The organism is Sorangium sp. So ce145, assembly GCF_051525985.1.
Lineage (GTDB): Bacteria > Myxococcota_A > Polyangia > Polyangiales > Polyangiaceae > Sorangium > Sorangium cellulosum_B.
Map to the genome: position 1 here is coordinate 9,857,413 of NZ_CP150315.1, position 57,671 is coordinate 9,915,083.

Annotated in this window: 43 protein-coding genes (2 of these 43 only partly in view); 23 read left to right on the plus strand and 20 right to left on the minus strand. The window is 72.7% G+C overall.

The window, feature by feature from the left end:
* From WMF34_RS36460 to WMF34_RS36470, 3 genes are all read left to right on the plus strand, one after another.
* A protein-coding gene (locus WMF34_RS36460) for an MvdD family ATP-grasp ribosomal peptide maturase (protein WP_437990719.1) crosses the window boundary here: on the plus strand, window positions 1-375 show its 3' portion. 651 nt of this gene lie to the left of the window's left edge; 375 of the gene's 1,026 nt are visible here — the last part of the coding sequence; its start codon lies off the left edge, out of view; its stop codon occupies window positions 373-375.
* Between the two features lie 216 nt (window positions 376-591).
* Complete coding sequence (locus WMF34_RS36465) at window positions 592-4,503, plus strand: AAA family ATPase (protein ID WP_437990720.1); 3,912 nt, start codon at window positions 592-594, stop codon at window positions 4,501-4,503.
* A 36-nt stretch (window positions 4,504-4,539) separates the two neighbouring features.
* A complete protein-coding gene (locus WMF34_RS36470; RefSeq protein ID WP_437990721.1) occupies window positions 4,540-5,628 on the plus strand; it encodes an AAA family ATPase in 1,089 nt (362 codons plus the stop codon).
* Window positions 5,629-5,661: 33 nt separating this feature from the next.
* On the opposite strand, the gene WMF34_RS36475 is transcribed toward WMF34_RS36470, so the two are convergent.
* The 8 genes from WMF34_RS36475 to WMF34_RS36510 all read right to left on the minus strand — a co-directional run bounded on the left by WMF34_RS36475 (window position 5,662) and on the right by WMF34_RS36510 (window position 14,943).
* Window positions 5,662-6,204: a hypothetical protein gene (locus tag WMF34_RS36475; protein WP_437990722.1), complete on the minus strand. Its 543-nt coding sequence runs from the start codon at window positions 6,202-6,204 to the stop codon at window positions 5,662-5,664.
* Between the two features lie 171 nt (window positions 6,205-6,375).
* Window positions 6,376-7,431, minus strand: a complete 1,056-nt coding sequence (locus WMF34_RS36480; protein WP_437990723.1) for a hypothetical protein — start codon at window positions 7,429-7,431, stop codon at window positions 6,376-6,378.
* A gap of 413 nt (window positions 7,432-7,844) precedes the next feature.
* Window positions 7,845-8,234 carry a YidH family protein gene (locus tag WMF34_RS36485; protein WP_012239789.1) on the minus strand — a complete coding sequence of 130 codons (390 nt, stop codon included), beginning with the start codon at window positions 8,232-8,234 and terminating at the stop codon, window positions 7,845-7,847.
* Between the two features lie 35 nt (window positions 8,235-8,269).
* On the minus strand, window positions 8,270-8,989 hold the full coding sequence (locus WMF34_RS36490) for a molybdopterin-dependent oxidoreductase (RefSeq protein WP_012239790.1): 720 nt from the start codon (window positions 8,987-8,989) through the stop codon (window positions 8,270-8,272).
* A gap of 43 nt (window positions 8,990-9,032) precedes the next feature.
* The gene (locus WMF34_RS36495; protein ID WP_012239791.1) at window positions 9,033-9,413 is read right to left on the minus strand and encodes a dihydroneopterin aldolase; all 381 of its coding nucleotides are present in this window, start codon (window positions 9,411-9,413) and stop codon (window positions 9,033-9,035) included.
* Window positions 9,414-9,619: 206 nt separating this feature from the next.
* Complete coding sequence (locus tag WMF34_RS36500) at window positions 9,620-9,931, minus strand: hypothetical protein (RefSeq protein ID WP_012239792.1); 312 nt, start codon at window positions 9,929-9,931, stop codon at window positions 9,620-9,622.
* Between the two features lie 103 nt (window positions 9,932-10,034).
* Entirely contained in the window at window positions 10,035-10,775 is a 741-nt protein-coding gene (locus WMF34_RS36505; protein WP_157907166.1) for a Crp/Fnr family transcriptional regulator, read from the minus strand.
* Window positions 10,776-10,869: 94 nt separating this feature from the next.
* Window positions 10,870-14,943, minus strand: a complete 4,074-nt coding sequence (locus tag WMF34_RS36510) for a hypothetical protein (protein WP_437990724.1) — start codon at window positions 14,941-14,943, stop codon at window positions 10,870-10,872.
* Between the two features lie 417 nt (window positions 14,944-15,360).
* On the opposite strand from WMF34_RS36510, the gene WMF34_RS36515 reads away from it, so the two are divergent.
* Complete coding sequence (locus WMF34_RS36515; RefSeq protein WP_012239795.1) at window positions 15,361-16,197, plus strand: ferredoxin--NADP reductase; 837 nt, start codon at window positions 15,361-15,363, stop codon at window positions 16,195-16,197.
* Between the two features lie 135 nt (window positions 16,198-16,332).
* On the opposite strand, the gene WMF34_RS36520 is transcribed toward WMF34_RS36515, so the two are convergent.
* A complete protein-coding gene (locus tag WMF34_RS36520; protein WP_437990725.1) occupies window positions 16,333-18,642 on the minus strand; it encodes a hypothetical protein in 2,310 nt (769 codons plus the stop codon).
* A gap of 301 nt (window positions 18,643-18,943) precedes the next feature.
* Window positions 18,944-19,936 carry a vWA domain-containing protein gene (locus WMF34_RS36525; protein WP_231864438.1) on the minus strand — a complete coding sequence of 331 codons (993 nt, stop codon included), beginning with the start codon at window positions 19,934-19,936 and terminating at the stop codon, window positions 18,944-18,946.
* Window positions 19,937-20,339: 403 nt separating this feature from the next.
* Here WMF34_RS36525 and WMF34_RS36530 point away from each other — a divergent pair, with 403 nt between their 5' ends.
* Window positions 20,340-22,175 carry a PE-PGRS family protein gene (locus WMF34_RS36530; protein WP_437990726.1) on the plus strand — a complete coding sequence of 612 codons (1,836 nt, stop codon included), beginning with the start codon at window positions 20,340-20,342 and terminating at the stop codon, window positions 22,173-22,175.
* A gap of 193 nt (window positions 22,176-22,368) precedes the next feature.
* Window positions 22,369-22,842: a hypothetical protein gene (locus WMF34_RS36535; RefSeq protein ID WP_012239800.1), complete on the plus strand. Its 474-nt coding sequence runs from the start codon at window positions 22,369-22,371 to the stop codon at window positions 22,840-22,842.
* Between the two features lie 107 nt (window positions 22,843-22,949).
* Here WMF34_RS36535 and WMF34_RS36540 read toward each other — a convergent pair whose 3' ends face one another.
* Window positions 22,950-23,654: a helix-turn-helix domain-containing protein gene (locus WMF34_RS36540; protein WP_437990727.1), complete on the minus strand. Its 705-nt coding sequence runs from the start codon at window positions 23,652-23,654 to the stop codon at window positions 22,950-22,952.
* Between the two features lie 440 nt (window positions 23,655-24,094).
* Between WMF34_RS36540 and WMF34_RS36545 the strand changes: the two genes are divergently transcribed.
* Both WMF34_RS36545 and WMF34_RS36550 read left to right on the plus strand, forming a co-directional pair.
* On the plus strand, window positions 24,095-25,063 hold the full coding sequence (locus tag WMF34_RS36545) for a serine/threonine-protein kinase (RefSeq protein ID WP_437990728.1): 969 nt from the start codon (window positions 24,095-24,097) through the stop codon (window positions 25,061-25,063).
* 85 nt (window positions 25,064-25,148) lie between these two features.
* Complete coding sequence (locus WMF34_RS36550) at window positions 25,149-26,840, plus strand: serine/threonine protein kinase (RefSeq protein WP_012239803.1); 1,692 nt, start codon at window positions 25,149-25,151, stop codon at window positions 26,838-26,840.
* Window positions 26,841-26,913: 73 nt separating this feature from the next.
* Here WMF34_RS36550 and WMF34_RS36555 read toward each other — a convergent pair whose 3' ends face one another.
* Complete coding sequence (locus WMF34_RS36555) at window positions 26,914-29,157, minus strand: cyclic nucleotide-binding domain-containing protein (protein ID WP_012239804.1); 2,244 nt, start codon at window positions 29,155-29,157, stop codon at window positions 26,914-26,916.
* Between the two features lie 246 nt (window positions 29,158-29,403).
* Here WMF34_RS36555 and WMF34_RS36560 point away from each other — a divergent pair, with 246 nt between their 5' ends.
* The 6 genes from WMF34_RS36560 (at window position 29,404) to WMF34_RS36585 (ending at window position 35,748) form a co-directional block, all read left to right on the plus strand.
* Window positions 29,404-30,540, plus strand: a complete 1,137-nt coding sequence (locus tag WMF34_RS36560; RefSeq protein ID WP_012239805.1) for a hypothetical protein — start codon at window positions 29,404-29,406, stop codon at window positions 30,538-30,540.
* Window positions 30,541-30,628: 88 nt separating this feature from the next.
* A complete protein-coding gene (locus WMF34_RS36565) occupies window positions 30,629-31,627 on the plus strand; it encodes an NAD-dependent epimerase/dehydratase family protein (RefSeq protein ID WP_012239806.1) in 999 nt (332 codons plus the stop codon).
* Window positions 31,628-31,685: 58 nt separating this feature from the next.
* On the plus strand, window positions 31,686-32,621 hold the full coding sequence (locus WMF34_RS36570; protein WP_231864440.1) for a hypothetical protein: 936 nt from the start codon (window positions 31,686-31,688) through the stop codon (window positions 32,619-32,621).
* Window positions 32,618-33,769, plus strand: coding sequence for a peptidase MA family metallohydrolase (locus WMF34_RS36575; protein ID WP_012239808.1), 1,152 nt, complete (start codon window positions 32,618-32,620; stop codon window positions 33,767-33,769). Before WMF34_RS36570 ends, WMF34_RS36575 begins: the two co-directional genes overlap by 4 nt.
* Entirely contained in the window at window positions 33,766-34,587 is an 822-nt protein-coding gene (locus WMF34_RS36580; RefSeq protein ID WP_231864441.1) for a CPBP family glutamic-type intramembrane protease, read from the plus strand. The genes WMF34_RS36575 and WMF34_RS36580 overlap by 4 nt, the downstream gene beginning before the upstream one ends.
* Before the next feature lie 393 nt (window positions 34,588-34,980).
* On the plus strand, window positions 34,981-35,748 hold the full coding sequence (locus WMF34_RS36585) for a hypothetical protein (RefSeq protein WP_437990729.1): 768 nt from the start codon (window positions 34,981-34,983) through the stop codon (window positions 35,746-35,748).
* Window positions 35,749-35,823: 75 nt separating this feature from the next.
* Here the strand turns inward: WMF34_RS36585 and WMF34_RS36590 are convergent, their stop codons facing one another.
* The gene (locus tag WMF34_RS36590) at window positions 35,824-36,732 is read right to left on the minus strand and encodes a zinc metalloprotease (protein ID WP_437990730.1); all 909 of its coding nucleotides are present in this window, start codon (window positions 36,730-36,732) and stop codon (window positions 35,824-35,826) included.
* 767 nt (window positions 36,733-37,499) lie between these two features.
* Between WMF34_RS36590 and WMF34_RS36595 the strand changes: the two genes are divergently transcribed.
* Together WMF34_RS36595 and WMF34_RS36600 are read left to right on the plus strand one after the other, a co-directional pair.
* Window positions 37,500-37,952 (plus strand): Fur family transcriptional regulator, encoded by a 453-nt coding sequence (locus tag WMF34_RS36595; protein WP_012239814.1) that lies wholly within the window; start codon window positions 37,500-37,502, stop codon window positions 37,950-37,952.
* 184 nt (window positions 37,953-38,136) lie between these two features.
* The gene (locus tag WMF34_RS36600; RefSeq protein ID WP_437990731.1) at window positions 38,137-39,993 is read left to right on the plus strand and encodes a permease; all 1,857 of its coding nucleotides are present in this window, start codon (window positions 38,137-38,139) and stop codon (window positions 39,991-39,993) included.
* 158 nt (window positions 39,994-40,151) lie between these two features.
* On the opposite strand, the gene WMF34_RS36605 is transcribed toward WMF34_RS36600, so the two are convergent.
* From WMF34_RS36605 to WMF34_RS36620, 4 genes are all read right to left on the minus strand, one after another.
* Window positions 40,152-40,499 (minus strand): hypothetical protein, encoded by a 348-nt coding sequence (locus tag WMF34_RS36605; RefSeq protein WP_437990732.1) that lies wholly within the window; start codon window positions 40,497-40,499, stop codon window positions 40,152-40,154.
* Window positions 40,500-40,657: 158 nt separating this feature from the next.
* Window positions 40,658-41,743: a serine/threonine-protein kinase gene (locus tag WMF34_RS36610; RefSeq protein ID WP_437990733.1), complete on the minus strand. Its 1,086-nt coding sequence runs from the start codon at window positions 41,741-41,743 to the stop codon at window positions 40,658-40,660.
* Window positions 41,744-42,167: 424 nt separating this feature from the next.
* Window positions 42,168-43,580: a type I glutamate--ammonia ligase gene (gene glnA / locus WMF34_RS36615; RefSeq protein WP_012239818.1), complete on the minus strand. Its 1,413-nt coding sequence runs from the start codon at window positions 43,578-43,580 to the stop codon at window positions 42,168-42,170.
* A gap of 190 nt (window positions 43,581-43,770) precedes the next feature.
* Entirely contained in the window at window positions 43,771-44,109 is a 339-nt protein-coding gene (locus tag WMF34_RS36620) for a P-II family nitrogen regulator (protein WP_012239819.1), read from the minus strand.
* Window positions 44,110-44,769: 660 nt separating this feature from the next.
* Between WMF34_RS36620 and WMF34_RS36625 the strand changes: the two genes are divergently transcribed.
* The 7 genes from WMF34_RS36625 (at window position 44,770) to WMF34_RS36655 (ending at window position 56,079) form a co-directional block, all read left to right on the plus strand.
* Window positions 44,770-47,499, plus strand: a complete 2,730-nt coding sequence (locus WMF34_RS36625; protein WP_012239820.1) for a serine/threonine-protein kinase — start codon at window positions 44,770-44,772, stop codon at window positions 47,497-47,499.
* Window positions 47,500-47,503: 4 nt separating this feature from the next.
* Complete coding sequence (locus WMF34_RS36630; RefSeq protein WP_012239821.1) at window positions 47,504-48,079, plus strand: GNAT family N-acetyltransferase; 576 nt, start codon at window positions 47,504-47,506, stop codon at window positions 48,077-48,079.
* A gap of 93 nt (window positions 48,080-48,172) precedes the next feature.
* Window positions 48,173-49,735, plus strand: a complete 1,563-nt coding sequence (locus WMF34_RS36635) for a sensor histidine kinase (RefSeq protein ID WP_012239822.1) — start codon at window positions 48,173-48,175, stop codon at window positions 49,733-49,735.
* Window positions 49,732-51,651 (plus strand): two-component sensor histidine kinase, encoded by a 1,920-nt coding sequence (locus WMF34_RS36640; protein ID WP_012239823.1) that lies wholly within the window; start codon window positions 49,732-49,734, stop codon window positions 51,649-51,651. The genes WMF34_RS36635 and WMF34_RS36640 overlap by 4 nt, the downstream gene beginning before the upstream one ends.
* 80 nt (window positions 51,652-51,731) lie before the next feature.
* Complete coding sequence (ruvB, locus tag WMF34_RS36645) at window positions 51,732-52,754, plus strand: Holliday junction branch migration DNA helicase RuvB (RefSeq protein WP_012239824.1); 1,023 nt, start codon at window positions 51,732-51,734, stop codon at window positions 52,752-52,754.
* Window positions 52,755-52,861: 107 nt separating this feature from the next.
* Window positions 52,862-54,883, plus strand: coding sequence for a PAS domain S-box protein (locus WMF34_RS36650; RefSeq protein ID WP_231864443.1), 2,022 nt, complete (start codon window positions 52,862-52,864; stop codon window positions 54,881-54,883).
* On the plus strand, window positions 54,880-56,079 hold the full coding sequence (locus WMF34_RS36655) for a sensor histidine kinase (RefSeq protein WP_012239826.1): 1,200 nt from the start codon (window positions 54,880-54,882) through the stop codon (window positions 56,077-56,079). Before WMF34_RS36650 ends, WMF34_RS36655 begins: the two co-directional genes overlap by 4 nt.
* Before the next feature lie 22 nt (window positions 56,080-56,101).
* On the opposite strand, the gene WMF34_RS36660 is transcribed toward WMF34_RS36655, so the two are convergent.
* The 3 genes in view from WMF34_RS36660 to WMF34_RS36670 are tightly spaced (each overlapping or abutting the next) and all read right to left on the minus strand, a layout consistent with a single transcriptional unit that may run on beyond the window.
* Window positions 56,102-56,620 (minus strand): hypothetical protein, encoded by a 519-nt coding sequence (locus WMF34_RS36660; RefSeq protein WP_012239827.1) that lies wholly within the window; start codon window positions 56,618-56,620, stop codon window positions 56,102-56,104.
* Entirely contained in the window at window positions 56,620-57,345 is a 726-nt protein-coding gene (locus WMF34_RS36665; protein WP_012239828.1) for an anti-sigma factor family protein, read from the minus strand. Before WMF34_RS36665 ends, WMF34_RS36660 begins: the two co-directional genes overlap by 1 nt.
* A protein-coding gene (locus WMF34_RS36670; RefSeq protein ID WP_012239829.1) for a sigma-70 family RNA polymerase sigma factor crosses the window boundary here: on the minus strand, window positions 57,342-57,671 show its 3' portion. The gene runs 471 nt beyond the window's last position; the window shows 330 of its 801 coding nt (coding positions 472-801); its start codon lies beyond the right edge, outside the window — the gene reads right to left on this strand; its stop codon occupies window positions 57,342-57,344. Before WMF34_RS36670 ends, WMF34_RS36665 begins: the two co-directional genes overlap by 4 nt.

Consider the following 57,671-nt stretch of genomic DNA (forward strand, 5'->3'; position numbering starts at 1 on the left):
ACGGTCGTGGGCGAGCGCGTCTTCACGGCCTCGGTCGACTCGCAAGCGGCGCCCGGCGCCGAGGTCGACTGGCGCAGGCAGGGGCTCGAGCTCATCGACGCCTGGCGCAAGGACACGCTCCCGCCCGACGTCGAGACGGGCGTGCTCCGGCTGATGGATCAGCTCGGCCTCAACTACGGCGCGATCGACATCCTCCGCACGCCGGACGGCCGGCACGTCTTCCTCGAGGTCAACCCGTCCGGCGAGTTCTTCTGGCTGGAGCGGAACCCCGGGCTCCCGATCAGCGAGGCGCTCGCCGAGGTGCTGCTCGGCAAGGCGCCGCGGCGCGGCTCGTGGAGCGCCTTCCTCCACACGCCGGCGACACATCCCCGCTGATCCGGCGGCGCAGCGCCGCCGAGCGGACGCTCGGTGCCGTCCGCCCGCCCGCCTGTCGCTTCCAGCACGACACGACCTGCCGCTCCCTCACCGGACAGACGGGCGCCGCGCGACGCGCCCCGGCGCCGCGCGGTGCGCCTTGACAACGCGCCGAGGTTCCGCACTTGCTATCCGTTCAGGGGAGGGCACCGCCCCCTGCGCCCGGCAAGCGATCTCGTGAAGATCCTAGAGCTCCATCTCCTCGCGTTCGGCCCCTTCACGGATCTCCGGCTCGACTTCTCCTCGCCGTCGCCGGGCCTCCACGTCGTCTACGGCCCCAACGAGGCCGGGAAGAGCACCGCGCTCCGGGCGATCCGCGGCCTGCTCTACGGCATCCCGCACATCACGCCCGACGCCCACCTGCACCACAACACCGATCTCCGCGTCGGCGGCCGGCTCGCGGGCAGGGGCGACGCCGCGCTCGCGCTCGTCCGCCGCAAGGGGCGCGTGAAGACGCTCCGCGATCCGGACGACAACCCCCTCGACGACGCCGCGCTCGCGCCGGTGCTCGGCGGCGTGACGGAGGAGCTCTTCCGGACCTCCTTCGGGCTCACCCACGAGACGCTGCGCCAGGGCGCCGAGGCCCTGCTCCAGGGCAAGGGCGACGTCGGTCAGAGCCTGTTCGGCGCGGGGCTCGGCGGCCCGGGGCTGCAGCAGCTGCTCGCCACGCTGCGCCAGGAGGCGGACGAGATCTTCACGCCCCAGGCGAGGACCCGCCCCCTCAACGAGGCGATCAAGGCCTTCGAGGCGGCCCGCAACGGGGCCAGGAGCGCCGCTCACCCGCCCGCGGACTGGACGCGCAAGCGGCAGGAGATCGACGAGCAGCGGGCCGAGCAGGAGCGCGTCGACGCGGAGCTGCGCGCGCTCCGGTCGACCGACAAGCGGCTCCGGCGCGCGCTCCGGGTGCTCCCGCTGCTGGAGGCGCGGCGCGCGATCCTCGGCCGGCGCGCCGCCCTCGGCCACGTCGTCCTGCTGCCCGAGAGCGCGCAGCGCGACCGCGAAGACGCCCAGGATCGCGCCGCCGACGCGAGCGCCCAGGCCTCGCGGCTCCGCGCCGACATCGCGGAGCTCGAGGCCCGCCACGCCGCGCTGGAGGTCCCCGCGTCGCTCGCGGACCTCGACGCGGGCGCGATCGACGGCCTCGTGACCCGGCTCGGCAGCCACCGCAAGGCCGCCGTCGACCTGCCGCGCGTCCGGGCGGAGCTCCACGGCGTCGAGGAGGACGCGCGCGCGATCCTCCGCAGGCTCGGGCGGGACGCCTCGCTCGCCGGCGGCGACGACCCCGAGCGGCTGGAGGCGATGCGCGTCGACGTCGCGACCGAGGCGCGCATCAAGAAGCTCGCCCGCGAGCGCGGCGCCGCCGAGGCCAAGCCGCGCGAGGTGGAGCGGCTGCTCTCGGCGCACCGCGCGCGGCGCGACGCCTGCGCGCGCAGGCTGGCCGAGCTGCCGCAGGGCGAGGACCCCGCCCCGCTCCGCGGCGCGCTCTCTCGCGCGCAGAAGCAGGGCGACCTCGAGCACCGCCTCCGCGAGGCCGCCGCCGCGGCGGCGCAGCTCGCCCGCGAGGCCGACGCGCAGCGCGATCGGCTCGGCCTCGGCGCGACCGCGAAGCGGACGCGCCTCGACGTCGACGACGCGCGGCGGGCGCGCCTCGACACGGGCGGCGCGCCCGAAGGCCGGCCGCTCTCCGCGGCCGAGGCGAGCGCCCTGCCCGTCCCGCTCCCCGAGACGGTCGACCAGGCGGCCGCGCAGTGGAGCGCGCTCGCCCGGGAGCGCGAGCGGCTCGGCGAGCGCGCCGCCGAGATCGAGGCGCGCCTCCGCGAGAGCGCCCGCGAGATCGACGCACTCCAGCGCGCCGGCGCCGTCCCCACGGAGGCCGACCTCGCGGAGGCGCGCGAGCGCCGGGACGCCGCCTTCAAGGCGCTGGTGCGCGCCCTCCAGGCGAAGGCGGGCGCCCGCGCGGCGGCCGCGTCGATCCACACCGCGTCGCTCTTCGACATCGGCGCGGACGCGCCCGCCTCGCCCGGGGCGCGGCGCAGGCCATCGCTCGCCGCGCGCGACGAGCCGCCGGCCGCCCGGGGGAAGCCCGACGAGTACGCCGACCTGGTCCGCGCCGCCGACGCCCTCGCCGATCGGCTGCGCCGCGAGGCGGACCGGGTCGCCCGCCTGGCGCGGCTGCTCGCGGACGAGGCGCGGGCCCAGGCGGACCAGGCGCAGCTCGCCGCGGAGCGCGCCGCGCTGGCGCGTCGGGCCGAGGAGGCCGAGGCCGCGTGGCTCGAGCTGTGGCGGCCCGCGGGCGTCGCCCCGCGCTCCCCCGAGGAGATGCGCGGCTGGCTCGGCCGCTACGCGGCCTTGACCGCCACGGTCGACCGGCTGCGCGCCGCGGAGGCCGAGGCCGAGGCGCTGCGGGCCCGGATGCAGGCGCACGCCGCCGAGCTCCACGCGGCGCTCCAGGGCGCCCGCGCCGCGCCGGACGCCTCGCGCGGCGACGCGGCCGGCGCGGGCCCGCGCGGCGACGCGGCCGGAGCGCCGGAGGACGCGCCGGCGCGCCTCCCGGCGCTCGTCGAGGCCGCGGAGCAGGAGCTCGCGGCCATCGAGGGCGCGGCCCGGGAGCGCAAGGAGCTCCTGCGGGAGCGCAAGGAGCTCGAGCGCGAGATCGAGGACCTCGAGCGCGAGCAGGCGCAGCACGCGCGCGCGCTCGAGGCGTGGCGGGCCGAGTGGGCCGACGGCGTGCGGCCGCTCGGCCTGCCCGGCGACGCCTCCGCGGACGAGGCCACGGCGATCCTCGACGAGCTCGGCGCGCTGTTCCGCAAGGCGGACAGCGCCGCCCACGAGCGCCGCCGGGTGCGCGGCATGGAGCGCGACGCCCGGGCGTTCGCGGCCGACGTCGCGGAGCTCGCGTCCCGGCACGCGCCGGATCTCGCCCCGCTGCCGGCGGATCAGGCCGCCGATCAGCTGATCAAGCGCCACCACAAGGCGCGCGCCGACCTCCGCGAGCGCGGCGAGATCGCGCGGAGCCTGGCCGACAAGCGCCGCGAGCTGGATCAGCAGGACGCGCGCCGCGCGGCCGCCGAGGCGCGCCTCGCCAAGCTCTTCGAGGCGGCGGGCGTCCCGCGCGGCGGTGACGACGCCGACGACGTCGCCGCGCTCTCCCTGGCGGAGGAGCGCTCGCGCGAGGCGCGCCGGCTCGATCGCGAGCTCGTCGAGAACGAGGGCAAGCTCCTCGAGGCGGGCGAGGGCGCGGGCATCGCCGCGCTCGAGCAGGAGACCGCCGGGGTGGAGCGGGACGCGCTCGCGCTCGAGCTCGACCGGGCGGAGGAGCGCCTCGCGGCGCTCGAGGACGAGCGGCGCCGGATCGACAGGGCGCTCGGGAGCCTGGAGCAGGAGCGCGAGCACCTCCGGGCGACGGTGGGCGCCGCGGAGGCCGCCGCGGAGGCGCAGATCTGCCTCTCGCACCTGCGCGGCGAGGTGCGCCGCTACGTGCGGGCGCGCCTCGCCGCGGTGCTGCTCGATCGCGAGATCGAGCGCTACCGCGAGCGCAACCAGGGCCCGATCCTGGCGCGCGCGAGCGCGCTCTTCCACCGCCTGACGCTGGGCGCCTTCGCCGGCCTCCGGGTGGGCTACGACGAGAGCGAGCAGGCGATCCTCCGCTGCGTCCGCGCGGCGGCGTCCGGCGCGGCGGAGCCCGCGAAGGCGCCCGCGGACGCAGCGGCGGAGCCCGCGAAGGCGCCCGCGGACACAGCGGCGGAGCCCGCGAAGGCGCCCGCGGACGCAGCGGCGGAGCCCGCGAGGGCGCCGGTGCAGCGCGAGGTGGACGTGACGGGCCTGAGCGACGGCACGCGCGACCAGCTCTACCTCGCGCTGCGCCTCGCGAGCCTCGAGCACCACGCGCGGACGGGCGAGCCGATGCCGCTCATCCTGGACGACATCCTGATCCACTTCGACGACGACCGCGCCCGGGCTGCCCTCGCGGTGCTCGGCGAGCTCGCGGGGACGACGCAGGTGCTGTTCTTCACGCACCACGCGCGGCTCTGCGAGCTCGCGCGCGAGGCGGTGCCGGCCGACGTGCTCCGCGAGCACCGCCTGCGGTAGCAAGGCCGGTCACCGCGATACGCTATCCTGGGCCGGATGACGGTCCAGGAGCTCCACGTCGCGGGATACCGCTCGATCCGCGAGCTGACCCTCCCCCTCGCGCAGGTCAACGTCATCGTCGGACCGAACGGCGTCGGCAAGACCAACCTCTATCGCACCATGGTGCTGCTCGGCTCCGCGGCGAGCGGGACCTTTGCGCGCACGCTGTCCGAGGAGGGGGGGATGCCCTCGGTGCTCTGGGCCGGCCAGCGCAGCAAAGGCCCGGTGCGGATGACGCTGCGCGTGCGGCTGGCTCAGCTCGTCTACGAGCTTCAGTGCGGGCTGACGCCTCCGCCGGGAGGGCCGTTCCAGCTGGACCCGGACATCAAGGAAGAGAACCTCTGGCTGCTCGACAAGCGCCGCCGCCTGCCGATGCTGGAGCGGGCCGCGGGCTCGGCCTTCGCGCGCGACGCGGACGGCCACCGCGTGACCTTTCCCTTCTCGCTCTGGGGCTCGGAGTCGGTGCTGGCGCAAGTGGTGGAGCCGCACCGCTTTCCGTTGCTCTCGGTGGTGCGGCAACAGCTGATGAACTTCCGGTTCTATCACCACTTCCGCACCGACTCCGGCGCGCCGTTGCGGGTCGAGCAGGTCGGGGTGCGGACGCCTGTGCTCAGCACCGATGGCCACGATCTGGCCGCGGCGCTGGCGACGATCCTCGACATCGGCGACAGGGGCGCCTTGAAGGATGCCGTCTCCAGCGCGTTCCCTGGCGCGTCGCTCGAGGTCTCCTCGACGCAGGGGCGGTTCCGCGTCGAGCTCGGGTTGCCAGGGATGTCGCGGCCGCTCGACGCCCGCGAGTTCTCGGACGGCACGGCGCGCTATCTCTGCCTCCTGGCGGCGCTGCTGAGCCCGAGGCCTCCGCTGCTGATGGCGCTGAACGAACCGGAGACGAGCCTGCATCCGGATCTGCTCGGGCCGCTCGGGGATCTCCTTGTGCACGCGGCATCCCGGAGCCAGCTGTGGATCACGACGCACTCCCGCCCGCTGGCGGAGCGGATCCGCAAGGCGACGCCCTGCCGGCTCATCGAGCTTGGCAAGAATGGTGGAGAGACGGTGCTGGCGAGCGGCGCGACGGAGGATGAATGACGTCCGCCATCAACGACAGAGGTCTCCTCGTGTTCATTCGATGGTCCATCGAAGCACGGGACCAGCGACGACGACGAAGGCCGCGTGGCCCGGAAGCACAGGACTATCCCCGCCGAGCCACTGCACATGGGCGCTCGTCGACCAGCCCAGCGGCCCTGCGAAGTACGAGTTGACCTGCGCATGCCCGCCTATCGCCACGCCAGCGACGCGCCCGCACAAGGCGGCGCCGCACGACGGCATGTCGTAGAACGCGACCGATGGCCCCAGACTGAAGTTGCCGTCCTCCCACGTAACTCCGACGTCGAGTGACGTCTGATTGTAGACACCGAGCCCGCCGCCCTGGCTCGCCAAAAGGATGGTGAACAGGTCGTGGACCGTGAACAAGAAGTCTCGCTCGAAGGGCCACGATATCCCCGCTTGTGGACCCACCGCGGGGCGAGAATCGTCGCCGATCTGAATCCACCCGAAGCTCCCACCGGCGCTGATTTCGGCCGCTCCTGCTCGCGCCGGTGCGGCGAGGAGCGGGAGGACGACCGCGACCGCCCATGGGATCTTCTGCCAGCCTCTTGTGCCCATGGTACCTCCCCTTTCCCCCGGCGGACGAGCGACGTGACGACGCGAGCCGTCCTACTGACGGTGAAATTGGACGTCAACCGGGATTCCCGCGGGTAAACGCTCACGGTTCAGGGAGTGATCCGGGGAGCCCCGGCGTCGCCGTCTCCGAGGTGGCCGCCGACGACACGCTCATCACGCCGGACACGGCCCGCCGCACCCCTCGCCGCCGCAGTCGATGCCCTCCTCGTCGCCGTTCTTCACGCCGTCCGTGCAGGTAGGGGCCTCGCAGGCGCCACCCCAGCACACCCCGCTCTTGCAGTCCGCGCCGGTCTTGCAGCCCCCGCCCGGCTCGCAGCGCGGGCAATACTGCTTGCCGCAGTCCACGCCGGACTCGCGGCCATTCTTCACCCCGTCGCTGCAGGTCGGGATCATGCAGCTCTCGTTCGTGCACACGCCGCTCATGCAGTCCGTGGCCGCGCGGCAGCGGTCCCCCGCCTGGCAGGGCCGGCAGGGGCCACCGCAGTTGAAGCCGGTCTCTCCGCGATCGCCGTCCTGCACGTCGTTCACGCAGTGCTCCGGCACGCACCAGACGCCATCACACGCGAGCCCGCCGGGACAGCGCAGCGACGCGTCGGTGGCGACACACTGCACGCAGGCGCCCTCATGGCACCGCCCCTCGCCCGAAGCAGGGCACGTGACTTCGTTCAAGAGGAGGTGCTGCGGCTCATCGACCGCGCAGAAGTCGAGGGTGCACTGGTTGCCGTCATCGTAGACGTCCTGGGCCGCCGCGCTGACCACGCGGCCGTCGGCCGTACACTCCTCGATCTTGCAGTCGCCGCGGAGCTGCGACTCGAGCGGGCCCTTGTGGATCTCCACCGCGCACGCGCCGTCCACGCACCGCCCCGCGCCGCACCGCGGGTCCGGCGGGCCAGGGCACTCCGCGTCGCTCTCGCAGCCGCCGGGCGGCCCCCCGGGGCACTCCGCGCCGCTCTCACAGCCGCCGGGCGGCACGGGCACCCCGGAGCACTTCTCGGTGCCCTCCTCGGTGCCCTCCGCGCACTCGTCGCAGGTGAGGCACTCCTTGAAACACTCCGAGTCCTGCTCGCCGCGCGAGCCCTCCTCGCCGCGCGCGCAGCAGATGACCTTGCTCGGGTCGCCGCACACGCAGCGCTCATCGACGCAGACCGTGCCCGGCACGTACTGGTGGTCCGACTCGCAGTCATCCGTGACCGCGCAGTCTCCGCCCATATAGGGCACGTCACCACATGCAAAGAACGTCGCTGGGCCGATGAGAAGAATGGAACCAACCAACCAAGGCGCGATGGGCCTACCCATGCTCCAGTCCTCCGGCACGAGGCTGAGGCGCCGGCACCCTGGCGGCCCCAATCCGCCGGGGTGTCGTTTGCCTGTCATCCGAGGCGCGCACTATGCCGCGTCGGGCCCGCCGCCGTCACGCAAGTTTTCGCCAGAATGCGCCGCTGGGGAGGCGGCCTTCCAGCAGGGCAGGCGCGCCGTCGAAGAGAGGAAAAACGGTGCTCGTCAACGGAAAGCCGCGGACAGGCACCGTGTTCTCCGCCGGGCCGCGAGGAGGGGACGTCCGCTGCCGTGCGCCCCTGCTCACCGGGTCGCGCCGCGTCGCACCGGGACGCTTCGCCTCCGGCTCACGAGGCGAACAGCCAGGCGATGCTCGCCGCGCCGGCCAGGAAGAGCGCCGCCGTGAAGATCAGGATCGCCGTCCGGTCAGGTCGGTACTCCCCACGATCGATGGCGCGAGCGACGCGCAGGTAACGCACCGCCGCCCACGCGATGAGCCCCATCCCGAGCACGACCATCCCCGCGCCGAGGCCCACGACCTCGCGCAGCAACGACCGCGGCCCTCCCGGCGCGGTTGGCGGCCCCGCCTCCAGGAAGTAGAGGCTGACCCGGTTGAGCGTGATGCCGAAGCCGAGCAGCGCGATCGCCGTGCGCACGTAGGCGAGGTGCGTCCGCTCGTTGGCCAGGTGCTCCCTCGCGTAGGCCTCCGTGCGCTTCACGCTCTCCTCGCCGGGCATGGTGGCTCGCCCTCCTCGTCGCGCGGCGCCCCGCCCTAGCGGCGGCCGTACCGATCGTCGAACCACGGGTACGCCGTGTTCGAGTAGCCGCGGACCTCCCAGAACCCCGGCTGATCCGCCGCGCTGAACGTGATCCGCCGGATCCACTTCGCGCCCTTCCAGGAGTAGAGCTGCGGCGTGATCATCCGCACCGGGCCCCCGTGCTCGCGCGGCAGCGGCTTGCCCTCCCAGGTGTGGACGAGCAGCACGTCGGGCAGCATGGCCTCCTCGAGCGGCAGGTTCGTCGTGTAGGGGGTCTGCGTGCCGGGCGCGATGTCGCTCGCCTCGATCAGCACGAAGCGCGCGTCCGCGAGCGGGCGCGCGCGCTCCGCAAGGGCGGCGAACCGGACGCCGATCCAGTGGTTGTCCAGGCGGCTCCAGGTGGTCACGCAGTGGAAGTCGGACACGTCCAGCGTCTGCGGCAGCGCCATGAACTCTTCCCAGGAGTAGGTCCGCGGCGCCTCGCAGAGCCCGTCGATCTCGAGCTGCCAGCGCTCGGTCGGGATGTCCGGCGTATCGCCGAGATCGAGCACCGGCCAGCTCTTCACCTCGCGCTGCCCGACCGGCAGCCTCGGCATCCCGTGCCGGTTCGGCGGCCCGCTGCCCATCGGCGCGAGCCCGTCGAAGGCGCCCTTGCCGCGCGCCGCCTGCCGCGCGGCGAACGCTTGCTTGCGCTCGATCAACGACCTCGCCCGCCGCCCCGCGTCGTCCCCCATGACGTGACCATGGCGAGAGCTCTGGACGCCTGCAAGAGCGAGCTCATCCGACCTTGCGGCCCGAGAGCTCCACGGATGCGGCATCCACCGACACCGACGTCGGCGGGCCGAACTTCTTGACCTGAACGGTCACGAGGAGGGCCGGCGTGTCGTCGAGCACGCGCTCGATGATGCGCTCGGCGAGCGTCTCGAGCAGCTTGTATGACGCGCTCGTGCCCGATTCGACGACGAGGCTCGCGAGCCTGTCGTAATCGAAGACGCGCGCGCGCGTATCCGCTCGAGGCAACAGCGAGACCGGGAGCTCCACCTCCAGGCACACGACGAAATCCTGGGGCAGGTCGCGCTCGGCGCGAGACACGCCGTGCTTGGCGCGAAAGCGGATGCCGTCAAGGCGGATCCGGTACGTCTGGATCGCGGACTCCATCGGCGCCCCCTAGCACGCCTTCCGGCCGGCTTCCGCCGCAAGAATGCCAGGCGGCAGGCTCGCCCGCTCGCCGCGGCCTTCCCGGCGCGCGGCGGCCGTTCGGCGTGCCCCGGCGCGGGCGGCCTTCCCGGCGCGACCGCCCTCCAGGCGCGCGGCGGCTGCGCGCCACGTGCGCCGCCTGCGCCGCGTGCGCCACGTGCGCCACGTCAGAGGAGAGGCCGCTTGAAGCACACGGCTTCGATCTTCGCGGTCATCTCGCTGCGCAGGAACTGCACCGGCTCCCAGCCTTCCTGCCCGAACCGCTTGAGGACCGGGTTCCATCCGGACGTGGTGGTCACCTCGATCACCTGACTGTCGCTGACGCGCGCGGTCTCCACGTCCACGCATCGAATCTCCCACCGGGGCGGATCGGTCCCCGCCTGCACCGGCGGCACCAGGAAGCGCGGCGCGACGTACGACGCGGAGCAACCGAAAAGAAATGCGACGGCGATGGCTGTCCCGGAGCTGAGCTTCGGCATGAGCGGTCCTTTCCTGCGGGGTCGACCCGCGAAGGCGTATCGACGCTTCGTGCGCCACGTCAACTGGGAACGGCGCGCGCCCCGCCGCGGGCTGACGCCGCACCTAGCGCTTGCGGGCGAGCGCCTCGCGGTCCTTCACGATGAGGCGCCGCCCCGCCGCGTCGAGCACCCCCTCCTTCCGGAACGCACCGAGCGTCAGCGTCACCGTCTCGCGCGTCGACCCGATCACCTGGGCGATCTCCGCGTGCGTGATCGGCGCCGAGATCAGCGTCCCGCGCGGCGTCGGCACGCCCCACCGCTCCGCCGCGTGCAGGAGGAACTCGGCGAGGCGCCCTCCCACGTTCTTGAAGAGCATCGACTCGATCCGGTCCTCGGTCTCCCGCTGCCGCGCGACGAGCAGCGCGAACACCGCGCCCCCGAGCCCCGGGTGCTGGGCGCAGAGCTCGCGGACCAGCGCGAGCGGCACCCGGACCACCTCGGCCTCATCCATCGCGATCGCCCGCTCCGTCCGCGTCTCCAGCCCGCCGAGGCACGACTCGCCGAGCACGTCGCCCGTGCCGCGGTAGCTGAGCGGGAACGCGGCCCCCGCCTCGTTGACGCGCTCGACGCGCGCGCGCCCCCGGCCGAGCACCACCAGCGTGTCCGCGGGGGCCCCCTGCTCGAAGATCGCCGCGTCGGACGCCACCACCTCGAGCACCGCGGCGTCCGTGACCGCCTCCCGCACCTCGCGATCCACCTGCGCGAACAGCGAAGAGAGCCGGAAGGCGCGCGCCACCCGAGCCTTCACGGGATCCGTGGGCTGGCGGCCAGCATCCTGCGCGTACTGGGAATCCAGATCGCTCACGGTAGGGAACAAAAGAGTAATCCATACCGCGTGGGTTGACACACAGGAATCCCTGCGACCGAGGCCCGGGCGCGGGGCGAACGGAGCGCCGCGCTCAGCGTCCGTCGCGGTCGAGCTGCACGACGATGTCCCGGTCGAGCGCGCCGTCCGCCGCGCGGGCGAACTGCTGGAACTTCGTATAGGCATCGGGCTGCACGCGGCCCGCGGGCAGCTCGAGGAATCGATCGAGGACCAGCGCGCCGCCCTCCATGCGATCGTTTACCCGCACGGCGCGCCCCGCGTCGTCCGCCGTCGACGGAGCGAGCTTCGTGACCACGCGCGCGCCCGCGGGGAGCTTGACGCGGAGCCGCACCTCCGAGCGCGTCGCGATCTGCTCCGACAGGTAGAGCGGCGTCTCGCGGACCGGCAGGCTGGCGAGGCTGGCCACGCGCACGCCGAAGGGCGGCGTGATGACCAGCTCCCCTCCCTGCGCGCGCGCGAAGCTCGCGGCGGCGATCTTCATCTTCAGCGTGAGCGGCCGGTCGATCTCGCTCAGCTCCTTGATCTCGATCGCCTGGAGCCGCGCCCCCGGCACCATCTGCGGCAGGAGGCGCGACTCGACGGCGTCCCTGAGCTGGGCGTCCGGGAGCGACTCCAGCGCCGAGCGCAGCGCGATCGCGAGCTTGCCCTCGTAGCGCTGCTCGATCGCCAGCGAGGCCGAGCCGTCCCGCGCCACCTCGGCGACGCCCTCCGTGACCACGCCGTCGTGCGCGCCGGACGAGGGCGTCACCTCGCGCGGCGTCCCCGGCTTCAGCACGATCGCCGGTTGCCCGCGGAGGGAGCTCGGCAGGTAGCCGTACGGCGCGAACTTGTCGCGCACGAACATCCAGCGGACCCCGCCCGCGCCGGGCTTGTCCCCGGTGTCGAGGCGGACGGCGAGCGCGTTGAACGTCTCGGCCTCGCTCATGGGCCCGCGCGGCGGCGCGGTGAGCCGGTCGCTCACGACGCCGTAGCCGGCGTCGATGCCGACGAGGCGGCACAGGTAGAGGAACGCCTCGGTCCGGTTGCCGCTCTTGCCGATGACGACGCGGCGGCCGTCGTCCTCGCGCCCCGGCTCCACGTTGGCGAGCACCCACCGGTAGATCCGGCGCGCCTGCTCGTCCTTCGACGGCGCCGCTCCCCCGGCCTCGCCGCGCGCGCCCTGCGCGGCGCCGGCGGCCTTCCCGTGCTCGCCGCCGCCCGCGGCCGGCGAGCGCGGTGCGAGCGGCGTGCGCGTGATCGCCTGCGCGATGCGCACGAGCCGCGGATCGCGCGGCGTCTCGTCGGCGGCCGCGTCGACCATGCGCGCGATCGTGCTGTCCAGGCGGATGCCCCAGCCGATGCGGATGTTCGGAAGGAACTCCGATATCGGCGCGCTCGCCGGCTCCTCCGGGAGCGCGGGGCTCTTGTCGACCCGGTAGCGGCGCGTGACGAGCGCTCCGGACTCGACGATCTCCGGCGCCGGGACGGCGCCGGAGGCCTCCACGTCGAGCGGCCTGCTCTTCGGCGACACGACGATGAACTCGCTCCGCCAGTAGGGGACCTTCTCCTCGCGGAAGAACCAGCGCGGGCCCTGGAACGTGAGGCCGCCCTGCCCGTCGCCGCGCAGCACGAACAGGTTCTCCACCTCGATGTAGTCGCCCACCTCGAGGTGGGGCATCGTCACGGTCGGCTTGTCCTCGATGAACTCCGGCTCGTGGATCGACCCGTCGCGCTTGACCGTGCGGAGCTTGAGCACGAGCCCCTCGGGCATGCGCTGCTCGGCGTGCTCCTGGATGGCCTCCCGCGACTGGATCCGGATGATCTCGTGCTGGAGCATCCGCGCCGAGCCGTCCTCGTGGACCCACATGGCCGCATAGTCGAGCACGCGCGCCGCCGTGCCCGGCATGACCTCGCCCGAGGCCTCGTGCTCGGCGATCACCTTCTTCGAGTCCAGCCGGTACGGGCTGAGCTCCGTCGTGCCGTCGAGCAGCTCGATCGCGTCGCGCAGGCCCGAGGTGTCGGCGCCGGTGCGGATCGCCTCGATGAGCGCCTTCTGGAGCGCGTCGCGCTCTCCCCGCGCGAAGCGCGCGTCCGCGAGGGCGAGGCGCGCGTCGGCGTCGTCCGGCGACTTCGCGAGCGCGCGCTCGAGCTGCTCGAACGACTCGGCGCGCTTGCCGGCGCGGGTCAGGAGGTCGGCGATGCGCGCGGCGATGTCCTTGCGGTCCTTGCGGGCGGAGCCGAGGCGCTGGAGCTCCTTGATCGCCGCCGCGTAGTCGCGGCGATCGATCGCCCTCTCCAGCTCGATCTCCGCGTCGGGATCGAGCTCCCGGATGCGCGCGGCGAGGGCGTCGGCCTGCGCGATGTGCCCGTCGCCGTCGTAGATCCGGAGGAGCGCGCCCAGCACCTCGATGTCGTCCGGGAAGCGCGCGGCGGCCTCCTTCACGGTGCGGACCTGCTCGACGCGCCAGCCGAGGCGCGAGTACATCCCGGCGAGCGTCTTCAGGAGGTCGGGCACCTCCCGGAAGCGATCGGCGAGGGCCTCGATCGTGCGGGTCATCTCGGACAGGCCGACCTTGTCGGCCTCCTCGAGCGCGAGCCAGAGGCGGGGGTACCAGAGCTCCGGGTCCTTCTCCGCGGCGCGCGCGCGCACGTCCTTCACGAGATCTCGCCCGTCGGACGCCGGGAAGATCGGGTCCTTCTCGAGGAAGACCGCCTGGGCCGCGAGCGCGGGGCCGGTGGCGCGCGCAGGATCGGCCACGAGCGGCTCGATCAGCACGGCGCTCACGTCGTCCTGGCCCTCGAGGTGCGCGATGGTCGCGGCGAGGTACCGGGCGATCGGATCGGCCACGTCGCGCTCGGCGGGGGGCGCGCCGCGCAGGCCGAGCGCGCGCGCCACCTTCGGCGCGGGCTGCGGCGGCACGCCGAGCGCCGTGAGGAACGGCTCGATGGGGTTGGGGTCCGGCAGGACCTCGGGCGGGACGAGCGAATAGGGCGGCGTCGGATCGGCGGACGTGGCCACGCCGAGGGGCGTGCCGTCGGGCGCGAGCAGGCGGATGGATGTGTCGCGGCCCCCGACGCGGGCGAGGATGCGGTGCCGGCCGGGGCCGAGGCGCAGGCGGACGCCGAAGCGGGGCCAGATCCCCCACTGCTTCGTGTCGCGGGTCAGCACCTCGACGTCGTCGACGAGGATGGCGTAGGCCCCCTGGACGGCAATGAGCATCTCGCGCTCGGCGGGCAGGTCGACGAAGGTCTCGACGTAGAAGATGCCTCCCCTGGCCCCGCCCTCACCGGGCCCCTCCGGCGCGACGGCCGAGAGCTGGCAGCCGCGGCGCTCGGCGCCGAGCACGCGCGGCGGGCCTCTGCGGTGGGGATCGCGCGGGAACACGGGCGGCCAGGGGCCGGCGCGCTCCGCCTCGTAGTGGACGCGGTGGTCGCTCGCCGCCAGGCGGCCGAACGGGCCGGCGAAGCGGGCGTTCTCGATGCACCCGTAGCGGCGCGCCGCGCGGTCGATGAGCGGCACGGCGGGCGCCGCGCGGTCGACGAGCGGCACGGCGGGCGCCATGCCGGCGGCGTCGTCGGCGGTCCCGGCGGCGCCGTCCGGGCGCGCCGCGGCGGCCTCGTCCGGCAGCCCGTCGAGGCTCCACCACTCGACGAGCTCCCCCCGCGCGCGCCAGCCCAGCTTGCCCGGGTGGTCGATGGCGCGCAGGACGACCTCGCGGGACTTCTTCCAGAGGCCCGCGACGCTGGAGCGCAGGCCGAGCAGGCGGTTCGCGGCGAACCAGCCCACGAGCGGGGCGTCGGGGTGCGCGCTCACCCGGGCGGCGTCCAGCGCATCGAGGTAGGCCGCCGCCGCGCGCGCGTTGCGGCCGTGCCCCTGGTCGTCGATCGCGCGCCCGAGCGACGCGAGCATCGATTTCGCGCCGATCCCCTCCAGGCGCTTGCGCGCCTCCCTGGCGCCGGCGGGCGTGCCGCCCGGGACCAGGAGCTCTCCGAGGAGCCAGCGGCCGACGACCTCGCCGTCGGCCGAATGCGCGCCGGCGTCGCGGAGCGAGGCGATGGGGTCTTTCGCGCCGGGCGCGGTGACCGCGCCGCAGGCGCCGAGCGCGAGGGCCAGGGCGGCGGCGCCGGCGAGCCGGGCGAGCGTGGAGAGGGGGCGAGGAGCGCGCATCGGCCCGGTCCTTAGCGCGAGCGACCGCGTGCGCACAGAGACGCCGCGCGGCGAGCGCTCCTGGCCCGCCCGGCCCGTGAGCGCCCCGCCCGGCCCGCCGTCGCCGCCCGACCCGCGGCATGCGGTCTCCGCGGCGTGTTGCCAGCGGCTCCAGGCATCGTCAAGGAGCGCCGTCGCCCCTAGAGGACGACGCGCCACGAGGTCGTGCGCGACAGCGTGGACGGCCTTACGGGTCGATGGCGATCTTGATTATCATTTGCATCATTGCTATGTGAAGCGGCGAACTCATGGAAGACGACCTTGCGGTAGAGCTCGGCGCGCTCGCGCACCGCGGCGCCGCCCCGCTGTCCTGATCGGGGAGCGCGCTCTTTCGAACCACCTCGCCGCGATGCTTTCGCACCGACAAGGATGAACGACATGGTACCCGGTTACACAGAAGAGACGGTGCTTGAGGTCCACCACTGGACGGACAAGCTCTTTACGCTCAAGACCACCCGCTCGCCGAGCTTCCGCTTCGCGAACGGGCAGTTCTGCATGATGGGGCTCGTGGTCGCGGGCAAGCCGCTCGTCCGCGCGTACTCCCTCGCGAGCGCGAACCACGAGGAGACGCTCGAGTTCTTCTCGATCAAGGTGCCGAACGGCCCGCTGACCTCGCGCCTGCAGCACATCGCCGTCGGCGAGACGATCCTCGTCGGCAAGCGCGCGACGGGCACGCTCACGATCGGCAACCTGCGGCCGGGCCGGACCCTGTGGCTCCTGGCGACCGGGACCGGCCTCGCGCCGTTCCTCAGCGTCGTCAAGGACCCCGAGACGTACGAGCGCTTCGAGCGCGTGGTCATCACGCACACGTGCCGCCGCGTGCAGGACCTCGCCTATGCGCGCTACCTCGAGCACGAGCTCGCGGCGGACGAGCTGCTCGGCGAGATCGTGCGGCCCAAGCTCCGCTACTACCCGTCCGTCACCCGCGAGGCGTTCAAGACCGAGGGCCGGATCACCGCGCTCCTCGAGTCCGGCCGCATCTTCGCCGATCTGGCGCTGCCCGCGCTCGACCCCGCGCACGACCGGCTGATGCTCTGCGGCAGCTCGGAGATGCTCGCCGACACCGCCGCGCTCCTGGAGGCGCGCGGCTTCGAGGAGGGCAACAGCGGCGAGCCGGGCGACTACCTCGTGGAGAAGGCCTTCGCGGGCGAGAAGCGCTCCCCGCTCGCCAGCGCGTCGCCGGCCGAGAGCACGAACCTGTCCGGCCCGGCGTGACGTCGCGCGCCGCGCGTCGGGCTGCGCCCGGGACCCCGCGTCGGCGTCACGGCTGACGCGCGGGTCGATGCGGCGCGCAGGCCGCGGTTTCGGATCTGGACCGGGGCCGCCGCCCGCCCCGGGCCAGACCGCGGCTCACACGCTCGCTTCGACAGCGCTGGCGACCTGCTGGAGGAGCACCGTCTGTTCGATCACCTCGGGCGGCACGCCGACATCGTCGCGCACGACGGCCACGTCCTCGCGCGCCACCGCCACGTCCTCGCGCACGACGGCCACGTCCTCGCGCGCCACCGCCACGTCCTCGCGCGCCACCGCCACGTCCTCGCGCGCCACCGCCACGTCCTCGCGCGCCGCCGCCACGTCCTCGCGCGCCACCGCCACGTCCTCGCGCGCCACCGCCACGTCGTCCCGCTCCGCCGCCCGGCGCAGCGCCGCGATCTCCGCCTGCGCGGCGACGAGCGCCTGCTCGAGCTCCTCGTGGAGCGCCGGCGGAGAGCCGGCCGTGCCGCGCGCCTCGGTCAGCTCGCGCTCGAGCTGCGCGATCTTCCATCCCGCGGCGCGCAGGTCGGCCTCGCTCGAGGCGGCGCTCCGCGCCAGCGCGTCGAGCTGCTGCCGCAGCGCCTCCACCGCGCCGCCCGGCCCGCCCTGCCCCGCGAGCGCTCCGCCCTGCCCGCCGTCCGCCGCCTGGCCCGGCCCGCCGTCGCCGGCCGGCGCCGACGCGAAGACCGTCCCGAGCTCGTCGACGAGCTCCTTGCCCACCCGCTCGCTCTCGCGCAGCTGCGCCATGAGCGACGCGATGACGTGGCCCCGGTCGCGCAGCGCCTCCTCGAGGCCCGCGATCTCCGCGGCCGCCGCCTCGCCTGCGTCGCGCTTCTCGAGCTCCGACGCCCGCTGCTCCAGCGCGACGACGGTCTGCTCGAGCTCCACGATCCGCGCCTCGAGCAGCAGCCTGCGCGCGTCGAGGGCGCTCCGCTGGTCCTCCAGCGCGCGGCTCTCGCGCTCGTTCCGGTCCGCCCGCTCCTTCTGCCGGTCGCGGTCGCGCGCGAGCTCGGCGCGGGCGGCCTCCAGCTCCTCGACCCTCCCCGCCGCGCGCCGCGCCTCCTCCAGCGCGCGCTCGCTCTCCTGCGCGCGCCTGCGCGCCGTGTCCCGCTCGGACATGAGCTTCGAGAGCTCCCGCCGCGACCCCGCGGCGGCGGCCTCGAGCTCCTCCACGCGCGCCGAAAGCGCCGGGTCGGGCGCCGCCACGGCGGGCCGCGCCTCGAGCTCGGCGATCCGGGCGCGCGCGGCCTCGAGGTCGGACGTCGCGGCGTCGAGGCGGTCACGGGCGCCGGCGATCTCCGGCTTGTTGCGGATCATGCCGAGCTCGAGCTCGACCTTGGTCCGCACCCGCTTCTCGTCGTCGAGCTGCTTGGCGAGCCGGGTCGCGCGATCGCGCTGGCTGCGGAGCTCCTCCTCCATGTCGCGGATCTGGTGCGACAGGCGCTCGGCCCGGACGTGGGCGTCGCCCGCCCTGGCCTCGACGTCGCGGAGGCGCGCCGCCCTGGCCTCGAGCTCCGCCTCCACCTCGGCGAGGCGCGCGGCCGTGGCGACCGCGCTCTCGGCGCGGACCCCGGCGTCCTCGCGGTCGCGCTGGTGCCGGGTGCGCAGCTCCGCGAGCTCGCCCCCGAGCCGCTGTGCGCGGCCCTCGGCCTCGATGAGCGCCTCGGGCGGCGGGCCGGCGCTCGCGCCCGGGAAGTCGGCGAACGGCAGCTCGATCACGGCAAACGCGTCGAGCCTGGGCAGGCGCTCGCCGGCCACGGCGATGAACCACTCGGGCTCCTCGGACGCGTCGAGGATCGACGTGTCCACGCTGACCTCGGGCTCGCCCTTCGGCGCGAACTCCGCGACCGTGTAGCCGACGAACGGCGCCTGGCCGACCATCCGCACCTGCTTGAACTGGAGCGCCACGAGGTCGTAGAGCGCGTAGTAGCCGGGCGCCGCGCCGCGGCGCGCGCCCGCGGGGAGCAGGCCCCGCGCGGCCTCCGGGTTCGGCGACGCGATGACGGCGACGCCGCTCGCGGCGGTGAGGCGTCGGGCGCGCCGGACGACCTCGGCGGGATCGGCGAAGAGGGAGAGATCGGGGATGACGAGGGTGTCGAAGGCGCCGTCGCGCACGCCGAGGTCGCCCTCGAACACGGCGACGTTCGGGTGCGGCTGCCGGGTGGGCGCCGTCCGCGCGAGCTTCTCGGCGACGCGCGCGGCGTCCGGGTCGTAGGCATGGACGAGGCGGGCTCCGCGCTGGAGCAGCCGGTCGGCGAGGCCGATGGTTGCGTCACCCACCACCGCGACCCGCCGGCCGCGCACGAGCGGCTCGAGGTAGGCGCTCAGCACCAGGGCGGGATGGAGCGCGGCGGGGGCGGCGTGCCGCGGCGAGCCTGCGGCGGCGAGGGAGGACTCCTTCGTCATGGTTCCGTCCTCTTACGGCTCTGGGGGCCCGGAGTCCACAAAGCGCAGTGCAGAGTTGCAAGGCGGCGCTCACCGCGCTGGGCGCCGCCGGGCGCCGCCCGCGCGCGCCGGTCCGACGCCTTCGTGCCGGCCCCACGATCCGCGCCCCCACGCCGCCAGCGTGGTGAGCCGCCTCACCCATGACGCTTCGCGTCTGCGTCGCAGGTTCCTGGGCCTCTCTGTCGCTCCCGATGTAATTTCCACGACACCGGCGGTCCGCCCTCTCTCCTTCGAGATCGCGCGGTCCTTCTGCTGCGCTCGGTCAGAGGATCACGGTCTCGCAGCCGAGGAGGATCTGGATCTTCGCGATGGAAGCGCCCCTGGCGGCCTCGCAGGTATCGGGGCACAGCACGAGGGCCGCGGGAGAGGCCGGGTCGTCGTAGCGCCAGCCTGGGCCGTCGCAGCCGGGGCGCTGCGGCAGGACCTCCTGCGATGCGCCGTCGAGCCCGAAGAGGACGTTGACGTCGTCGAACGCGACCTGTCCGCCGGCCACCTGGGAAGGGACCTCGACCTCGCACGGGAGCGCCTGCCCCGTGACCTTCGCGAGCGCGTTCTGGAACTCGACGGCGATGTTGGTCGCCCCGACGAGGACGGCGGCGTCGGTGCCTCCCGCGGCCGCGACCTGGTTGGCGAAGCGCTGGTTCACGCCCGGGAGCCCGATCACGAAGGTGCGCACGGGGGTGCCGTGGCGCGCGCCCGCCGCCGCGAGATCCGCGATGGCGTCCGGGTCTTCCGGGTTCACCCCGGCGCACTGGGCCGCCGGCCCCTGGGGCTGCCCATCGGTGACGAGCAGCACAGCCGAGGCCTCGCCGGGGTGGTTCTTCGCCACGTCGATGCCCTGGAGCAGCGCGCCGCCCAGCGCCGGATAGACGGGCGTGCTCGCTCCGTTCGGCGACTCGGCCTCGATGGCCGCGACGATGGCGCCCGCGTTGTCGGGGAGCGGACCGAACGGGACCAGCGGCTCCCTGTACGCCTCGTGGTCACAGGCCGGCACGGCGTCCGCGACCCGCGGAAAGAAGCGCAGCGCCACGCGCACGCCGGCGAACCTCGCGCTGTTGACGAACGCCGTCAGGCCGGCCTTCGCGCTGGTCCACTTGTCGCCCGCCATCGAGGACGACTTGTCCATCATGATGTAGAGATTGAGCGGGACCGCGATCGCCTCCTCGGTGACAAGGCCACACGCGGCGTCCGGATCGAGGGCTTCGACAGGCGCGTCGGTCGACAGCCCGCCATCCGGATCAAAGGTCCCGCCCAAGCCAGCTCCGTCCGAAGAGGAAGAGGACGAGACAAGGCCAGCTCCTGAGTCCGGCGCACACGCGCCATGGAGCCCCATGGCGACGGCGAGCCCAACCATGGAAGCGAGCGAGGTGAGGTGGAGCGATTCGAGGCGCATGGGATGAATCGAGGACAGCGAGGACAGCGAGGACAGCGAGGACGGCGCGGAAGCGGGAAGATACGCAGACACAGAGTACCGGAGACGGTGACAGGCGCGAGGGGCGAATCACGGAATCGTGAGCTGGCACGCGCCGGCGCAGCACATAACGACGTGGGCGGACGCGCTGTTGATGTCGGCAGCAATGTGGCGCACAGCCCCATGATGATTGGAAACGAGCGAGACAAAGTCTTTTCGAGAAGCGCGCGAAGGTGCAGAATCAAGCATGCGCGCACAATTCTTCCTCGAGACGGCATCTCTGCTCGCATTGCTCTCGGCGATCGGCTGCGCGGAGAGCAACTCGATCGACGGCCCCATCGGGCCGGTCGCGGGCACGGGAGGCGGCCCGGGCGCGGGCGGCGACTCCTCCGCGAGCAGCAGCACCACGACAGCGTCATCGAGCAGCGCCGCCGCGAGCGGCTCGGGCGGGAGTGAGGGCAGCTCGGGCGGGGGTGAGGGCGGCTCGGGCGGAGGTGAAGGCGGCTCAGGTGGAGAGGGGGGCAGTGAAGAGGCGAGCGGCGGCGCTGGGGGCACGGATCGATGCGCGCTGGGATGCTTGCCGGGCACACACGACGTGGACGGCAATCCCCTCACGGGGGACGAGTGCGGCTGTGAATACGCGTGCACGCCGACCGCGGCGGGAGAGGCGGGCGAGGATCCGATCGACGCCGAGTTCATCGACGACAACTGCGACGGCGGCGACGGGCTCGTCGAGCAATGCATCTACGTCTCGGCGAGCACGGGGGACGACGCCAGCAGCGGGACGCGCGACGCGCCGGTGGAGACGATCGCCAAGGCCATCCAGGTGGCGCAGGCGGGCGCGGTGCCGGCGATCTGCCTGTCGGGCGAGCTGTACCAGGAGGCGGTCACGGTCGTGTCCGGCATCAGCATCTACGGTGGGTTCGATCACGCCAACGCTGACTTCAAGTTCCGGAGGACGCCCTCGGTGACGACCACCGTGCGCGCGACAGGCACGGTGTTCCACGCGCCGTCGATCACGCAGCCGACGCACATCGAGGGCCTCTCGATAGAAGCGCTGAGCCCGTCGTCGGCCGGCGCGAGCACCTATGGAGTGCGCCTCGGCGGGGGGACGGCGGATCTCTTCGTGCGGTTCAACCAGATCAACGTGGAGGAGGGCCGGGCCGGCGCCGCGGGGACGAGCGGGGCGGCGTACACGGCGGGGACGGCGGCGGCGGGGAATGCGGGAGAGCAGGGCTGCCACAACTGCAGCGGTCTCGGCAATGCCGGCCCGGCGCCCACCTGCGACGAGCCTGGCGGGAGAGGCGGATATGGCGGACATGGTCCGAACACCGGAGCGGCGGGCCATCTGGGCAGCCAGGGCGCGGCGGGCGGCGCGGGGGGCATCGCGTCGAGAAGCTGCTCGACGCGCACCTCGCCAGAACAAAATGGCGCGCCGGGCATGGCGGGATCGCAAGGGACGCCGGGAACAGGGGGCGCGAATCTCGGGCGCATCGCCTCGGGCGTCTACCAGCCTGCGAACGGCACCAACGGGCAGCAGGGAAAGAACGGCGGCGGCGGCGGCGGCGCGGGCGGCGGCGGCGGCGGCTCGTGCTCGCCATTCCCTGATGATCGCGGCGGTGGCGGCGGCAGCGGCGGATGCGGCGGGCTCGGAGGCCGCGCCGGCCAGGCTGGCCTCGGTGGAGGCGGGAGCTTTGGTATCTTCGCGGCGGCCGGACGGGTGGTCGTCTCCCGCAACGAGATCACGACCGGAAAGGGCGGCAACGGCGGCCGCGGCGGCAACGGCGGAGCGCCGCAGTTCGGAGGGAACGGCGGCCCTGGCGGACCCGGTCCTGATGACGCCGGCAACGGCGGCGTCGGCGGCAGGGGTGGCAATGGCGGCGACGGCGGCCCCGGCGCGGGCGGGGGCGGCGGCCCGAGCGCCTGCCTGGCGCGAGCCGCGAGCGTCGGCTTCACGTTCGGAGACAACAGCTGCTCGACCGGCGCCCCCGGGTACGGCGGCGCTGGCGGCACGACCCCGAGCGGCGGCGCCGCGGGCGCGGGACAGGACGGTGAGGCGGCCGCGAACCTGCAGATCAACTGATCAACGCTGCTGCGCTCGAGGAGCTATCTCCCACACGTTCGTCCGCCCAGGGCGCCGGCGCCTCCAACGCCGTGGAGGCGCCTCCGCTAGACTGGAGCAAAGCGACAGGCGCCCGTGTTAACGCGTTGCGACGGCACGCCGACCGGCTAGAACGGCTCCCCGGAAGCAACGAGCGCTGACGACAGGAGCCGCCATGACCACTGCAATGCAGATGCCCATGATGCCGCAGACGATGTACCCCATGATGCCGACGCCGGAGATGGCCGCTGGCGCAGCCATGATGCCCGGCATGATGGGCATGGGCATGCCCATGATGGGCATGATGCCCGGCATGATGGGTATGCCCATGATGCCCACGATGGGCATGATGCCCGGCATGATGGGCATGAGCATGCCAATGATGCCCGGCATGATGGGCATGGGCATGCCCATGATGGGCATGATGCCCGGCATGATGGGCATGGGCATGCCCATGATGTGCAAGATGTCGTGTGAGATGACCAAGGACGGAATGGTCTGCAAGATGATGCCGCCCGAGGGCATGTCGATGGACGTGCTCAAGGAGCGCTGCGAGGCCATGACGAAGATGATGTCGGCCGGGATGCCCATGATGATGATGTGCGGCGGGATGCCCATGATGATGTGCACCCCCGCAACGACCAAGTAGCGCGGCCGCAACCCCTCCTCGGAGCAGCGGAGCGTCGGCGCTCACCGGCGTGCTCGCGCGGCTCCGCCCCTTCCCTCCCCCGCCTCTCGGCGAAGAACGCGCCCGCCTCAAGGCGCCGGCAACGAATACGTCATCACCAGGTACATCAGCGAGTCGACGTTTGCCGGGTTGCGGTAGACGTGCGGGACATCCGCCTGAAACACGAGCGCGTCGCCCGTCGCGAGCAGAAACCGCTGTCCGTCGACGCTGATTTCAACGGTCCCCTGACAGACCACGATGTTCTCGGTCGTCCCGGGCGGGTGGGGATCGGCATTCTCGACGCCGAGCGGGGCCAGGCAGAGCTCGTAAAACTCGACCGTTCGCGGCGCATCGAACGGGAAGAGCGCGCGCGAGGTGAACTTGCCGTCGTGCGATGTCAGCCGCTTCGCGCGATCCCCGCGCAGCAGCATGGGGCCGCTCGCCGAGCGGGCGCTGACGAGCGCCGAGAACGGCACGCCGAGCGCGCGGGCGATCTTCCAGACGACGTTGATCGTGGGCGCGCTGCGGCCGAGCTCGACCTGGCCGAGCATCGCGCGGCTCACGCCGGAGATCTTCGAGAGCCGCTCCAGCGAGAGGCCGCGCCGCGTCCTCAACCGCCGAAGGTTCTCCCCGACAACATGCGTGAGATCCGGCGGCGAGTCGTGGTGAGCGACCTCATAGGTCCACTCCTCCTCCAGCTCCTGCGCGCCGGGCCTGGCTGGCTGCACGTCGAGCGCGACCGGCAGCGCGCCGTTCACCCCGGGAAGGTCGCTGTTCTGTCGGACGGATCTCATAGGAGGATAGGCGCCACTCTACACGGGATCTCAGGTCGGCAAACCAACCAAATTCGTGGCTGCGTCATAATGAGTGTGATCGATCATCAGGCAATTTCCGTCACTCCTAGGATATGGCCTGAACCCGATCCGTGACGTCCCTGTCGCATTCGCTTTCCCCTCGGCGTGTTCGCCCTTCCGCGCAGGGTCGCGCTTCCTCCCAGCGCGCTTCGCCGCACGCTCGCTCGCCGCAGGCCTCTTCCCCCTGCTGGCGCCTTCCCGCGGGGCCACGTCCCCCGGACGCTCGCGCCCCCGCCCCGCTCCGCCTCCGGTCCGCCCCCCTGGCCGGCGAATGAGGTCGGCGCCCAACCGTCCCTACCGCCAGCGCGCCGAAGCGGCTACAACCTGGGCTCGCTGCGCGGCACGCTGACGCAGCGCGCTCGAGCACCGAGGGCTTGCCGATGGACCACGACATCGACGACGTGATCGACGGCCGGTACAAGCTGATCGAGGTGGTCGGTCAGGGAGGCCACGGCGTGGTCTACCGCGCCCTGGACCAGGAGACCGGCGCGCACGTGGCCGTCAAGTACCTGCGGCCCGAGTTCGCCAGCGATCCCGCCCTGAAGGCCCGCCTGCGGCGCGAGGCCCGCGCCATGGGCGAGCTGGCCGGCACCAGCGCGACGCACGTCTTCGCGTTCAGCGAGGCGCCCGACGGCACCCTCTACATCGTCATGGAGTTCCTGAAGGGCAGCGATCTCGAGACGGCGCTGCGCCAGCTGGAGGCGCGGAACCAGCGGCTCCCGCTCGACGAGATCCGCGAGCTGTTCCGCCCGATCGTCGACACCCTCGACGCCGCGCACGCGCGCGGCATCGTCCACCGCGATCTCAAGCCCGCGAACATCTTCGTCCTCGACCACGACACGGGCGTTCCTTCCTCCACCTCCCCTCACCGCGGGAGCGCGCCGGCCCGCGCCGGCACGGCGGCGCGGGGGCGCGTGCGCTTGCTCGATTTCGGCCTTGTCAAGGTCATGCAGGCCGACCCCCTCACCCGCGAGGGCGCGATCCCCGGCTCGCCCAGCTACATCGCGCCCGAGGTATGGAAGGGCCGGCCCCAGGAGATCGACCACCGGATCGACATCTATTCGCTCGGCGCGGTGCTCTTCCGCGCGCTCGCGGGGCGCGTGCCGTTCGCCGGCGCGAGCCGGGTCGACATCCTGCTCGCCGCCGCCCGCGGCCCGCGGCCGAGCTTGCACGCCTTCCGTCCCGATCTGCTCCCCGAGGTGGACGCGTGGGTCGCGCGGGCGCTCGCCGTGGCCCCCGAGGAGCGCTTCCAGGACGTCCGCTCGCTCTGGAGCGCGCTGGAGCCGCACCTCGACCACGCCGATCGATCCGGAGGTGAGCCTGCCGGCGGAGGCGCGATCCTGCGCTGAGCACGTTCCTCACCCGACCGCCTTGCGACGCGGGAAGCGGCGCTGGTAGCGTGGTGCAAACCATGCCTGAACCGAGGGCCGCAGGATGAGCTCCTCGCCCGGCCTGTTGCAGCCGAATACGCGGTTTCGCAACCGTTACCAGGTGCTGCGCGTCATCAAGGCGGGCGGCATGGGCGCCGTCTACGAGGTGATGGACGACGTCACGGCGACGCGCCGCGCGCTCAAGGTGATGCTGCCCAGCCTGCTCGACAGCGAGGAGCTGCGCGCCCGCTTCGCCCTCGAGGCCCGCATCACCGGCGTCATCGAGAGCGACCACATCGTCAGGACCTCGGACGCCGGGGTCGACGACGAGACCGGCACCCCGTTCCTCGTCATGGAGCTGCTCCGCGGCGAGGAGCTCGGCAGCCTCGTCAAGAAGCGCGGCGCCCTCCCCGCCGAGGACGTCGCGCTCTACCTGTTCCAGGCCGCGCTCGCGCTCGACAAGACGCACGCGGCGAGCATCGTCCACCGCGACCTCAAGCCGGACAACCTGTTCGTCACCGTCCGCGACGACGGCTCGCCGTGCGTGAAGATCCTCGACTTCGGGATCGCCAAGGTCATCGAGCAGCACCACGCCTCCACGCTGACGCGGCAGATGCTCGGCACGCCCGTGTACATGGCGCCGGAGCAGATCCGCGCCGAGCGCAACGTCGGCCCGCGCGCCGACATCTACGCGCTCGGGCACGTCGCGTACGCGCTCCTCGTCGGCGAGTCGTACTGGGCCCAGGAGGCCGAGGCGACCGCGTCCCCGTACATGCTCGCGGGGGAGCTCCTGCGCGGCGCGATGGAGGCGCCCAGCGCGCGCGCGGCGCGGCGGTCCTCGGCGGCGCTGCCGAAGGAGTTCGACGGCTGGTTCCTCAAGGCGACGGCGCTCAAGGCCGAGGACCGCTTCGAGCGCGCGTCCGTCGCGGTCAGCGCGCTCGCCGCCGCGCTCGACGTCGCCCTCCCGCGGGCCTCGCGCGTCATCCTCCTGCCGGAGCCGGCGGCGCCCGCGCCGAGCGAGAACCCGAGCCCGACCGACCCGACGCTGCCCTCGAAGCCGGGCACGGCGAAGGGCTTCGCCGAGGTGCCGACCGTCACCGTGCCGGAGCTGTCGTCGAAGACGCCTCCCTCACGCCCCGGTCCGGCCTCCTACCCCAGCCCGCCCTCGCGCTCCGTCACGCCGTCGGCGCCCAACCCGCCCTCGCGCTCCGTCCCTCCCTCGTTCTCTTCCGCGCCGCCCGCGCCTTCGGCCGCCTCGAAGTTCGCGGAGACCCGGCCCCGGACGCCGCCCCCCCTGGACCCGCCGGGCCGGACGGGCCTCTCCGGGAGCGAGCCGTCGAGGAGGACGGATCTCACCTCGAGGCGCGAGCGCGCCCCGCAGCGGCGCTTCACCGTCAGGCCCGACACGTCGACGGGGGTCCTCCACGTGAAGGTGTGGGGGTTCTGGGACATCGACGAGGGCAAGGCGTACCTCGACGAGTTCCGTCAGAAGGCATCGACGCTGCTCAACCTCGGGAAGCCCTGGTACGTGCTCGCCGACATCGCGGACTTCCCCCCGCAGAAGCCCGAGGTGAGCCCGTACGTCGAGCAGACCATGGCCTACGCCGTCGAGCACGGCATGCGCAAGGCGGCGAACCTCGTGAACAGCGCGCTCTCGAAGATGCAGATCTCCCGCCTGTCGGCCGCCATGGGGCTGCCCGAGTACTCCTTCTTCACCGCGGAGGCCGACGCCGTCGCGTGGCTCCTGAAGGGCTGAGCGCGAGGCGGCCGAGCGACGCCGGCCGGCCGCGAAGGGCCGAGCGCGAGGCCGGCCACGAAGGGCCGCGCGCTCAGCCGAGGACGAACCGCCGGATGCGCCCGGCGAGGCTCCGCACCTTCTCCTCGGCCTCGAGGTAGCGCTCGGCCGCGTCGCGCAGGTGGGCCTGGCGCGACGCCATGAGCAAGCTCAGCTCGATCACGAGCTGCGGGCGCGCCTCGATGATCGGCTGCAGGGCCTCCTTCGTGATCTGGTAGAGCACCACCTCGTCGACGGCGCGCACCGTCGCGGTGCGCTCCTCGCCCGTGAGCAGCGCGAACTCCCCGAAGACGGCGCCCTTCTCGAGCGCGGCGACCGTCGAGTCCTGCCCGTCGGGGTGCCGCACCAGGACCTCGACGGCGCCGGACGCGACGACGAACATCGACGAATCCCGCTGCCCCTGCAGCACGATCCGATCGAGCGGCCCGTACTCGATCCGGCGCGCCTTCGTCGCGAGCTTACGGAGCTCGCGATCGAGCAGCGGCTTGAAGACCGGCGTCCGCCGGAGCAGCATCATGAGGTCCTCGGCGCTCGCCTCCCGCGCCGCCTTGCTCGGCTCCTCGAGCTCGATCGACGGCGCGGCCCCGTGGCCGTCGCGCCGCTGCAGCGCGGCGAGGTGCGACGGGTTCTTCTCCATGTACGCCTCGAGCAGGCTCGCGTTCCGCGGGATGCACTCGTCGCCCGTGTAATCCATGAGGTTCCGCTCGGCGGCCCACCGGGCGACGTCGTTCATCGACTTCCGGTACTGCCGGCACGCCGCGGGGAAGATGCCGTCCTGGTCGCCGAAGAGCCCCGTCAGCGCCTCGGGCATCAGGCTGAGCCCGAACAGCCGCATGTCCCCCCGCTGGTGCCAGAGCGCGAAGTCGCGCCACCGCGGATCGAGGTGCGCGAGCTCCGGGAACGCGAGCACGTTGTTCTTGAGCACGGCCCGCTCCGCGTCGCGGAACACCCGGTGCCACGTCTCCTGCGCGTTCCACAGGTTGGGGCCGGCGAGCTCGATCGCCTTCTGCAGGTCCGCGTGGTGGGCGTGCAGGAAGGCGAGCGTGGCCTTCTGCTTGCGCATCAGGTTCGTCAGGCTCACGGGCCCGGCCGAGAAGAAGCCGGCCGCGCGCGGCGCGATGTGCCGCATGTCCCAGACCTGCGCCCACGCCGCGACGTCGATCGACGCGCGGATCGGCGCGAACGCCGCGCCCTCCTCGAAGGCCTCGCGCTCCCCCGGCGAGAGCATGTCCGGATAGTCGTGCTTCACGGCCTCGAAGATGCCGAGGCACGTGAGCAGCTCGAGGTAGAGGCCCACCCGGAGCAGCCAGCGGGGGTCGGGGAGGTTGCGCCGGTGCTGCTCGAGGTCCTGATGGATGGCCCGGAGGTACAGGAGCGCCTTGTCCATGCCGATGGTCAGCACGGGGAACCACGGGTGATAGCCGACGTGGAGCTCGTCGATCCCGAGCGCCCGCTGCTGGATCTCCGTGTCCGCCTTGACGAGCCGGTCGAGCAGGCGCGCGTAGAGCGAGCCGAAGCGGCCGGTGTCGAAGATCTCGATGTCCGTCGACTCGGAGGCCACCGTCCTGCCCGCCTCGCTGAGCTTGAGCTCGACGCGGAGCTGCTGCCGGAACAGGCTCGCGAACGTGAACGGCTCGAAGCCGTCGGTGACGCGCCGCCGGAACGACTCGGGCAGCTCGCCCCAGAAATAGCCGCCGCCGGTCTCCTCGCCGGGGGGGTGCGGCACGAGCTGCCGCGCCGGCACGAGGGTGGCCACGTAGACCGTCTGGTGGAACGAGTTCCACGGGGCGGGCTCGAGCTTCGGGACGGGGTAGGACGAGGTCGAGACGATCTGCGGGCTGAGCGGCACGTCCATGAGGCCGGGCACCGGGCACGGCTCGCCGCCGTCGGGGCTCGCGGGGAGGAACCACGCGGACATGGTCACCTCGAACGGGCGCTCGAAGGGGGCGACGAACGCGTAGATATCGCGCAGCCGGTAGAGCAGCCACACCTCGTCGCCGAGCTCCGACGGGTCGCCGGAGGTGTTGATGCAGCCGACGCGCTCGCTGCACCCGTGCCCCGGATAGAGCGCCTCGTCGACAGGCCGCTTGCCGGGCTCGAACGGGATGAGCTCCAGCGACGGCGAGAGCTCGGCCGACTCCTCCTCCGGGCTCTGGCGCGCCTCGAGCTGGCGCAGGTACTGGCGGACCCGGGCGAGCTTGTCTTCCCAGTCCATGCCCTCCACACGGCTCATCAGCAGCCGCTTGAACTGCCTCTGGAACTCCTTCGGGGTCATCATGCTGCGTCCACCTGAGTTGCCGGGGGCCAGACAGGCCCTCCGCGAGAGCTTACCGGCTTCGCGCGCGCGGCGTCGTGCGATCAGCGCGGCGCGTGGCGTCCGGCGGTCAGCGCGGCGCGCGGCGCCGGGCGATCGGCGCGGCGCTCCGCGATCGGCGCGGGGCGCGGCGCTCCGCGATCGGGCCGAGACCACGTCGGTGCGAGCCCCTTGCAGCGCCGCGTCTCGGAAGGTACGGGCTCAAGCCCTATGGCTATCGAGATCCGCGAGCTCCGGAAGGGCGACAAGAAGGTCCTCAAGGACTTCCTGAACGTGGTCGACACCGTCTACGAGGGTGAGCCCAACTATATCCGCCCGCTCGACTTGGACATCTCCGATCGGCTCGACAAGAAGAAGAACCCGTTCTTCGAGCACGCCGAGGGGACGGCGTGGGTGGCGTACAAGGACGGCCGGCCAGCGGGCCGGATCACCGCGCAGGTCGATCACGAGCACCTCCGGGTCCACCGCGACGAGACCGGCTCGTTCGGGTTCATCGATACGATCGACGACGCCGAGACGGCCGCGGCGCTGCTCGCCGAGGCCGCGGGCTGGCTGCGCGCGCGCGGGATGAAGCGCATGCGGGGCCCCTACTCGCTCTCGACCAACGAGGAGATCGGCTGCCTCATCGAGGGCTTCGAGCTCCCGCCGGTGATGATGATGCCCTACCACCGGCCGCACCAGGGCCGGCTCATCGAGCAGGCGGGGCTCGAGAAGGTGAAGGACCTCTACGCGTGGGGCTACGAGGTCGGCAACGTCCCCGCCCGGGCGCAGAAGGCCCACGCCGAGGTCCTGGCGATGCCGGAGGTGCACACGCGCTGCGGCGATCCGAAGAACCTGCTCCGCGACATCCGGATCCTCATGGACGTCTACAACGACGCCTGGAGCGACAACTGGGGCTTCGTCCCGATGACCGAGAAGGAGCTCGTCAAGTGGGCGAAGGACGTGCGGCTCATCCTGATGCCCGAGCTCACCAAGATCACGTTCATCGACGGCGAGCCGGCCGCCGTGTCGCTCGGGCTGCCCGACCTCAACCAGCTGATCAAGGACTTCCACGGCAAGCTCCTCCCTGGCGGCATCTTCAAGCTGCTGTGGCGGCTGCGCGTGCGCGGCCCGAAGCGCGGGCGCCTCGTCGTGCTCGGCATTCGCAAGAAGTGGCGCCACGTGCGGCGCTACGCCGGGCTCAGCGCCTTCCTGTACGTCGAGATGAACCGCGCGGCGCATCTGCTCGGCATGGAGGGCGGCGAGCTGGGGTGGACGCTGGAGGACAACGCCGCCATCAACGCGGGCATCCGGCTGATGGGCGGCCGGATCCACAAGAAGTACCGCGTCTACGAGCGGGCGCTGTGATGGACACGGGCGCCGGCTGTGCGACGTGGGCGCCGGCGCCGCGTCGAGCCGCCGGCGCGCGCCGGGACCGGAAAGGAGGAGCGGATCGATGAGGGTGCTGGTCACGGGCGCGAGCGGGTTCCTCGGCTCGCACGTCGCCGAGCAGCTCGTGCAACAGGGGCACAGCGTCGTCGCCCTGGTGCGGCGCTCGTCGGACACGAGGTTCCTGTCGTCGCTGCGCGGGGTCGAGCTCGCGTACGGTGCCGTCGAGGACGCCGAGAGCGTCCGCCGCGCGGTCGTCGGCCCGCCGGGTGTCGACGCGATCGTGCACTCGGCCGGGCTGGTCAAGGCGCGCGACGAAGCGGAGTTCTTCCGGATCAACGTCGACGGCACGCGGAACCTGCTCGACGCGGCGAAGGCGGCGCCGGCGGGGGCGATACGGCGGTTCGTATTCGTCTCGAGCCTCGCCGCCATCGGCCCGAGCCAGGACGGGCGCCCCATCGCCGCCGACGCGCGCCCGGCCCCGGTGACGCGCTACGGGCGCTCGAAGCTCGAGGCCGAGCGGCTGGTCCTCGCCGAGAAGGGCGCGTTGCCCGTGGTCGTCATGCGCCCCCCGATGATCTACGGCCCGCGCGACCAGGAGTCGTTCGCGTTCTTCCAGAGCGTCGCGCGCCGCTTCCTCCCGATGCTCGGCGACGGCAGGAACACGCTCAGCGTCATCTACGCCTCCGACGCGGCCGCCGCGTGCATCCGGGCGATCGAGAGCGACGTGCCGAGCGGCCGCGCCTACTTCATCGACGACGGAAGCGTGTATGTGTGGCGCGACATGCTGGCGGACGTGGAGGCGGCGCTCGGCGCGCGGGCGCTCGTCCGTCTCGGCGTCCCGTTCTCGCTCGTGCGCGGCGCCGCGCTCGCGAGCGAGGGGCTCGGCCGCCTCACCGGCAAGGCCGTGATGCTCACGCGCGACAAGCTGAACGAGCTCTCCGCGTCGCACTGGGTCTGCGACTCGAGCGACGCCCGCAGGGAGCTCGGCTGGGCGCCCGAGGTGAGCTGGGCGGAGGGGACGCGCCGCGCGGTCGCCTGGTACCGCGAGCATGGCTGGCTGTGACGTGACGCCGCGCCGCGCGCCGTTTGACGCTCGCCCGCGGCCTCCGTACCGTAAATGCATGTCCCGCTGTCCGCCGGTTGCCCCGGGCCTCGTCGCGATGGCGCTCGGCCTGACGGCGGCGCCCGCGCAGGCCCAGGAGCCGCCTCGAGACGGCGCCGGCGCGGCGGCGCCCGACGCGGGCAGCGCGGCGGCTGCGCGCGGCGCGCCGGACGCGCCCGCCGCACGGTCGGCCCTGCGCGGCGCCGTCGTGGTGGCGGTGGACGACGCGAGCGCCGACGCGGCTCGCTCGCTCGCCCGCGCGATCTACGGCGACCCCGCGCTCCGCCCGCCGATCGACGAGGCGACAGCGCAGGTGCTCGCCGGCGATCCGCCGCGCCCGGACGCGCCGGCCGCCGTGAAGGAGCTCGCGGAGGTGCGCCGCTCCGCCGGGCGCGCCGAGTCCGAGCCGGTCGCGCGCGGGCTGCTCGCCTCGCTCGGCGCGGGCGCAGGCGCGGCGCTCGTCGTCGCGGTGAGCACGGCGCACGGCCACCCCGTGGCGCGCGTGCTCCGGGTCGCGGGCGCGAGCTACGCGCCGCTCGAGCTCGGCGCGACGGTCCAGCGGACCGCCGATGGCGCGGCCGCCCCCGCCGGGGCGATCTTCGGCTGGCCGGGCGCGGGCGCGGCCGTGCGCGCGCTGCTCGCTGGAGACGAGCGGAGCGGAGGCGCGGCGGGTCGCGCCGCGACGCCGCCCGCGCCCGCCTCATCGCGACAGGGCTCATTGGGACCTCGCGGACCTCGCGGACCTCGCGCCGACGTCGTCCAGGCGGCGCCGAGGTCCGCGGGCGGCGGCGCCAGCTCGTCGGAGCCGCCGGAGCGGCGCTCGACGTGGAGCTCCCCCTGGTTCTGGGGGCCGCTCGCTGGCGTCGTCGCGACCGGGATCGTCGTGCTGGTGCTGGCCCAGACGGGCGGCGATGACGGCGACACCGTGCACCTCCGGGGCCGGATCGCGCCATGACGCGCTCCTCCCGGCGCAACCCGGCGGGGTTGGGGCTGAGGCTCGCCGCGCTCCTCTGCGTCGCGATCATCGCCGCGCCCGCGCGGCTCGCCGGCGCCGCGCCCCGCGTCTACGACGCGCCCGCCGCGTCGCGCGACGGCAGCGCCGATCTCCCCGTGCCGCCGCCGCCGCCGGCGTACCACACCGAGGATCTCGGCTGGATCGAGCTCGCCTATCACCCGTCCACCCGCGACCGTGTCCGCCCGCTGATCGCCCGCGCCGGCGACCTGCGCGCCGAGCTCGGCGCCCTGCTCGGCCGCGACGTGCTGGCCGCCCCCGTGAAGGTCCGGATCGCGGATGTGCCCGCCGAGCTCGACGATCTCGTCCCCGGGGGCCTCGCCGGCCCCGTGACGGCGATCTCGTTCGGCGCGCTGCGGCTCGCGGTCCTGAGCGCCTCTCCTCGGCTCGGCGCCGAGGCGCCCGATCTCGAGGGCGCCTTCCGTCACGCGCTCGCGCACCTCGCCCTGGACGAGGTGACGGGCGGCGCCGTACTCCCGCGCTGGTTCCACGAGGGGTTCGCCGCCCACGTGGCCGGAGACCGCGGCGCTCGTCGCGCGCAGGCGCTCTCGGTCGCCGCGCTCCGGGGGAGCCTCCTCCCGCTCGACGAGCTCGAGGCGAACCTGACGGGCGCCGAGGACATGGCCGGCTCGCTGCCCTACGCGCAGGCGGCCGACGTCGTCCGCTTCCTCGTCGAGGACGAGCGGCGGCAGAGCTTCGTGCGCGCGCTGGCTCAGGTGCGCGGCGGCGTGCCGCTCGAGGCCGCGCTCGGGGCCGCCTATGTCTCGACGGGCCGCGAGATCGAGCTCGCGTGGCGCGCCAACGTCGCGCGCCGCTACGGCTTCGTCCCGGTGCTGGCCGGCTCGCTGCTGGCGATCGGGCTGCTGGTCTCCGGCCGGCTGGCCGTGCAGCGGCTCCGCAGCCGGAGATCGCCGCCGCCTCCCGCGCCGCGCCGCCGGCTCCGCGCGGCGTCGGAGGTACGCCACCGGCCCGCGCGCCCGTCCACGGTCCAGCTCGTCGCCACCCTGGGCGCGCGTCACCGCAACGAGGTCGACGGCGACGCGGACGTCCCGAAGGTGGAGCACAACGGCCAGTGGCACACGCTCCATTGAACGCCACGGAGGAGGCCCCTCCTCGGCCCGATCCCGCCGGACCGCAGCGCCGCCTGACGGAGCTCGCGCTCGGCGCGGCCTGGCTCATCGGCCTCGCCGCGGCCCTGCAGATCGTGTCCGTGGTCCTGTCGTCGAGCCCGCTCGCGGCGGCGCTCGCCGGCGCGGTCGTCGCCGACGTCGTCGCGGCGCGGGCCGGCGTGCAATGGACCGACCCTCTGGAGCCGGAGGGCCCAGGCCGCCGCGCGCCCCTCGCCCGTCGCGTCGGGCTCGGCGCTGCGCTGGGCGCGCTCGCCGTGTTGATCACGGTCGGCGTCTCCGCGGCGCTGGGGTGGGTGACCGTCGAGGCCGGGGCGCCCTCGGCGAGCCTCGGCTTCGCCCTGGCGCGCGCGATCGCCCTCGCTGTCCGCGACGAGCTCCTGCTCACCGGCATCCCGTTCGCCGCCGCGGCGCGCGCCGGCCTCTCGCCCCGCCCCGCGCTCGTCTTCTCCGCCCTCGCGCACGGCGCCGCGATCGGGCTCGCGCCGGGCGCGTCCCCGTCGAGCTTCGCCCTTGCGACCGCGCTCGGCGCGCTCGCCGCGGCGCTCTTCCTGCGCGGCCGCGGCGTGTTCGCGGCGGTCGCCGTCCACGCGAGCTTCACCGCGCTCGCGGGCGCAGGTCTGCGCGGCGCCCTGCTCGACGCCACGTGGATCGACGGCGCCCTCGCCGCGGGGACGCAGGCCTTCGGCCCGCCTGCCTGGCTCGGCGCGGCCGTGCTCGCGATCCTCGCCGCGCTCACCCTCCGCGCCGGCGCCCTGCAGCCTGACCGTCCAGCACGGTAAAGCGCCCCCGCCCCGCGCGGCCGCCACGGAGCTCTCGCCGCCGCGCCGGCATGAAGCGCGCCTCACCCGCGTTGTAGTTCCGGACAGCGGCGCTGGCGGCGCCGCGTCCATCGCAGCTGCGCACTCGGCCTCTCCCCCTCCACCGCCGGCGTCCGGTTTCCAGCGCCCGGCGCGTCACATCCACCGGACCGACACCGACATTTCACAGCGCCGTGAGAGCACGCGCCGCGCAAGCGGATCGCGGGCGAACACGCGCGATATCCCACAGCGCCTCACCCCTCGGACACGGCTATGTCATATTTCAGCGCACCGCGTCAAGCACACATTGACGCGCCGCCTTCGAGGAACCAACGATCAGGTATGCACTGCGAAAGGATCCTTCGGATTGCGCCGATGATGCTGCTCGCGCTCGTGTCGACGGGCTGCGGCATGGCGACGATGATCGACACGAACACGCGCTCCATCCAGGCAACGACGGAGGAGATGCGGCGGACCCGCGCGACGATCGAGGATTCGAATCAGACGCTGCGGAGCTCGCAGGAGAGCATCGATCGGCTTGCCGAGCTGCGTCAGCCGATGGAGAAGCTCGCCGAGATGCAGGCGGCGATGGAGCGGCTGGCCGAGCTCAAGGGATCGATGGACGCAATGCAGCAGAGCATGCGGGAGACCGCGCGCCTCAAGGAGTCGATGGATCGGCTGAGCGAGATGGAGGCCACCATCGCCGCGATGAACGAGAGCCTCGTGGGCATCCGCGGCCCGCTCACGGACGTCGCCGCCCTGAACGCGCCGATGCGCGACGTCGCCGCCCTGGACGCGCCGATGCGCGACGTCGCCGGGCTGAAGCAGCCGATGGAGCAGGTCGCGACGCTGCGCGAGCCGATGAAGGAGGTGAGCAAGCTGTCGGCGCCGATGGAGGAGATCAGCCAGCTCGGGGGCGATGCGTCGCGCCAGACCGGCCTCATCGCCATCGGCCTGCTCGGCTGGGGCGTCGTGACGTTCCTCGGCGTGTACTTCGGCGTACAGGCCGGCACCCGCCGCCAGCAGCGCCTGGCGCAGGGAGATAGGGACTCGAGCGCGGGGCCGGCGCCTGCCGAGCCCGCGCCGCGCGCCCTCACCGAGAGCCGGAGCTTCGAGCGCCGGGCCCAGATCAAGTCGATGTGATCGAGCCCTGCCGGACGCCTGTCCGGCCGGCGAGCGGCGGAGTCGCCCGCCGCCCGCCGTCACCTCACCCACCGATCAACGATACGTATTCCAGTGAGCCGACATGCGATCGGCCTGCCCTGCAGTGAACCCATCCATGCAGGAATCGTCGGTGTAATCCATGAAGTTCTGGACCGGGTCGAGCCCACCTCCCCGGCAGCTGTCCCTGTTCAGCGGGCAGCCATACGCGGCGCTGCGCTCGGACGCCGTGTCCGCGACGCCGTCACCGCTCTTGTTGCAGCCGCCTTCGAACGTGTGGAAGAGGCCGAGCCAGTGGCCGACCTCATGCGTACCCGTATCTCCCTCGTTGTACGGCGCCGCATTGCCGCCGGGTAACGTGGAATGGAGCAGGACGACGCCGTCATCGGTCGGACGGGCCGCGTAGCTCGAGGGGAACGTCGCCCAGCCCAGCAGACCGCCGCCCGGATTGGCCGTGTAGATATTGAGGTGGTCTGACCCACCAATACGGAGCGCGGCCTTGGCCTGCCGCTCGGCCGAAGAGCCCGACGACATGGTGTACCAGGTCGCGTTCCTCGTCCGATCGACGGAGGCCAGCGTGAAGCTGAAGCGGGTGTTCGCGTACGCCTCGTTGAGCACCTCGATCTGCGCCGCGATCATCCCGTCCGTCACGTCGCCGTTCGACACGCCGATGCCCTTGTTGATGACGTGGACGTGCACGGGGATCTCGACCGCCGCGCCCACCGAGAACCCGAGCGCCATCCGGCTGCGGACGAACTGCTCGACGGCCTCCTTCTCGACGTCGCTCAGCTCGACGGTCGCGCAGCCGCGCCGCAGGGGCGCCGGCGTCGCCTCGACCTGCTCGGGCTCGACGTCAGCGACGGCCGGCGCATCCTCCGCGGGGGTCGAGGGGTCGGCGCCGCACGCGACGCCCAAGGCAGCGATCAAGACTAAGGCAAATACTTCCGCGCACGTCCGAGCTCGCATGGACACTCTCCTTGGTTCATTTCCCCGCAAAGGAAGCATGAATATATATCCGCGATCACAATCGGTTCAATTCCAAAAGGGCTGATTCCACTCGCGACGACAAAGGAAGATTCCATGTCTTGGTCGTTCTGGCCGTTCTGGTCGTCTTACGAGTCTTGCGCTCTCTCGCCGAACGCCGACAGGACCCCGGACATGCAGAGCGGTGACGAGGCGCGGCGGCCCGTGTGGAACGGACACGCCGATTGCTCCAACGTGGATCGATCGCTCCATGATGGAGCACACATCGAGAGCGGCGCGGACCGAGAGAGCGCCCCTCGACTCGAGATCAGACGATGACGGGGACCTGGCTGTTCCACCGGTTCCATGTCCTCCGCGCCTTCGGGATCAGGGCCCGTGGAGCTCACCCCGATTTCGAGGCGCTTTCCCGAGGAGCGCCGCACCGCGCGCCCATCCGCCTGGTCTGTGCAGCTCGAGCGACGCTCGAAGCCGGGCGCACGACGTTATCCAAGCTCTCCGCCTGCCACATCCTCTCGGCGCCGGGTCGGCGCTCGCCGCCGCCGGCCCTGTCGTCGGGGCCGCGCCGGGCTCGCGCACACGCGGTCCGCACGAGGGCAGACGCTGCGTTCTCGCGGGCGATGGCGCGGCGGGCTCGGCGGCGATCCTGCGATCTCGCTCACACTGGCACGCGGCCGACCCGGGCGCTGCGCGGCCGACGGGCGCGATGCATCGTGATTGCGGCACTCTCCTGGCGACGGTAGAGGTCTGGCATGGCGCGTAACAAAGCAGGTCAGTCCGCGGAGGAGCTCCGTGAGCAGATCCGGGCGGCCGGCCTGCGGGCGACCTCGCCGCGCATCGCGGTGCTGCATAGCCTCGGCCGCTCGCGGACGCCCGTCAGCCACGCGGAGCTCGCTGCTGAGCTCGCCCCGAAAGGGTGGGATCGCGCCACCATCTACCGGAACCTGATCGACTTGACCAACGCCGGGCTCGTGCGCCGCACCGACATGGGCGACCACCTCTGGCGGTTCGAGCTGCGGGAGTCCACCGGAGCCCACGCGGCGGACGAGCACCCGCACTTCATGTGCGACACATGCGGCGATGTGCTCTGCCTCCCTGACGAGAGCATCGAAATCAAGGCGGCGCGCGGCGCGCCGCGCGCGCTGCGGCGCAAGGGACTCCAGATCCAGATCAAGGGCCGCTGCGATCGGTGCGTGCAGGCCTGAGCGGCGGAGCAGCCTCCGGGCATCGGCGCCCCCCGGCCACCGGCAGCCCCGAGCCGCGCGGATGACGCGGCGCTCGGCGACGCTCACCGACGCTGAGCGACCACAGACGGCTGCCCGCATCTTGGTTGCAACACCAATTTGATATTGATTAGGCTACGGGGCTCGGGCATAGCCCACCGCGCCCATGCTCGCGCTCGTCGTCGTCCTGTCGATCGCCGGCCTCGCCGCGGGGCCGCTCCTCGTGGCGCTCGGCCGGCGCCAGGCGCTGCCGACGTCGGCGCTCGACGGGCTGACGCTCGGCCTCGTGCCCGCGCTCGTCCTCACGCGCCACCTGCCGCACGTCGTCGAGGAGATCGGGGCGCAGGCGCTCCTCTGGGCGGCGCTCGGGTACGCGGCGCTCGGGCTCGCGGAGCACCGGCGGCGTGACACCGGCGAAGTGCTGGGGCGGGAGATCGCGTTCTCGGCGCTCGCCGTGCACGGGCTGCTCGACGGCGCCGGGCTCGCGCTGGCCGTGGCCGCGGCCGGCAGCGGCGCGGACGGGGTGCTCTTCGCGAGCGCCGTCCTCGTGCACCGGCTGCCCGAGGGGCTGTCGCTCGCGACGCGCTTCCTGCCCGCCTGGGGCTGGCGGCAGCTCGCCGCGCGCCTCGGGCTCCTCGGGCTGCTCACCGTCCTCGGCGCCCTCCTCGGCCAGCGCGCCGTGGAGAGCCTCCCTCACGAGTCGTTCGAGGTGTTCATCGCGTTCGGCCTCGGCGTCCTCCTGCGGCTCGTGGTCCACACGCACGAGGCGCCGCCTCGCGGAGCGCGCGCGCGGACGGCGAGCGCGATCGCCTTCGCCTCGGGGCTCTGCGTCGCGCTCGCGCTCCCCAGCCCGGAGGGCTCCTTCACGAGCGCGCACGCGTCCGAGCTGTCGTTCGCCGAGCCGCTCGGCCCGCTGTTCATCGAGACGGCGCCCGCCGTGCTCGCCGGGCTCGCCATGGCGGGGCTCCTGCGCGCGCTCTCTCCGAGCGTCGTGCATCGCTCGACCGGCTCGCTGCGCGGCGGCGCGGCGCCGCCCCGGGCCGCCCGCGGCCTGGCGTCCGGGCCGCCGCTGCCCCTCTGCGCCTGCGGCGTCGCGCCGCGCATGCAGCGGCTCCCGCGCGCGAGCGCGCCGGTCGCCTCGGCCGTCGCCGTCGTCCTCTGCGCGCCGGCGCTCGATCCCGCCGGCGCGCTGCTCTCGCTGCGGATGCTCGGCCTGCCGTTCACCGCGGCGCGCGTCGCGGGCGGCGCGCTCCTCGCCGTGCTGGTCGCGCTCCTCGTCGCCGGGGTGGCCAGGACGAACGGCTCGAGCGCCGCGCCCTCCGGCGGCGCACCGCCCGTCGTCGCCGGGACCGTGGCATCGCCGGGCGCGCGGCTCCGCGCCGCCGTCGCCGAGGCCGTCGGTCCAGCGCTCGATCACATGGCCGCCTGGTACGTCGCGGGCCTTCTGCTCGCCGCCGTCCTCGAGGCGGCCATCGCGCCGGCCGCGGCGCGCGCGCTCGGCGCGCCGGACGGCGTCCTCGTGAGCGCGCTCCTCGCGGTGCCCGCGCACGTGTGCGCGCAAGGCGCGACGCCGCTCGCCGCGGTGATGATCCACAAGGGGCTCCCGGTCGGCGCGGCGCTCGCGTTCCTCGTGGCGGGGCCCGCGACCCACATCGCGGCGCTCGGCGGCCTGCGTCGGGCGTTCGGAGCGCGCGCCGCCGTCGCCTCCGCGCTCTTCAGCGTCGCCTTCGCCGTCGCGCTCGGCCTCGTCGCGAACGCCTTCGTCCCCCTCTCGGCGATCCCGGCCCCTTACGACCTCGCGCCGCAAGAGCACTCCACCATCGCATGGGTCTGCGCGGCCGCGCTCGGCGCGCTCCTGCTCTCGAGCTTCATGAGGCTCGGCCCTCGCGCATGGTTCGGCGGTATGCGCGGCGTCGGCGGCACCGGTGCATCCGGGCCAGAGGAGCCGCATGCGCCCTGCACGCACGCACATCGCAGAAGCGCGAGCGGCGCACCGGACGACCACGGCGCGCCGCCCGCGTGACGCCGGGCTCCCCGGAACGTCGTTCCAGGAGCTCACGCTCACCGGTCTCCCTCACGCCGCTCGCGGCCTCCTCGCGCGCCGCTCGCCGCTCTCGCTCGCGCGTCGTCCCGCGGCCTCCACCTCACGCGCCGGAGCTCCGGCGCGGGGCGGCGCGGCGATCACCCTAGCTGGACCGAGCCGTGGTGATCGCAGTGATCGCCGTGCGGATGGTGCAGGTGCGCCCCGACGAGGTAATCGAAATGATCGCCGTGGGGCACGGCCTGATGGCCGCAGCCTGCCCCGTGCGTGTGCGCCTCCTCGTGATCGGCGCATGCATGGCTCGGCGTGCACGCGTCAGGGTTCTCCTTGCCGACCGAGAGCACGTGCTCATCGAAGTGATCGCCGTGCGGGTGATGCAGGTGTCCGTCGTGCAGGTAATCGACGTGGCCCTCATGCCGCAACGCCTGATGTCCACATCCCTGCCCATGAACATGGGCGTGCGCTTCATGCGTCTGGTGGTCGTCCATCGACTTGCATCCTTTCCATCAATGCTCGCTTCGAGCTCGGGTAACGGCTCGACGTGGGGCCAACATGGGGCCCCGACGCGCACCGCCGCAAGGAGCAACCTGGCGCGCATGCCGTGGGCGAGCCGACCACGCTCGCTCGCCCCGCGGCGCCGCGGCGCTCAGCGGATCCAGTACCTGCCGATGAGCACGAGCGCCATTGCCCAGAGCACCACCCCGATGCCCGCCGCGACGAGCATGGCCTTTGGCAGGCGCCTGCCGTGCTGCACGAGCCGCCCCAGCGTCCCGGCGGCGTCGCCGCCCCGCGCCGCCGCGCTCTCGGGCGCGAGGCCGACGTCGCCGCCGAGGCCGACGTCCGAAGCGCGCCGCCCCTTCTGTCCCCGGAAGCGCTCGGCGCGCAGCTCGCGGAGAACGGCCTCGAGCTCCTTCGCGAGCGCGTCCGCCGAGGCGATCCGCTCGTCGCGCTCGCGGCGGAGGCACGCTTCGACGAGCTGGCAGAGGCGCGGCGGGAGCCCTGGCCTGCGCGCGGCGATCGGATCGCAGTCCTTGCTCAGGATCCGGACCATCAGCGCGTTGTAGTTCGGCGCCTGATGCGGGGTCGTCCCGGTCAACGCCTCGTACATGACGACGCCCAGCGACCAGATGTCGGCGCGGGCGTCCACGTCCTCGCGCCCCGCGGCCTGCTCGGGCGACATGTACGCCGGCGAGCCGACGACGCAGCCCGTGCGGGTCAACGAGAAGTTGTGCTCCTTCTCCAGGACCTTGCTGATCCCGAAGTCAAGGATCTTCCCCACGAGCTCGCCCAGGTGGTTGCGATGCACATAGATGTTCGCGGGCTTCAGATCGCGGTGGATGATCCCTTGCTGATGGGCCATGTCGAGCGCCCGCGCGAGGCCGAGGAAGAGCTCGACCAGCACCTCCGGCTCGATGGTGCGCTCGCGCCGCAGCCACTCGTCGAGCCCCTCGCCGACGAGCAGCTCGAACACGAGGAACGGAGAGCCGTCCTCGGCCTGGCCGAGGTCGAGGATCTCGACGATGCTCGGGCTCCGCAGGCGCCCGCTCGCCTTCGCCTCGTTGAAGAAGCGCTGGAGCGCGACGGCGTCCCCGGCCACCTCGGGGCTCATCACCTTGAGCGCCACGTCGCGGTCGATGAGCACGTTCTTCGCGGCCCACACCGACCCGCTGGCGCCTTGGCCCAGGAGCTTCACGAGGCGGTAGCGAGACTGGATGAGATCGCCGGGGTTCACTGCTGCGCCGAGGTGTCGCTGGGGAGCCGAGGGGACTGAAGGAACCGAGGGAACCGAGGAAGCCGAGGAAACGGGCGGACCGGAGGACCGCGGGACCAGGGAACCGAGGAGGAGCGGAGGAGCTGGCTTGACGCCGCCCCCATCGGAGCCGGACCGGAGGATAACCCGAGCCATGGACGAGCGGTACCGCGGTGCGGCGCGCTCCAGCAGGAAGCAAAAGTTCGCGGTGCGAGGGTGCGATAGCCCGCCTCGTCGCCTGTGCGGGCGCAGAGATCCGTCGATTTTGCGGTGCCGCGACGCTTCGACTCGGCGTCACCGGCGCTCGCCGGACACGACGGCGAGCGAGGAAGAGACCAGGCAGCGAGGGGCACAGCACAATTTTCTTGTGCGCCGGCCCCTGCGCTGCCCTCGGGGGCGGGGGCGATCAGACGTCGTAGTAGAGGAAGAACTCGTGCGGGACCGGGCGGAGCCGGACCGCGTCGACCTCGCGCTCGCGCTTGTAGTCGAGCCAGGTCTTGATGATGTCGCGGGTGAAGACGTCGCCGCGGAGCAGGAACTCGTGGTCGCGCTCGAGGGCGCCGAGGGCCTCGTCGAGCGAGCCCGGCATGTGCGGCACTTCCTTGAGCTCCTCGGGCGAGAGCGCGTAGATGTCCTTGTCGAGCGGATCGCCCGGATCGATCCGGTTCTGGACGCCGTCGAGGCCGGCCATCATCATGGCGGCGAAGGCGAGGTACGGATTGCAGCTCGCGTCCGGGAAGCGGACCTCGATGCGGCGGCCCTTCGGGCTGTTGCCCGGGGCCAGCGGGATGCGGATCGACGCCGAGCGGTTGCGGCTCGAGTACGCGAGGTTCACGGGCGCCTCGTAGCCCGGGACGAGCCGGCGGTAGCTGTTCGTCGTCGGGTTGGTGAGCGCGGCGAGCGCCTTCGCGTGCTTCAGGATGCCGCCGATGTACCAGAGGCCCGTGTCGGACATCCCGGCATAGCCGTCGCCGGCGAAGAGCGGCTTGCCCTCCTTCCAGAGCGACTGGTGGCAGTGCATGCCGCTGCCGTTGTCGCCGAAGAGCGGCTTCGGCATGAACGTCACCGACTTGCCGTTCTTGCGGCCGACGTTCTTGATGACGTACTTGAACCACATGAGGTTGTCGGCCATCGACGTCAGCGTCGAGAACTTGATGCCGATCTCGCACTGGCCGGCCGACGCCACCTCGTGGTGGCCGACCTCGACCGCGATGCCGGTCTCGATCAGCGTCGACATCATCTGCCCGCGCAGATCGCCGAGCGTGTCGGTCGGCGCGACGGGGAAGTAGCCCTCCTTCGACCGGATCTTGTGCCCGAGGTTCGGGCCGGCCTTGCCGGAGTTCCAGACCGCTTCGTCGCTGTCGATCTCGTAGAAGGCGCCGCGCTGCGAGCTCTCGTAGCGGACCGAGTCGAAGACGAAGAACTCGGCCTCGGGCCCGAAGTAGGACGTGTCCGCGATGCCGCTCGCGCGGAGGTGGTTCTCGGCCTTCTGGGCGATGTAGCGCGGGTCGCGGCCGTAGGGCTGGCCGGTCACCGGATCGCTGATCTTACAGATCATGCTCAGCGTCTTCTGGGCATGGAACGGGTCGAGCTTCGCCGTCGACGGATCGGGCGTCATCAGCATGTCGCTCGCGTTGATCGGCTGCCATCCGCGCACCGACGAGCCGTCGAAGCCGATCCCCTCCTCGAAGAGATCCTCGTTCAGGCGGGACGCCGGGATGGTCGTGTGCTGCCAGATGCCGGGCAGATCGATGAACTTGAGATCGACAAATTTTACGTCGTTTTCCTTCGCAAACGCGACGACATCTTTCGCCTTCATGATCTTCTCTACCTCGCTGACTCGCTGCTCTCGCTGTATGTGACTCGACGGTGCGCGGGCTCGTGCTCGCTTCTCGGTTGTCGATCTGTCGACCTATCGACCTATCGATCTGTCGATCTATCGTTCTATCGATCCTCGAGCCTGTGACCCGCCGCGAATGCCCTGTGACGCTCTGCCGGCGGCGCGCCTCCTAGATGGCGTCCTCGCCGCGCTCCCCCGTGCGGATCCGCACGGCCTCCTCGACGGGGACGACGAAGATCTTGCCGTCGCCGATCCGACCCGTCTTGGCGCTCTTCTCGATGGCGTCGATGACGTCGCTGACCATGCTGTCCGGCACGACGATGTCGACCTTCACCTTCGGCACGAAGTCGACGACATACGCCGACCCTCGATAGACCTCTTTCTTGCCGCCGGTCCGACCGAAGCCCTTTACCTCGGTCACCGTCATGCCCTGAATCCCGACCTCGGCGAGGGCGTCCTTGACCTCGTCGAGCTTGAACGGCTTGATGATCGCCTCGACCTTTTTCATTGCGCACGCCTGTGGTGACCGGGTGCCCGCCAGGGGTGAAGACCCGGGCGCTCACCCGAAAGGCCCCGCCGGAGCAGAGCTGGTAAAGGGGGGACACCTCCGCCGGCGGCCTCCCATCGATGTGCCGGGCGCCGCCCGGCTTCCGATCCGTGACGGGGGCGGCCCGGTCCACCGAGCCTTGCCCGCCACTGTCAACGACTCAGGGACCCATCCAGCAGAGCCGGATCGGCGACCCTTCACCCCGGACGCTGGCGCGCGACCGAAGGTCCAGGCTGGTGTACCCAAGCTCATGTTTCCGGAATGTTTCGCGCACCGCGCGAGCGTGAGAAAAGTGCATCGGACGTCAGAAAATCGGAGCCCGCTTACTTTTTTCACAGCTCTACCTGTGCAAGGCAGAGCTCGCTTGCGCGGCGGCGGCGCCGGGGGTGAGAACCTGCCTACGCACCACGCCACCAGAGCGGTGGCCCCGCCCTGTTCCATGAGCGGCCCAGGGTGGAATCCACTTTCACGGTGGCGTCCTGGACCGCTGAGCCCGCTTGCGCGGCGCCCGGGAGAGGATCGGGCCCCTCCCTGACGGGTCACGCTGCGCTCGCCATTGTTCTTGTGACGCGGCTCGAATAGGCTGCGCTGGCGAATCCAGTCGCGGGATAGCCCTGCCTGATGGCTTTGCCGAACAAAGCGAAGATCCCGGTAGGCACGGTCCTCGCCGGAAAATACCGCATCACACGCGAGATCGGGCGCGGCGGCATGGCTGCCGTGTACGAGGCCGAGCACATCGACATCGGCAAACGCGTGGCGATCAAGGTGCTCGCCCAGGAGCTGACGACCTCAGCCGTCGTGGTCGAGCGCTTTCTCCGAGAGGCCCGGGCCGCCGCGTCGATCCGCAGCCCCTTCATCTGCGACGTCTACGACTCGGGCAAGCTCGACGACGGGCGGCCCTTCCTGGTGCTCGAGCTCCTCGAAGGCGAGTCGCTGTACGAGCGGATGACCGTCATCAGGTACCTCGACCCCGAGACCACCGTGACGGTGGTGTCCCAGGTGTGTCGAGGGCTCACCAAGGCGCACGCCGCCTCCATCGTCCACCGCGACCTCAAGCCGGAGAACATCTTCCTCACGAAGGATGAAGAGGGCCGGCTCTGCGCGAAGATCCTCGATTTCGGCCTCGCGAAGTTCTACGCGCCGGTCGACGGCGGCGACGCGCAGGCGCGCCTCACCCGCGAGGGCGCGGTCTTCGGAACGCCGGCGTACATGAGCCCGGAGCAGGTGCGCGGCCAGGGAGCGGTCGACCACCGCGCGGATCTCTGGGCGCTCGGCTGCATCACCTACGAGTGCCTCACCGGCCGCACCGTCTGGCAGACCGAGCAGGGCGTCGCGATGACGTTCGCGCAGATCGCCAACGCGCCCCTGCCGCAGCCGGCGGCGCTCCGCCCCGACCTCCCGGCGAGCTTCACCACGTGGTTCGAGAAGGCGCTCGACCGCTCCATCGATCGCCGCTTCCAGACCGCGAAGGAGTTCGCCGACGAGCTGTCGGTCGCGCTCGGCGTCGCGCAACCGACGCCGCCGCGCGGCGCGGAGCCGTCCCAGGCGGGGCTCGTCATGCCGGGCGGCGACGCGCCGGCCGACCTGTCGTTCGATCCGCCGGGGGTCGTCCGTGTGACCCCCAACGAATCGCGGCGGACCGTCCCGTCGGGTCCGGCGGAGCGCGGGGGAGATCCGTTCGCCGGGCTGGACACCTCGGGCGCGCCCGGCGCCGCGATCGCCGGGCGCATGAGCCAGGGCGCGGGGCAGCAGATCACCTTCTCCGGGGGCTCGGGCGAGACCTCGGTCCCCGATCCGCTGGCGCACGCATCAACGCCGAAGCGAGGCGGCGCGGGGCGCGCGCTCGTCGTGTTCGGCGTGCTCGCGCTCGCCGCGGGCGGCGCCTACGCGGGTTACCGCCAGTTCCTCAAGCCGACGGCCCTGCCGCCCGTCTCGTCGAGCAGCGCGGCGCCGCCGGCCATCAGCGCCCCCTCGGCGTCGGCGTCCGCCGGGGCCAACGTGCCGGCGCGCACCGACGCCCGCGTCGAGCCGCCCGCCCTGGCGTGGCCGCCGCTCGTCGCGCAGGCGCAGGAGGCGGTCGCCGCCGGCGATCTCAAGGCCGCGCTCCGGCTGCTGAAGGACGCTCAGGACAAGGGCAACCACCCCGTGCCGCGTACCCTGATCGAGCACGTGCAGGTCGCCCTGAAAGACGCGAGCGGCAAGGCGCCTTGCGCGCTCACCGGCCTCGCGAGGCCGCGCACGCACGATCTGGTGCGCGAGGGCGGCCGCGCCATCGGGGCCAGCCGGCCCTCGATCGCGCTCGGGCCGCGCGGCGCGGTGGTCACCTGGACGGACTCGCACGAGGGCACCGAGCACGCCTACACGACGACGCTGGACGGCGCGATGCGGCCGTCGTCGCCGGCGCTCGACGTGACGCCCGAGGGCCGCGCCATCGGGCGCCCCGAGCTGACCTCCGCAGGCGATCGGCTGGTGCTCACGTACTGGGACGGCAAGGGGCCGGAGGCCGGCGTGCACGTGCGCTGGCTCGACGCCAACGGGCGGATCGACGGCCCCGCCGTGATGGTCGCGCCCTTCCCTCGCGGAGGGAACTCGTGGCCCTCGCTCGCGCGCGCCGCCGAGGGGTTCCTGATCACGTGGTCGGACGACGGCGACAACGCCTCCGAGGACCTCTTCATGCGCCGCCTCTCGCCGAACCTCGATCCGGCGGGCGACATCATCCGGCTGACCGACGTCACCCCGACGGGCCCCTCGAAGCCGCGCGTCCGCTTCCCCTCGGTGGCGGTGGCGAACGACGTGATGCACCTCGCCTTCCGCTTCGATCGCGAGCCGACGCGGGTCATCCAGTACATGCGCCTCCCGCTCGCGAACGCCGGCAAGGGGCTCCCGCCGGCCAGCCCCGGCAAGCGCGCCGACCGCGCGCTCGGCGACCTGTCGCTCGTGAACAGCGATCGGGTCCGGAGCGACAGCCCCTCGCTCGCCTGCGGCGCGGGCGGCTGCTTCGTCGTCTGGCACGGCGAGGCGCCGCTCGGGGGCGCGTCGGCCGCCTACATCGATCCGGCCAAGGGCCAGCCGATCTGGCGCAAGCGGTTCTCGAAGTCGGGCGCGCGCCCGTCGATCGCGATCGCGCCGAGCGGGCAGGCCCAGCTCGTCTGGTTCGAGGGGGGCCGCATGCTCACCGCATCGATCAACCGCGACGGCATCGGCGCGCCCACGAAGTTCGCCCGCGTCAGCGGGGATCAGCCGGCGCCCTCGATCAGCCCCGGCGCGAAGCCCGGAGAGTGGTATGTCGCCTGGCTTGACTACGAGGCGGGTCATCTCGAGCCCTACGCCGCCCGCATCCAGTGCCGGTGACCCCATGCTCATCCTCCCACCTCGAAGCGAGGTCCGCGCCCGTCCCATCGAGACCGAGCGGCTGATCCTCGTGCCGATCGACCCGTCCGACGGGCCCGAGCTCTGGCTCGCGGTCAACGGCTCGCGCGCAACCCTCCAGCGCTGGCTTCCCTGGGTGCAGTTCCACACGGATCCGGCCGCGAGCGTGCGCTTCGCCGAGGCGTGCGCCGCCGACTGGGATCACGGCAGGGCGCTGCGCTTCGTCATCCGCGAGCGCGCGCACCGCTCGCTCGCCGGGGTGGTCGGGCTCGAGGCGTGCGTCCACCTGCACCGCTCTTGCGAGCTCGGCTACTGGCTCCGCAAGGAGGCGACCGGGCGCGGGCTCATGACCGAGGCCGCGAGGGCCGCGCTCGGGTTCGCGTTCGGCCACATGGGCGCGCACCGCGTTCGGGTTGCGGCCGCGACGGACAACCATCCTTCCCTCGCGGTCATCGGCCGGCTCGGCTTCCGCTTCGAGGGCATCGCCCGGCAGGCCGAGTGGTGCGACGGCCGCTGGCTCGACCACTCCGTCTTCGCGCTCCTGGCGACCGATCCCAGGTAAAGCCGCCCACGAGGGCGCTCGCTCGCTATTTCCCTCCGCGCGCCCGAGGTGGCCCGTGCGCCGCCCGAAGCGCGCTAGCATCCTGACTCCGCCGTGGCCCGCCGTCGTCGCCTCATCCGCTGGCCCCGCGGCACGACGCCGCTCGTGCCGCTCGCGCCCGCGATCGTGATCGTCGTGGGGATCGCCACGGCGGTGGCGATCGCGCTGATCGGCATCGGCCAGCTCGCGAAGATGAGCGATCAGGCCGCGAGCCTGCGCGCCGAGGTGCTGGCCGCGACGCTCTCGGCGCGGCTCCGCGGGACCATCGAGGGGGAGCGGGCGGCGTTCCTGCGGGAGGCGGCGCGGCGGGCTGGGTCGGAGATCCTGCTCGTCGATCAGGGCGGCCACGTGCTGATCAACGAGAGCTTCAGCGCGCCGGCCAGGGCCGGCATCGTCCAGATGCTCACCCTGGGCAAGGGCGAGACGACGACCTCGCTCGGCCGCGTCCGGTTCGCGGCGCGCCCGCTGCACCCGCCGCTCTCTCACCTCTCGGTGCTCACCTTCGTCTCGGCGCCGAGCCCGCCGCCCGACTCGATCGCGCTCGGCAACGCCGTCGCGGCGCTCACGGTGCTGCTGCTCGGCGTGGCTGTCGCGGTCGCGCTCTCGTTCACCAAGTCGGCGCGCGACGATGTTGACTACCTGCGCGAGCGCATCACGGTGATGGCGCGCGGACAGGGCCAGAGCGCGCTGCCCACGGACGTGATCCAGGCCGAGCCCGTTCCGATCAGGTCGCTCGACCAGGTCGGCCTCCTGACGGCGGCGTTCAACCTCCTGATCACCCGCTTCGCCGCGGCGGAGCGCACCTACCGGGCGGACCTCCAGCAGGCCTCCGCGATGGACCGCGAGCGCTCGGCGTTCCTCGCGGGGCTGAGCCACGAGCTGCGCACGCCGCTCAACGCCATCCTCGGGTTCGCGCACGTCCTGGAGAGCGAGGTCGACGGCCCGCTCAGCCAGGACGCGCGCGAGGCGCTGTCGGTCATCCGGCAGAGCGGCGAGCACCTGCGCACGCTCATCGACGACATCCTCGACCTCTCGGCGCTCGAGACGGGCAAGCTCCAGCTCTCCCGCCGCGCCGTGAACCTCCGCGCCCTCGTCGATCAGGTGATGCGGGAGGCGTCCGCGGCGGCGCGCGACAAGCCCCTCCAGCTCCGCGTCACCGGGGACCACGCCCTGGTCGCGCACGCCGATCCGCGGAGGGTGCGGCAGATCCTGACCAACCTCGTCTCGAACGCCGTCAAGTTCACGGCGCGCGGCTCGGTGACGGTCAACATCACGGGGCGCGGCCGCTACGCGGCGATCGTCGTCCAGGACACCGGCCCCGGCATCCCGCCGGAGGAGACGTCGGCGGTCTTCGAGGAGTACCGGCAGACCGGCGACGTGCGCTCGCGCCGGGCCGGGACGGGGCTCGGGCTCTCGATCGCGCGGCGCCTCGTGCTGATGCACGGCGGGACGATCCAGCTGGAGAGCGAGCTCGGGCGTGGCTCGACCTTCACGATCACCCTGCCGATGTGGATCGTGCAGCAGCCCCTGTTCGCGCCGACCCCGCCCACGCCCGACGTGGCGGCGCCGCCGGGGAACGACCCCGGCGCCGGCGGCCCGCAGGGGAGGATCGCATGACCGAGGAGCGCATGAGGGACGACGCGATCCACTTCGCGAGGCGCGTGCTCGTCCGCCAGGCGCTGGTCGGCGTCGCCGCGTTCGGGGCGATCGCGGCGCTCGCGCCGAAGCTGCTCATCCTCGAGCAGCGCGTCGCCGCCAGCGTGCTCTCGGTCGGCGCCAAGATCGCGCTCGCCGCGATCTGCGCGACCACGCTGCTGACGCTGCTCCGGCTGCGCACCCACGAGAACCTGCTGCGCTCGCTCGTGATCGGCTCGCGCGACGTCGATCACGAGGAGCTCGAGCGGTTCGCCGGGCTCCCGACCTCGCTGGCGCTGCGCTTCGTGCTGGCGAGCTCGACGATCTCCGGCCTCATGATGATCCCCGGGATCAGGCCGGAGAAGCTCGACGACGGCCGCGCGGTCAGCCTGCTCATCCTGGCGATCACGATCCTCAGCGCGTCCGCGATCCCGCACTACGTGCTGACGCGCGCCGCGGCGTTCAGCCTCTTCGAGATCAGCCCGGCCGAGGCGATCGGCGCCTTGCTCGAGACCGCCGAGCTTTACCAGACGCCGCGCCGGCGGGTCACCTCCAAGCTGCTCCTGGCCGTCGCCACGCCGGTGCTGCTCGTCGGCGTCGGGGCGGTGCTCATCGCGAACGCGCACCTCCAGACGTTCATCGAGCGCAGCCGGCGCTCGACCGCGGGGCTCATCGCGCGCACGGCGCTCGATCCGTCGCTCGGGGCCATCGACGCGGCCGGGCGCAACGACGTCGTGGCCTCGGCGGCGGAGTTCGGGTTCCTCGCGCGCGTGGAGCACGACTGCGTGGGCTCGGAGCCCTCCTTCGGCCGCGAGGCCGACGGGCAGATCGCCGTGATCACGCCGCTCGACTACGGCTGCGTCAACACCCGGTTCTCCGCCGACCTCGAGCCCTCTGCCGCGATCTGGGGCGCGCTCGTCGCGCTGCTCGCGGTGCTGGTTGCCGGCGCGCTCGGCAACCTGTTCGGCCGCGTCCTCGCGGCCGATCTCGTGCACGCCACGAAGCAGGTGCGCCTGCTCGGCACGGACAGCGTGCTGCGCGGCGCCACCCAGATCGCGCGCCCCGCCCGGTTCGCCGTCGTCGCCCGGCTCGGGCACGCCATCGAGGACCTCGCCGAGCGCTTCCGCGTCTTCGCCGCGGCGCAGGAGCGCGCGCTCGAGGCCCGCGAGGCGGCGCAGCGCATGCGCGGCCTCCTGTTCGCGAGCGTGAGCCACGACCTCAAGAGCCCGCTGAACGCCATCCTCGGGTTCGCCGAGCTCGTGGGCCAGGAGGATCTGACCCCCGCGCAGCGCGAGAGCCTGGAGCTCATCGCGACGCGCGGCCGGGAGCTCCTTGGCCTCATCGAGTCGATCCTCGACGCCGCCCGCGTCGAGGCCGGCCAGCTCACGCTCGAGCCTCAGCCGACGTCCGTCGGCTGGCTCATCGCGGGCGCGCTCCGCAAGGCGCGCGAGCTCGCGAGCGACGCCGGCGGCGAGGTCGTCATCGAGGTCGGCGACACGCTGCCGCTGATCCCCGTCGATCAAGCCTACGCGACGCGCGCGATCGCGGTCATCGTCGCGCACGCGCTCCGGACGGGCGCGGCCGACCCGTCGGCGCGCCTCGTGCGCCTCACGGCGACGATGGCCGGCGAGTTCAACAACGAGGTCCGCATCGACATCGAGTACGGCAGCCGCGACGTGCCGCCGGACGAGCTCGAGGCCCTGTTCAGCCGGCAGACCACGGCGCGCGGGCGCGGCCTGACGCTGGGCCTCAGCCACGCGCGATCGGTGATCGAGCTCCACGGAGGCTCTCTCGAGGTGGACGGCGCCCCCGACGGCCGGCCGCTCTGCCGCGCTCGTCTGCCGCGCATCCCGCCCCCCCGCCGTCCCCGCCTGTCCTCTGTCCCCGCGCTCGGCTGACCTCGACCAGCGCCCCGCGGCGACCCACGCCGCCGCGCGGATCGCTTCCCTTCGCTGCTTGCACGCGGTACGCCCGTGGCATGCCTGAACGGGCGCTCTCTCCTGCCGAGACAGGCGACGACGATCGCTTCGACCGCCTCTTCCGGCCTGCCTCGCTCGCCGAGTACGTCGGCCAGGCCAAGCACACGGAGAACCTCAAGGTCTTCGTCGAAGCCGCGCGCCGGCGGCGCGAGCCGCTCGACCACATGCTGTTCTGTGGCCCGCCCGGCCTGGGCAAGACCACGCTCGCCCACATCATCGCCCGCGAGATGGGCGTCGCGCTCCATGTCACGAGCGGACCGGCGATCGAGCACAAAGGCGCGCTGGCCGGCCTGCTGACGAAGCTGGAGCGCAACGACGTGCTGTTCATCGACGAGATCCACCGGCTCACGCCGGCGGTCGAGGAGAGCCTCTACCCCGCGATCGAGTCGTTCAACATCGACATCATGACCGGTGACGGCCCCTACGCGACGACGATCCAGCTCGCGCTGAAGCCCTTCACGCTCGTGGGCGCGACGACCCGCACCGGGCTGCTCACCGCGCCGCTACTGTCGCGCTTCGGCCACGTCGTCCGCCTCGACTTCTACCCCGTCGAGGAGCTCCAGCGCATCGTGCAGCGCAGCGCCGGCCTGCTCGACGTGCCGATCGACGCCGGCGGAGCGCGCGAGATCGCGGCGCGCGCGCGGGGGACGCCGCGCGTCGCCAACCGCCTCCTGCGCCGCGTCCGCGACTTCGCCGAGGTGCTGGGCGACGGCGCGATCACGATGGAGATCGCGCGGAAGACCGCGGAGCGGCTCGAGATCGACGCGGCCGGCCTCGACGAGATGGATCGCCGCCTGCTGCGCGTCATCGTCGATCACTACGACGGCGGCCCTGTGGGCATCGACACCTTGGCCGCGGCGCTCAGTGAGCCGCGCGACACGATCGAGGACGTGTACGAGCCGTTCCTGCTCCAGCAGGGCTTCGTCGGCCGCACGCCGCGCGGCAGGGTCGCGACCCGCCGCGCCTACGAGCACCTGGGCCTCGCGGCTCCTGCGACGAAGCAGGGAGATCTCTTCTCCTGATCCCAGCGCCGCGCGGGCAGCGCAATGCGTTGCGCAACGCCGCGCAACGCCGCGCCGAGGCCCGGAATTCTCTCATCGCTCCAGCCTGGAGTCGCTAAGCTTGGCGTGTGCCTCGCCGTGATCCTGTGCTCGTCGTGGACGACGACGCCGTCAGCCGGCAGATGCTGCTGCACGCGCTGGCCGACGCGGGCATCGAGGCCGTCGCGGTCACCTCGGGCGCGGACGCGCTCGCCTGGCTCAAGGCGAGCGTGCCCGCGCTCGTGCTGCTCGACCTCGTGATGCCGCCCCCTGACGGCTACGTGGTCCTCAGCGCCGTGCGGGACGCCCCTCGGACGCAGGACGTCCCCGTCGTCGTGCTGACGGCGCTCGACGCGGACGAGGAGGTCGCCCGCGCCTTCGAGCTCGGCGCGGACGATTTCATCCGCAAGCCGTTCCGCCCTGCCGAGCTGATCGCGCGCATCCGCGGGCAGCTCCGGATCCGGGACTACGTCGACGCGCTCGCGCGCAAAGAGCACGACGCGAAGGTGGTCCTCGAGCTCACGCAGGCGCTCTCCTCGACGCTCGACTTCCGGAACATCCTCTTCACGGTCGTGCGGCGCATCGCCGAGGTGGCGCGCGTCGACCGCTGCAGCATCGTCCTCGTGCGCGACGCGGGCGACGTCGGCTACGTGGTCGCCGCGAGCGACGACAAGGAGCTGCGGGATCTGCCGATCGATCTCGGCAAGTACCCGGAGATCCAGCGCGTCATGCGCACGGGCGACGTGCTCGTGATCGACGACGCGAAGGCGCACCCGCTGTTCGACATCGTGCGCGCGGAGCTCCCGGAGAACGCGTTCCGCTCGCTGGCGCTCCTGCCGATCTTGTTCGAGGACAAGCCGCTCGGCGTGCTCTTCTTGCGCGGCCGGCAGCCGGTGGCGCCCCACGCGCACGAGCTCTCGCTGGCCCGCACGGTCGCGAGCGCCACCGCGATCGCCCTGCGCAACGCGCGCATCCTGCAGTCGCTCCGCGACCAGACGCAGCAGAGCACCTTCGCGCGGTTCGAGGCGGAGCGCCGGCTGAAGGCGCTCCAGCGCTACGCCGACTTCTTCTATTCGACGGCGGACGGCATCGTCGTCGTCGATCCCGACGGCCACATCCTCTTCTCCAACCCGCGCGCGCAGGCGATCACGGGGCGCACGGCGGAGGACCTCGAGAGGGCGAACCTGGCCGATCTCGTCGACGCGCGCGAGCACCCGCTCCTCGAGGAGATCCGGGCCGGCTTCGCCAAGGGATCGTTCCCGCACATGGTGGATTTCACCGTGCGGCGGGGCGAGCACGAGCGGCTCATCCTCAGCTTCAGCTTCAGCAGCGTCCTTCGCGAGGAGAGCGGCGCCGTCCTGGTCAGCTTCCGCGACGTCACCACGGAGCGCGCCACCGAGGCGGAGCTCACCAAGACGAAGGAGTTCCTGGAGCGCGTCATCGACAGCTCGGTCGACGCGATCGTCTCGGCCAACATGGAGGGCGTCGTCCTGCTCTTCAACCGCGCCGCCGAGCGGATCTACGGGTATGACGCGAAGGAGGTCGTCGGCGCGATGAACGCCCGCGCGCTCTACCCCGACCACAACGCCGAGCACATCATGAGGCTCATCCACGCGAAGGAGCACGGCGGTCCCGGCCGGCTCGAGGGCTACCGGACCGAGGTCCTGGCCAGGGACGGGTCGCGGATCCCGGTGCACCTCTCCGCGGCGCTGATCTTCGAGAACGGCGTCCCGGTCGGCTCGGTCGGCATCTTCACGGATCTACGGGAGCGGATGCGGATGGAGGCCCGCCTCACCGAGGCGCAGGAGGAGCTCCGCGCGCGCGAGAAGCAGGCCATCATCGCCGAGCTCGCGGGCGCGGCCGCGCACGAGCTGAACCAGCCGCTCACCAGCGTGCTCGGCTACGCCGAGCTGATCTGCCGCCGGATCGACGACGCATCCCCCATCAAGGGGGCCGCGACCACGATCCGCAGCGAAGCCGAGCGCATGGCGGAGATCGTCCGCAAGATCGGCAAGATCACCCGCTATGAGACGAAGTCCTATGTCGGCGCCGCGAAGATCATCGATCTCGACCGATCGAGCGGCGACGACCCGAACAGGGTGATCGGGTGAGCGGAAAGACCGCGGAGCGCCTGGGGGAGCAGCCATTGTCCGACGCTCCCGTCACGCTCCGGAAGCCCCTCACCCGGGACATCCCGCTCGAGTGGGTGGACAGCCTGCTGATCGCGTCGAGCGAGCTGGATCCGTCGGCCTCCATCGAGCAGCGCGCCTCGGCCCTGCTCGGCGCGGCCGCGAAGGTGCTCACGGCCTGCGGGCTCGGCATCTACATCCCCGGCGCGACGGGGGCGCAGGTGGCCGTCCGGGTCTCGCCGCGCGCTCGCCGCGACGACGGCCGCGATCCGGCGCGGCTCCTCCCGGAGTTCGCCTTCGAGCGCGTCGTGGCGATCGAGCCCGGAGGTCGCTCGACGATGCACATCGCGGCCGACGACGCCGCGTACCTCGACAGCGCGCCTGTGGAGGCGCTGGTCGACCGGCTCGTGCTCACCCTGGGCGCGTCGCTCCGCGAGGCGCGCGCGCACGAGTCGCTGCGCGCTCAGGTCATGCAGGCCGAGAAGCTGGCCTCGCTCGGGAAGATGGCCGCAGGCGTCGTGCACGAGCTCAACAACCCGCTCACCTCGATCCTCGCCTACTCCGAGTACCTGCGCCGCAAGGGCGAGCGCGGCGGCTTCGACCCCTCGGACATCGAGCGGCTCGCGAGGATCAACGACGCGGCGGATCGCATCCGCCGGTTCTCGCGCGACCTGATCGCCTACGCGCGGCCGTCCACGGAGAAGCCGGGCGCCGTCTCGCTCCACGACATCATCGAGCGCGCGCTCGTCTTCTGCGAGCACCTCCTCGACCAGACGGGCGTCACCGTCGAGCGGCGCTTCGACGAGATCCCTCCGGTCTGCGGCGTCATCGATCCGCTGACGCAGGTGTTCGTGAACCTGTTCACGAACGCCGCGCACGCGATGAACGAGCGCGGCGGCTGCCTCGGCATCTCCACCGCGATGTCGCCGGAGGACGGCTACATCACGGTGACGATCCGCGACGACGGGCACGGGATCGAGCCCGAGCACCTGACGAGGATCTTCGACCCCTTCTTCACGACGAAGACCGACGGGACCGGCACCGGGCTCGGCCTGAGCATCGTCAGGAACATCGTTGCCTCGCACGGCGGCCGCATCCGCGCGGATGCGCGCGCCCCGCGCGGGACGGTCTTCTCTCTGGATCTGCCGATCGCGCTGCCGTCCTCGGCTCGCCGCTGAGCAGGGGCGAGCTCCCCTCGACTCAGGGCGCGACCTTGATGCCGAGCACGAGCACACCGCCCATGTGCTGCTGACCCGCGACGAAGAAGCTCTCGCCGGCCTTGGCGTTCACCTCGAGCAGGGGCAGGAACGTGGTGCCACCTGGCTTCTGGATGCTTGCGCTGACGACGAAGCGCCTCGGCTCGTCCTTCTTCTTCGCGGCGACCACGTCCTTCAGCGACACCATGAGGACGCTGCCGTTCGGCAGCTTCGTCGTGGTCGGCTTCCCCTTCTGCAGGGTGACCTTCAGCCGATCGAGGAGCTTGTAGCTGTTGTACGACGAGAACGGCGGCTTCCCGAGCTCGGGCATCTTGCCGATCTTCGGGTCGATGCCTTTCCCATCGTTCGTCGCGTGGAGGATCACGATCTCGGACGTGACCTCGGCGTCCGACGGCGCGGCCTGCGGGGGGGCCGGCGCCTGCTCTTGCGCGACGGCAAGGGAAGGGCTCACGCCGAGCGCCAGGACCATGGTCGCGGTGATCGCACTCGCAAGAAATCTCATCACTGTCCTCCCGGACCGTCATCGGAGAGCCAGACCACCGTGGTCGTCGGGCCTGAAGCCACGGCCTCCTGCGGGACGTAAAAGATGGTGCCCATGCGTGCCCCGAAGTCGACCGCGGCGATCTCGACGCCGGGCTCGGCCTCCCCCTCGAAGCTCGGCGCGGCGTCCGGCTCCTTCGCCGGCGCCGCGAGCGACGCGGAGGGCGCCGCGGGCGGCGGGGCGAGCAACGCGGAGGGCGCCGACGTCGTCAGCTCCGCGGTGGGCGTCTCCACGCCCATCTTGCCCCAGACCATCAGGGCGGCGGCCGCCGCCACGGCGAGCGCCGTCAGCGCGAAGATCCCGCGCGCGTTGTCGTTCGCCGGCGATCCCTGGAGCCGCGCCCGAGCGCGGGGCGGCTCGCCCGACGGCGGCGCCGCGAGCGGCCGCGCGGCGCCGCCCCCGTCGACCCGCGCGGCGCCCGCCTGCCCTTCGAGGATCTTCGCCATCACCGCGTCGGCGATGCCGTCGGCCGCGCTGGAGGCCAGCGCACTGTCCCGGACCATGTCGGCCGCGGTGACGAGCGCTGCGACCTTCGCCCGGCAGCGCGGGTCGTGAAGCACGTACTCCTCCACCTGCCGGTGGCGCGCCTCATCGAGCTCGCCATCGGCATAGAGCATCAGCTCCAGATCCGTCGGCGGGGCGCTCGCTTGCCCGTGATTCGCCTTGCTGCTGTTGGCGGTGCTCACGCGATCTCCTCCGGGTCCTCTGCTGGGGCCTTGCCCTCCTCCTCCGCGTAACAGTCGGCGAGGGCGCGCTGAAGCTTCTGACGGGCGTGGAACAGGCGGCTCATGATCGTCCCCTTCGAGACCCCCATGGCCTGAGCCATCTCCTCGTACGACATGCCCTCCACCTCCCGCATCAGGATCACGCCTCGGTGGTAGGGCGGCAGCGCGTCGAGCGCGGCCTGGATGCGCCCGGCGATCTCCCGGCGCCGGACGACGTTGAGGGGGTCCGCGCCGTCGATCCGAGCGACGAGCGGGAAGTCGGACTGCTCGTCCGCCGCCTGGTTCTC

What these genes read in the sequence shown, in the direction of transcription:
- WMF34_RS36470 (WP_437990721.1), top strand. Translation starts at nt 4,540, where the DNA reads ATGACGGTCCAGGAGCTCCACGTCGCGGGATACCGCTCGATCCGCGAG.
- WMF34_RS36475 (WP_437990722.1), bottom strand. Translation starts at nt 6,204, where the DNA reads ATGGGCACAAGAGGCTGGCAGAAGATCCCATGGGCGGTCGCGGTCGTC.
- WMF34_RS36480 (WP_437990723.1), bottom strand. Translation starts at nt 7,431, where the DNA reads ATGGGCGGAGACTGCGCGGTCACGGATGACTGCGAGTCGGACCACCAG.
- WMF34_RS36485 (WP_012239789.1), bottom strand. Translation starts at nt 8,234, where the DNA reads ATGCCCGGCGAGGAGAGCGTGAAGCGCACGGAGGCCTACGCGAGGGAG.
- WMF34_RS36490 (WP_012239790.1), bottom strand. Translation starts at nt 8,989, where the DNA reads ATGGGGGACGACGCGGGGCGGCGGGCGAGGTCGTTGATCGAGCGCAAG.
- WMF34_RS36495 (WP_012239791.1), bottom strand. Translation starts at nt 9,413, where the DNA reads ATGGAGTCCGCGATCCAGACGTACCGGATCCGCCTTGACGGCATCCGC.
- WMF34_RS36500 (WP_012239792.1), bottom strand. Translation starts at nt 9,931, where the DNA reads ATGCCGAAGCTCAGCTCCGGGACAGCCATCGCCGTCGCATTTCTTTTC.
- WMF34_RS36510 (WP_437990724.1), bottom strand. Translation starts at nt 14,943, where the DNA reads ATGCGCGCTCCTCGCCCCCTCTCCACGCTCGCCCGGCTCGCCGGCGCC.
- WMF34_RS36515 (WP_012239795.1), top strand. Translation starts at nt 15,361, where the DNA reads ATGGTACCCGGTTACACAGAAGAGACGGTGCTTGAGGTCCACCACTGG.
- WMF34_RS36520 (WP_437990725.1), bottom strand. Translation starts at nt 18,642, where the DNA reads ATGACGAAGGAGTCCTCCCTCGCCGCCGCAGGCTCGCCGCGGCACGCC.
- WMF34_RS36530 (WP_437990726.1), top strand. Translation starts at nt 20,340, where the DNA reads ATGCGCGCACAATTCTTCCTCGAGACGGCATCTCTGCTCGCATTGCTC.
- WMF34_RS36535 (WP_012239800.1), top strand. Translation starts at nt 22,369, where the DNA reads ATGACCACTGCAATGCAGATGCCCATGATGCCGCAGACGATGTACCCC.
- WMF34_RS36540 (WP_437990727.1), bottom strand. Translation starts at nt 23,654, where the DNA reads ATGAGATCCGTCCGACAGAACAGCGACCTTCCCGGGGTGAACGGCGCG.
- WMF34_RS36545 (WP_437990728.1), top strand. Translation starts at nt 24,095, where the DNA reads ATGGACCACGACATCGACGACGTGATCGACGGCCGGTACAAGCTGATC.
- WMF34_RS36550 (WP_012239803.1), top strand. Translation starts at nt 25,149, where the DNA reads ATGAGCTCCTCGCCCGGCCTGTTGCAGCCGAATACGCGGTTTCGCAAC.
- WMF34_RS36555 (WP_012239804.1), bottom strand. Translation starts at nt 29,157, where the DNA reads ATGATGACCCCGAAGGAGTTCCAGAGGCAGTTCAAGCGGCTGCTGATG.
- WMF34_RS36560 (WP_012239805.1), top strand. Translation starts at nt 29,404, where the DNA reads ATGGCTATCGAGATCCGCGAGCTCCGGAAGGGCGACAAGAAGGTCCTC.
- WMF34_RS36565 (WP_012239806.1), top strand. Translation starts at nt 30,629, where the DNA reads ATGAGGGTGCTGGTCACGGGCGCGAGCGGGTTCCTCGGCTCGCACGTC.
- WMF34_RS36570 (WP_231864440.1), top strand. Translation starts at nt 31,686, where the DNA reads ATGTCCCGCTGTCCGCCGGTTGCCCCGGGCCTCGTCGCGATGGCGCTC.
- WMF34_RS36575 (WP_012239808.1), top strand. Translation starts at nt 32,618, where the DNA reads ATGACGCGCTCCTCCCGGCGCAACCCGGCGGGGTTGGGGCTGAGGCTC.
- WMF34_RS36585 (WP_437990729.1), top strand. Translation starts at nt 34,981, where the DNA reads ATGATGCTGCTCGCGCTCGTGTCGACGGGCTGCGGCATGGCGACGATG.
- WMF34_RS36590 (WP_437990730.1), bottom strand. Translation starts at nt 36,732, where the DNA reads ATGCGAGCTCGGACGTGCGCGGAAGTATTTGCCTTAGTCTTGATCGCT.
- WMF34_RS36595 (WP_012239814.1), top strand. Translation starts at nt 37,500, where the DNA reads ATGGCGCGTAACAAAGCAGGTCAGTCCGCGGAGGAGCTCCGTGAGCAG.
- WMF34_RS36600 (WP_437990731.1), top strand. Translation starts at nt 38,137, where the DNA reads ATGCTCGCGCTCGTCGTCGTCCTGTCGATCGCCGGCCTCGCCGCGGGG.
- WMF34_RS36605 (WP_437990732.1), bottom strand. Translation starts at nt 40,499, where the DNA reads ATGGACGACCACCAGACGCATGAAGCGCACGCCCATGTTCATGGGCAG.
- glnA (WP_012239818.1), bottom strand. Translation starts at nt 43,580, where the DNA reads ATGAAGGCGAAAGATGTCGTCGCGTTTGCGAAGGAAAACGACGTAAAA.
- WMF34_RS36620 (WP_012239819.1), bottom strand. Translation starts at nt 44,109, where the DNA reads ATGAAAAAGGTCGAGGCGATCATCAAGCCGTTCAAGCTCGACGAGGTC.
- WMF34_RS36625 (WP_012239820.1), top strand. Translation starts at nt 44,770, where the DNA reads ATGGCTTTGCCGAACAAAGCGAAGATCCCGGTAGGCACGGTCCTCGCC.
- WMF34_RS36630 (WP_012239821.1), top strand. Translation starts at nt 47,504, where the DNA reads ATGCTCATCCTCCCACCTCGAAGCGAGGTCCGCGCCCGTCCCATCGAG.
- WMF34_RS36640 (WP_012239823.1), top strand. Translation starts at nt 49,732, where the DNA reads ATGACCGAGGAGCGCATGAGGGACGACGCGATCCACTTCGCGAGGCGC.
- ruvB (WP_012239824.1), top strand. Translation starts at nt 51,732, where the DNA reads ATGCCTGAACGGGCGCTCTCTCCTGCCGAGACAGGCGACGACGATCGC.
- WMF34_RS36660 (WP_012239827.1), bottom strand. Translation starts at nt 56,620, where the DNA reads ATGAGATTTCTTGCGAGTGCGATCACCGCGACCATGGTCCTGGCGCTC.